The 57,671-nt window shown below is 44.7% G+C and carries 54 protein-coding genes (2 of these 54 running past the window's edge); 37 read left to right on the forward strand and 17 right to left on the reverse strand.

The genetic code is table 11. The annotated features are described in order from the left end of the window. Positions 1 to 1,409 carry the 3' portion of a carboxypeptidase-like regulatory domain-containing protein gene (locus tag B158_RS0103770; protein WP_228127058.1) on the forward strand. It extends 1,270 nt beyond the left edge of the window, so the window shows 1,409 of its 2,679 coding nt (coding positions 1,271–2,679); its start codon lies beyond the left edge, outside the window; the stop codon is at positions 1,407 to 1,409. Positions 1,410 to 1,544: 135 nt separating this feature from the next. Next, positions 1,545 to 1,754, forward strand: coding sequence for a 50S ribosomal protein L31 (gene rpmE, locus B158_RS0103775; protein WP_018624021.1), 210 nt, complete (start codon positions 1,545 to 1,547; stop codon positions 1,752 to 1,754). Positions 1,755 to 1,846: 92 nt separating this feature from the next. Here the strand turns inward: rpmE and B158_RS0103780 are convergent, their stop codons facing one another. Further along, positions 1,847 to 4,342, reverse strand: coding sequence for a penicillin-binding protein 1A (locus B158_RS0103780; protein WP_228127059.1), 2,496 nt, complete (start codon positions 4,340 to 4,342; stop codon positions 1,847 to 1,849). A 389-nt stretch (positions 4,343 to 4,731) separates the two neighbouring features. On the opposite strand from B158_RS0103780, the gene B158_RS0103785 reads away from it, so the two are divergent. The 17 genes from B158_RS0103785 to B158_RS0103865 all read left to right on the forward strand — a co-directional run bounded on the left by B158_RS0103785 (position 4,732) and on the right by B158_RS0103865 (position 20,588). Continuing rightward, positions 4,732 to 5,799, forward strand: coding sequence for a pilus assembly protein PilM (locus B158_RS0103785; RefSeq protein ID WP_018624023.1), 1,068 nt, complete (start codon positions 4,732 to 4,734; stop codon positions 5,797 to 5,799). Beyond that, complete coding sequence (locus B158_RS0103790) at positions 5,799 to 6,374, forward strand: PilN domain-containing protein (protein ID WP_018624024.1); 576 nt, start codon at positions 5,799 to 5,801, stop codon at positions 6,372 to 6,374. Before B158_RS0103785 ends, B158_RS0103790 begins: the two co-directional genes overlap by 1 nt. Next, complete coding sequence (locus B158_RS0103795; protein ID WP_018624025.1) at positions 6,374 to 7,003, forward strand: type IV pilus inner membrane component PilO; 630 nt, start codon at positions 6,374 to 6,376, stop codon at positions 7,001 to 7,003. The genes B158_RS0103790 and B158_RS0103795 overlap by 1 nt, the downstream gene beginning before the upstream one ends. After that, entirely contained in the window at positions 7,000 to 7,560 is a 561-nt protein-coding gene (locus B158_RS0103800; protein WP_033413822.1) for a pilus assembly protein PilP, read from the forward strand. The genes B158_RS0103795 and B158_RS0103800 overlap by 4 nt, the downstream gene beginning before the upstream one ends. An 11-nt stretch (positions 7,561 to 7,571) precedes the next feature. After that, complete coding sequence (pilQ, locus tag B158_RS0103805) at positions 7,572 to 9,662, forward strand: type IV pilus secretin PilQ (RefSeq protein ID WP_018624027.1); 2,091 nt, start codon at positions 7,572 to 7,574, stop codon at positions 9,660 to 9,662. Between the two features lie 96 nt (positions 9,663 to 9,758). Further along, positions 9,759 to 10,283 (forward strand): shikimate kinase AroK, encoded by a 525-nt coding sequence (gene aroK, locus B158_RS0103810; protein WP_018624028.1) that lies wholly within the window; start codon positions 9,759 to 9,761, stop codon positions 10,281 to 10,283. A gap of 12 nt (positions 10,284 to 10,295) precedes the next feature. Beyond that, positions 10,296 to 11,378, forward strand: coding sequence for a 3-dehydroquinate synthase (gene aroB / locus B158_RS0103815; protein ID WP_018624029.1), 1,083 nt, complete (start codon positions 10,296 to 10,298; stop codon positions 11,376 to 11,378). 11 nt (positions 11,379 to 11,389) lie between these two features. Beyond that, complete coding sequence (locus B158_RS0103820; protein ID WP_018624030.1) at positions 11,390 to 12,646, forward strand: SPOR domain-containing protein; 1,257 nt, start codon at positions 11,390 to 11,392, stop codon at positions 12,644 to 12,646. A 75-nt stretch (positions 12,647 to 12,721) separates the two neighbouring features. Beyond that, complete coding sequence (hemE, locus tag B158_RS0103825) at positions 12,722 to 13,789, forward strand: uroporphyrinogen decarboxylase (RefSeq protein ID WP_018624031.1); 1,068 nt, start codon at positions 12,722 to 12,724, stop codon at positions 13,787 to 13,789. 17 nt (positions 13,790 to 13,806) lie between these two features. Beyond that, the gene (locus B158_RS0103830; protein ID WP_018624032.1) at positions 13,807 to 14,781 is read left to right on the forward strand and encodes a hydrolase; all 975 of its coding nucleotides are present in this window, start codon (positions 13,807 to 13,809) and stop codon (positions 14,779 to 14,781) included. 96 nt (positions 14,782 to 14,877) lie between these two features. Beyond that, positions 14,878 to 16,260: a coniferyl aldehyde dehydrogenase gene (locus tag B158_RS12860; protein WP_018624033.1), complete on the forward strand. Its 1,383-nt coding sequence runs from the start codon at positions 14,878 to 14,880 to the stop codon at positions 16,258 to 16,260. Next, on the forward strand, positions 16,260 to 16,850 hold the full coding sequence (locus tag B158_RS0103840; RefSeq protein ID WP_018624034.1) for a hypothetical protein: 591 nt from the start codon (positions 16,260 to 16,262) through the stop codon (positions 16,848 to 16,850). The genes B158_RS12860 and B158_RS0103840 overlap by 1 nt, the downstream gene beginning before the upstream one ends. Beyond that, complete coding sequence (locus tag B158_RS0103845) at positions 16,837 to 18,387, forward strand: GMC family oxidoreductase (RefSeq protein WP_018624035.1); 1,551 nt, start codon at positions 16,837 to 16,839, stop codon at positions 18,385 to 18,387. Before B158_RS0103840 ends, B158_RS0103845 begins: the two co-directional genes overlap by 14 nt. 44 nt (positions 18,388 to 18,431) lie before the next feature. Further along, positions 18,432 to 18,914: a pantetheine-phosphate adenylyltransferase gene (gene coaD, locus B158_RS0103850; protein WP_018624036.1), complete on the forward strand. Its 483-nt coding sequence runs from the start codon at positions 18,432 to 18,434 to the stop codon at positions 18,912 to 18,914. A 105-nt stretch (positions 18,915 to 19,019) separates the two neighbouring features. Beyond that, the gene (locus B158_RS0103855; RefSeq protein WP_018624037.1) at positions 19,020 to 19,280 is read left to right on the forward strand and encodes a YfhL family 4Fe-4S dicluster ferredoxin; all 261 of its coding nucleotides are present in this window, start codon (positions 19,020 to 19,022) and stop codon (positions 19,278 to 19,280) included. A gap of 59 nt (positions 19,281 to 19,339) precedes the next feature. Continuing rightward, on the forward strand, positions 19,340 to 20,104 hold the full coding sequence (locus tag B158_RS0103860) for a patatin-like phospholipase family protein (RefSeq protein WP_018624038.1): 765 nt from the start codon (positions 19,340 to 19,342) through the stop codon (positions 20,102 to 20,104). A 106-nt stretch (positions 20,105 to 20,210) separates the two neighbouring features. After that, on the forward strand, positions 20,211 to 20,588 hold the full coding sequence (locus tag B158_RS0103865; RefSeq protein WP_018624039.1) for a YkgJ family cysteine cluster protein: 378 nt from the start codon (positions 20,211 to 20,213) through the stop codon (positions 20,586 to 20,588). 39 nt (positions 20,589 to 20,627) lie between these two features. Here the strand turns inward: B158_RS0103865 and B158_RS0103870 are convergent, their stop codons facing one another. From B158_RS0103870 to radC, 7 genes are all read right to left on the reverse strand, one after another. Then, a complete protein-coding gene (locus tag B158_RS0103870; protein ID WP_018624040.1) occupies positions 20,628 to 20,999 on the reverse strand; it encodes a DUF3301 domain-containing protein in 372 nt (123 codons plus the stop codon). Positions 21,000 to 21,031: 32 nt separating this feature from the next. Beyond that, complete coding sequence (locus B158_RS0103875; RefSeq protein ID WP_018624041.1) at positions 21,032 to 21,445, reverse strand: ExbD/TolR family protein; 414 nt, start codon at positions 21,443 to 21,445, stop codon at positions 21,032 to 21,034. A gap of 180 nt (positions 21,446 to 21,625) precedes the next feature. Next, positions 21,626 to 22,042 (reverse strand): ExbD/TolR family protein, encoded by a 417-nt coding sequence (locus B158_RS0103880; protein WP_018624042.1) that lies wholly within the window; start codon positions 22,040 to 22,042, stop codon positions 21,626 to 21,628. 109 nt (positions 22,043 to 22,151) lie between these two features. After that, entirely contained in the window at positions 22,152 to 22,961 is an 810-nt protein-coding gene (mutM, locus tag B158_RS0103885) for a bifunctional DNA-formamidopyrimidine glycosylase/DNA-(apurinic or apyrimidinic site) lyase (RefSeq protein ID WP_018624043.1), read from the reverse strand. A gap of 186 nt (positions 22,962 to 23,147) precedes the next feature. After that, positions 23,148 to 23,303 carry a 50S ribosomal protein L33 gene (rpmG, locus tag B158_RS0103890; RefSeq protein ID WP_018624044.1) on the reverse strand — a complete coding sequence of 52 codons (156 nt, stop codon included), beginning with the start codon at positions 23,301 to 23,303 and terminating at the stop codon, positions 23,148 to 23,150. Positions 23,304 to 23,315: 12 nt separating this feature from the next. Then, the gene (gene rpmB / locus B158_RS0103895) at positions 23,316 to 23,552 is read right to left on the reverse strand and encodes a 50S ribosomal protein L28 (protein ID WP_018624045.1); all 237 of its coding nucleotides are present in this window, start codon (positions 23,550 to 23,552) and stop codon (positions 23,316 to 23,318) included. A 209-nt stretch (positions 23,553 to 23,761) separates the two neighbouring features. Continuing rightward, positions 23,762 to 24,436 carry a RadC family protein gene (radC, locus tag B158_RS0103905; RefSeq protein WP_018624047.1) on the reverse strand — a complete coding sequence of 225 codons (675 nt, stop codon included), beginning with the start codon at positions 24,434 to 24,436 and terminating at the stop codon, positions 23,762 to 23,764. 143 nt (positions 24,437 to 24,579) lie between these two features. Here radC and coaBC point away from each other — a divergent pair, with 143 nt between their 5' ends. From coaBC to slmA, 3 genes are all read left to right on the forward strand, one after another. Continuing rightward, complete coding sequence (coaBC, locus tag B158_RS0103910; RefSeq protein ID WP_018624048.1) at positions 24,580 to 25,779, forward strand: bifunctional phosphopantothenoylcysteine decarboxylase/phosphopantothenate--cysteine ligase CoaBC; 1,200 nt, start codon at positions 24,580 to 24,582, stop codon at positions 25,777 to 25,779. A 100-nt stretch (positions 25,780 to 25,879) separates the two neighbouring features. After that, positions 25,880 to 28,300, forward strand: a complete 2,421-nt coding sequence (locus tag B158_RS13555; RefSeq protein ID WP_018624049.1) for a phosphomannomutase/phosphoglucomutase — start codon at positions 25,880 to 25,882, stop codon at positions 28,298 to 28,300. A 32-nt stretch (positions 28,301 to 28,332) separates the two neighbouring features. Next, the gene (gene slmA, locus B158_RS0103920; protein ID WP_018624050.1) at positions 28,333 to 28,926 is read left to right on the forward strand and encodes a nucleoid occlusion factor SlmA; all 594 of its coding nucleotides are present in this window, start codon (positions 28,333 to 28,335) and stop codon (positions 28,924 to 28,926) included. A gap of 11 nt (positions 28,927 to 28,937) precedes the next feature. On the opposite strand, the gene B158_RS0103925 is transcribed toward slmA, so the two are convergent. The 7 genes from B158_RS0103925 to B158_RS0103955 form a co-directional block, all read right to left on the reverse strand. Next, the gene (locus tag B158_RS0103925; RefSeq protein WP_018624051.1) at positions 28,938 to 29,903 is read right to left on the reverse strand and encodes a hypothetical protein; all 966 of its coding nucleotides are present in this window, start codon (positions 29,901 to 29,903) and stop codon (positions 28,938 to 28,940) included. A gap of 21 nt (positions 29,904 to 29,924) precedes the next feature. Then, positions 29,925 to 30,572, reverse strand: coding sequence for an orotate phosphoribosyltransferase (gene pyrE / locus B158_RS0103930; RefSeq protein WP_018624052.1), 648 nt, complete (start codon positions 30,570 to 30,572; stop codon positions 29,925 to 29,927). 137 nt (positions 30,573 to 30,709) lie between these two features. Continuing rightward, positions 30,710 to 31,003, reverse strand: a complete 294-nt coding sequence (locus tag B158_RS0103935) for a PilZ domain-containing protein (protein ID WP_033413825.1) — start codon at positions 31,001 to 31,003, stop codon at positions 30,710 to 30,712. Positions 31,004 to 31,093: 90 nt separating this feature from the next. Next, positions 31,094 to 31,903, reverse strand: coding sequence for a 16S rRNA (adenine(1518)-N(6)/adenine(1519)-N(6))-dimethyltransferase RsmA (gene rsmA, locus B158_RS0103940; protein WP_018624054.1), 810 nt, complete (start codon positions 31,901 to 31,903; stop codon positions 31,094 to 31,096). Positions 31,904 to 31,922: 19 nt separating this feature from the next. Beyond that, positions 31,923 to 32,918 (reverse strand): 4-hydroxythreonine-4-phosphate dehydrogenase PdxA, encoded by a 996-nt coding sequence (pdxA, locus tag B158_RS0103945; RefSeq protein WP_071989662.1) that lies wholly within the window; start codon positions 32,916 to 32,918, stop codon positions 31,923 to 31,925. Then, positions 32,918 to 34,201: a peptidylprolyl isomerase gene (locus B158_RS0103950; protein ID WP_018624056.1), complete on the reverse strand. Its 1,284-nt coding sequence runs from the start codon at positions 34,199 to 34,201 to the stop codon at positions 32,918 to 32,920. The genes pdxA and B158_RS0103950 overlap by 1 nt, the downstream gene beginning before the upstream one ends. A 3-nt stretch (positions 34,202 to 34,204) precedes the next feature. Beyond that, on the reverse strand, positions 34,205 to 36,577 hold the full coding sequence (locus tag B158_RS0103955) for an LPS-assembly protein LptD (RefSeq protein ID WP_033413827.1): 2,373 nt from the start codon (positions 36,575 to 36,577) through the stop codon (positions 34,205 to 34,207). Positions 36,578 to 36,705: 128 nt separating this feature from the next. On the opposite strand from B158_RS0103955, the gene B158_RS0103965 reads away from it, so the two are divergent. From B158_RS0103965 to B158_RS0103990, 6 genes are all read left to right on the forward strand, one after another. Beyond that, positions 36,706 to 37,740 carry an aminoglycoside phosphotransferase family protein gene (locus B158_RS0103965; protein WP_018624059.1) on the forward strand — a complete coding sequence of 345 codons (1,035 nt, stop codon included), beginning with the start codon at positions 36,706 to 36,708 and terminating at the stop codon, positions 37,738 to 37,740. Further along, positions 37,737 to 38,441, forward strand: a complete 705-nt coding sequence (gene murU / locus B158_RS0103970; protein ID WP_018624060.1) for an N-acetylmuramate alpha-1-phosphate uridylyltransferase MurU — start codon at positions 37,737 to 37,739, stop codon at positions 38,439 to 38,441. The genes B158_RS0103965 and murU overlap by 4 nt, the downstream gene beginning before the upstream one ends. A gap of 2 nt (positions 38,442 to 38,443) precedes the next feature. Next, positions 38,444 to 39,256, forward strand: a complete 813-nt coding sequence (gene djlA, locus B158_RS0103975) for a co-chaperone DjlA (protein ID WP_018624061.1) — start codon at positions 38,444 to 38,446, stop codon at positions 39,254 to 39,256. 29 nt (positions 39,257 to 39,285) lie between these two features. Then, on the forward strand, positions 39,286 to 39,927 hold the full coding sequence (locus B158_RS0103980) for a dUTP diphosphatase (protein WP_018624062.1): 642 nt from the start codon (positions 39,286 to 39,288) through the stop codon (positions 39,925 to 39,927). A gap of 36 nt (positions 39,928 to 39,963) precedes the next feature. Beyond that, the gene (locus B158_RS0103985) at positions 39,964 to 40,698 is read left to right on the forward strand and encodes an SIR2 family NAD-dependent protein deacylase (RefSeq protein ID WP_018624063.1); all 735 of its coding nucleotides are present in this window, start codon (positions 39,964 to 39,966) and stop codon (positions 40,696 to 40,698) included. Between the two features lie 72 nt (positions 40,699 to 40,770). Continuing rightward, positions 40,771 to 41,061, forward strand: a complete 291-nt coding sequence (locus B158_RS0103990) for a GIY-YIG nuclease family protein (RefSeq protein WP_018624064.1) — start codon at positions 40,771 to 40,773, stop codon at positions 41,059 to 41,061. A gap of 282 nt (positions 41,062 to 41,343) precedes the next feature. Here B158_RS0103990 and B158_RS0103995 read toward each other — a convergent pair whose 3' ends face one another. Further along, a complete protein-coding gene (locus tag B158_RS0103995) occupies positions 41,344 to 42,450 on the reverse strand; it encodes a phosphoribosylaminoimidazolesuccinocarboxamide synthase (RefSeq protein WP_018624065.1) in 1,107 nt (368 codons plus the stop codon). 259 nt (positions 42,451 to 42,709) lie between these two features. Between B158_RS0103995 and acnA the strand changes: the two genes are divergently transcribed. From acnA to B158_RS0104015, 4 genes are all read left to right on the forward strand, one after another. After that, positions 42,710 to 45,415, forward strand: coding sequence for an aconitate hydratase AcnA (acnA, locus tag B158_RS0104000; protein ID WP_018624066.1), 2,706 nt, complete (start codon positions 42,710 to 42,712; stop codon positions 45,413 to 45,415). Positions 45,416 to 45,450: 35 nt separating this feature from the next. Beyond that, on the forward strand, positions 45,451 to 46,818 hold the full coding sequence (locus tag B158_RS0104005; RefSeq protein WP_018624067.1) for an MFS transporter: 1,368 nt from the start codon (positions 45,451 to 45,453) through the stop codon (positions 46,816 to 46,818). 74 nt (positions 46,819 to 46,892) lie between these two features. Then, positions 46,893 to 47,315 carry a hypothetical protein gene (locus B158_RS0104010; RefSeq protein ID WP_018624068.1) on the forward strand — a complete coding sequence of 141 codons (423 nt, stop codon included), beginning with the start codon at positions 46,893 to 46,895 and terminating at the stop codon, positions 47,313 to 47,315. A gap of 132 nt (positions 47,316 to 47,447) precedes the next feature. Beyond that, on the forward strand, positions 47,448 to 48,647 hold the full coding sequence (locus B158_RS0104015; protein WP_018624069.1) for an MFS transporter: 1,200 nt from the start codon (positions 47,448 to 47,450) through the stop codon (positions 48,645 to 48,647). A gap of 64 nt (positions 48,648 to 48,711) precedes the next feature. Here B158_RS0104015 and B158_RS0104020 read toward each other — a convergent pair whose 3' ends face one another. After that, entirely contained in the window at positions 48,712 to 51,558 is a 2,847-nt protein-coding gene (locus B158_RS0104020) for a M1 family metallopeptidase (RefSeq protein WP_018624070.1), read from the reverse strand. A 316-nt stretch (positions 51,559 to 51,874) separates the two neighbouring features. Here B158_RS0104020 and B158_RS0104025 point away from each other — a divergent pair, with 316 nt between their 5' ends. The 5 genes from B158_RS0104025 to B158_RS0104045 form a co-directional block, all read left to right on the forward strand. Beyond that, positions 51,875 to 53,113, forward strand: coding sequence for an efflux RND transporter periplasmic adaptor subunit (locus tag B158_RS0104025; RefSeq protein ID WP_018624071.1), 1,239 nt, complete (start codon positions 51,875 to 51,877; stop codon positions 53,111 to 53,113). Then, positions 53,110 to 56,214 (forward strand): efflux RND transporter permease subunit, encoded by a 3,105-nt coding sequence (locus B158_RS0104030; RefSeq protein ID WP_018624072.1) that lies wholly within the window; start codon positions 53,110 to 53,112, stop codon positions 56,212 to 56,214. The genes B158_RS0104025 and B158_RS0104030 overlap by 4 nt, the downstream gene beginning before the upstream one ends. A gap of 260 nt (positions 56,215 to 56,474) precedes the next feature. Next, the gene (locus B158_RS0104035) at positions 56,475 to 56,870 is read left to right on the forward strand and encodes a hypothetical protein (RefSeq protein WP_018624073.1); all 396 of its coding nucleotides are present in this window, start codon (positions 56,475 to 56,477) and stop codon (positions 56,868 to 56,870) included. Between the two features lies 1 nt (position 56,871). Further along, positions 56,872 to 57,414 carry a GTP-binding protein gene (locus B158_RS0104040; RefSeq protein ID WP_018624074.1) on the forward strand — a complete coding sequence of 181 codons (543 nt, stop codon included), beginning with the start codon at positions 56,872 to 56,874 and terminating at the stop codon, positions 57,412 to 57,414. Further along, positions 57,411 to 57,671 carry the 5' portion of a roadblock/LC7 domain-containing protein gene (locus B158_RS0104045; RefSeq protein ID WP_018624075.1) on the forward strand. It continues 114 nt past the right edge of the window, so 261 of the gene's 375 nt are visible here — the first part of the coding sequence; its start codon is at positions 57,411 to 57,413; its stop codon lies beyond the right edge, outside the window. The genes B158_RS0104040 and B158_RS0104045 overlap by 4 nt, the downstream gene beginning before the upstream one ends.

The following is a 57,671-nucleotide window of genomic DNA, read 5'->3' on the forward strand; positions in this document are numbered from 1 at the left end:
ATGCAGGTATGTTTCTTTATCGCTACGGTATTTCTGATAGTACGACCGTCGAGGCCGGATATTTACTTGATGACACCTCTGTAACTACTACCGGAATTGTTTCATCTCTGGGTAATAACTTTGTTGGGGCAATGCGTGTTGCCGACAGAAATAATGCCATTGCAACACAGTTAGAACTGGATGGTTTTGGTAAACATTGGCGTTTGTCGACCTTTGTACGCCAGGAAGAAGCTAACTTTTATGAAGGGCGTGACGAGAAAGTCACCTCGGCCAATGGTTATTATTACTATACCCCCGACCCTTCCTTACGATTAGAGCTTTTGGGGCGTTACCAAGAAACGGGAGATAAGGTCAGCTATGTCAAACCGGGTATTTTTTACAGTCCCAGTTACAATTTTTCGGTAGGAACACGCCCTGATGCGGATGGCGATTATCGTACCGAGCTTTTTTACCGACCTTCTCAGGATGCGCGTTTTCGTATCACTCACAAACCTGATGAGCAAACGGGGCGATTTGAGTGGAATGCATCTGATAATGTGAATGGTTATATGTCGGGTCGTATGTATAAAGATACCATTGGTAACCAAACTTACGAAAATACCATTATTGAGAAGGCCGTTGGTTTTTATTGGTACCCTGATAGTTGGACTGACTACCGTCAGTTTCGATTTGAGCTGAATCATTCGAATGAATACGGTGTGGGAGTATTTACGGAGTATCGTACTCAGTTAATGCCCGGAGTTTATTTTGATCTAAGATTACGTGATGCTGATCCACAGTTTGATGGTGGGTTATCTGCGTTTGCGCGAATTTCAATGGACTTTGCAGTGGCTAAAGGCAGCCTGGTCCCGAGTAGCAACCGACTGGCTTACAATACAGCGGGCACCATTGCTGGAACCATCAAAACCGATGGAGACTGTTCTGAACTTGAACATGTTAGTCTGTTATTAAATGGGGTCGCATACAAGGTTCCGGTGAAAGCCTGTACCTTCTACCTCGATTATGTGACTCCAGGTCTCTACAAGGTCATGCTGGATGGAGAATTTATGCCGATTGATATGGTGCCGGAAGGCAAGAGTCATGTGATAAAGGTTGCGCCATCCTCTGTGACAAATGTGGATTTTGTCGTTAATTCAGAATACAGCGCTATGGGGCAGCTCAAATCTGCAACGGGGCAGGCTTTATCCAATGTCAGATTAACTCTGTTTAACGAGAAGGGGGAAATCATGACAGAAACTCTGACTGATCAGTTTGGCTATTACAGAGTTGATGGTCTGGTGAATGGCAACTACACCATTAGTGTTGTGGGAATTGGTGGTCAAAAACTTGCAGAGCGAACTTTTAGCATTGATGGTGACTTCCTGTTTGGTGTTGATATCATCATGCCGCCATCACTGCCACGACAATAGCCCTATAAATACGGGCTTTGGGCTTGATCTAAAGGGGTTGTAAGCGTATGATCGCGCTTCTTTAAATCTTGAGTGGTGTTTGGCGCAGTTTAGGTCTGTTGCCCGAATGGCGACTCGCAACAAGAGAGCACTATTATGAAGCAAGGTATTCACCCAGAATATAAAACTGTAACTGCAACTTGCAGCTGCGGTAATGTTATCGAAGTTGGTTCTACAGGCTCAGACGTTAACTTAGACGTTTGTTCAGCTTGCCACCCATTCTATACAGGTAAGCAGAAGATTGTTGACTCAGGTGGCCGTGTAGACCGTTTCCGTAAGCGTTTCGGTAGCCGTAAATTGAAATAAGCAATCGATACATTTACGCGATAGATATAAAAAAGGCACTTTCGAAAAGTGCCTTTTTTTATGGCTGCTATTTATAAGCTAGTTACTAGAAGTTAGAAAATAGAGCCAGGATCAGTTGTCTGCTCCTGCTCCTCTTCCTGTTCAGATTGATTCTGCAACTGCTTTAGCTCTTCATCCAGTTGCTTCTCCAGAGCCTCTCTGGAAGACTCGCCATTGGTTTCACTGTCAGTAGAAGACTTTTCCAAAAGACGCATCAATTCATCATCAAACAGCTCATCAATCGGCTCTTCGCGCTGCTGCGTATTATAGATGGTATTGAAGTCTTCCTGATCCTGCTGCGCTACTTCAGTCGGTACATTATCATCACGGAAGTATTCAAATATGGCATTGGTCTGGCCAAGTGCTGCAAGTTTACCTGTTTCTGGATCAATCTTAGTCGAAACTACGCCTGGAGGCTGGATCATTTCTTTTGAAGGAGTACCTTCAAGAACTTGCTCCATGAAAGTTGCCCAGATCGGCAAGGCTGCTCGTCCGCCATATTCGTATTGGCCAAGACTGCGTCGGTGGTCAGAAAAACCTACCCATGCGCTAGCTACCAGGTCTCGATTAAAACCAGAGAACCAGGCATCTTTATAATCATTGGCTGTACCGGTTTTTCCCGCAAGATCGCTGCGCTTAAGTAAGGAGCTATTACGACGGGCCAACTGAGTAGTGGCGGTTCCGCTGTGAATGACATCCTTCATCATGTCGTAAATTATGAAAGCATCCCTTGGGTCGACCACTTGCTTTGCAATTCTATCTTCAGGCATTGGCAAAGCAGGCTCATTACGAATTTCAGGGGAGAATTTCTGCTCACGAATCTGGTTTTCGATGCGCATCTGCTCGCACTCATCACAAACCAGCATTGGGCTGGCCTGATATAAGATATCTCCTACAGAGGAGCTGATTTCTTTAATGTAGTAGGGTTCGACCTGATAGCCGCCATTTGCCAGAACTGCGTATGCGGAAGCCATCTCAAGAGGAGTGAAGCTCGCGGTTCCAAGAGCCAAAGACTGGTATGGGTCCATATGTTCATCGGGTAAGCCGAGGTTAACCAGAAACTGCTCGGCGTAATCGGCACCGATGGCATCAATAAGGCGAGTAGAAATGGTATTAATTGAACGCTTAAGACCAATTCTCAGGCGAGTTGGACCATTGTATTTCAAGTTGTCATTTTGTGGACGCCATACTTCATCGATAGACTCATTAACTCTAACGAAAGGGGCATCATTAACCAGACTCGCAGCGGTAAAGCCTTTAGAAAATGCTGCGGCATAAATAAAGGGCTTTATGTTAGAGCCTGGTTGGCGGCGAGCCTGAGTGACCAGGTTAAATTTATTGGAGGCAAAATCGAAACCGCCCACCAGAGCCGTAATCGAACCATCGTGTGGACTCAAGGCTACAAATCCAGCAGATGCTTCGGGTATTTGTGAAAGATGCCATTGGTCTTCTGCAACCTTAAGAATACGGATGATACTGCCGGCACTGACAATATCTGAGGCTTTTTCAGGTTTGTTACCAATTCGTGAATCACTGATGAACTTTGCTGCCCATTCCAAGCCTGGCCATTCAATCTTCAGCAACTGATTGTCTTTGCTTAATACCTCAATCGATTTCTCATCAACATTGAGCACGACCGCTGGCAAAAGTGGGCCAATGGTCGGAGTGCTATCCAGCAAAGTCAGCAGACCTTCTCTATCATTGGCATTGAATTCTTCAAGAATAAGCTCAGGACCTTTGTAGCCATGACGACGGTCATACTCCAGCAGACCTTCGCGTAAGGCTTGGCTTGCCGCTTTTTGTTGCTGTGATTCAATGGTTGTTTGGACAATAAGCCCCTGATTATAGGCGACATCGCGTCCAAATTTTTCAATCACATCGAGACGCGCCATTTCTGCAACATACGGTGCTTCAAGATCGAGATCTGCAGTGTGTTTTTTAGCTGATAATGGGGTCGCAATCGCTTCTTCATACTCCGCCTGGTCAATATAATTTTGCTCCACCATACGGCTGAGAACCAGATTACGACGCTGGAATGCTCGCTCAGGATTTGAAATCGGATTGTATGCTGACTCACCCTTGAGTAGACCTGCCATCATTGCGGCCTGTGGAAGGGTCAATTCAGTCAGATCCTTGCCATAATAAACTTGAGCTGCAGCGCCAAGGCCATAAGCACGATGACTGAAATGAACTTTATTGACGTAAATTTCAAGGATTTCTTCTTTACTCAGCTCTTCTTCCATTTTGATGGCCAAGAACATCTCAACCAGTTTGCGCTGTAATCGTTGATCCCGAGTCAGGAACATATTACGGGCGGTCTGCATGGTAAGAGTACTTGCCCCTTCAGAAAACTCGCCACTGAACAGGGCTACCTTGATCACGCGCAATAAACCTTGAATATCGACCCCGCCATGTTCAAAAAAACGTTGATCTTCTGTGGCAATAAGCGCATTAATAAAGTCTTGAGGAACTTGCTCCAGTTCGACAGGAACTCGGCGGACGTCACCAAACTCACCGATTAGTTTCCCGTCAGCGGTATAAATTCTCATTGGAGTCTGAAATTTTACATTCTTGAGAGAATCGATTGCGGGTACTTGAGGCGCTGAAAAGAGGTAAGCTCCAAGAACGATTAAAACCATAAATATTGTGAGTAGACTCACAAAAAAGGCTATTTTCTTCAATATATTGATGGTCATTTTTTCAGAAAGTTTTATTGTGGGCTGTGAAAGCTCGGGAAATAATTGAGCACCAGTATACCTTTTTCTAAAAAAAAGGCTGAATTTTTTTGTAAATCAGTGTAAATATAGTATCTTAGAGACGTTAGTTAATAAAAAAGTTTAACTTTCGTGATGAAAAAGTATGCACTTTTTTGGGGACAAGTCTAAGATAGATAACGCATAGGGAAGATGTTGAACCAACTTAATGAGGCATAGGATTTATGGTTCTGGGGTTATTCAAAAAGAAACAAGTACCAGTCATCGGTATCGATATCAGCTCGACAGCTGTTAAGGTACTCCAGCTTGGCAAAGTGGGGAATCGTTACAGAGTTGATCGTTATGCGGTAGAACCACTACCACAAGGTGTGGTGGTTGAGCGCGATATTCGTGATACTGAAGCCGTCGGCAATGCAATCAAGAAAGCTGTCGATAAGGCTCGTACAACAACAAAATATGCAGCCGTGGCCGTTTCTGGTTCCGCGGTTATCACTCGTTCTATTCAGATGGAAAAGGGACTGACCGACCAGGAGATGGAAGACGTCATCAAGGTCGAAGCAGATCAATATATACCTTATCCATTGGAAGAGGTTAATCTTGACTTTGAGGTCTTGGGTGATTCAGATGTGAATGATAACCAGGTTGACGTACTATTAGCAGCGTCTCGAAGCGTGAACGTAGATTCTCGTGTTGATGCACTGGAAATTGCGGGCCTGATTCCAAAAGTGGTGGATATTGAGGCTTACGCCATTGAGCGTGCTTATCAGTTAACCAAAAAGAAGACCGTTGAGCATATCGAAAACTCGGTAGTGGCCATTGTGGATATCGGTGCCACCATGACCAGCTTAAATGTTTTGCGTAATGGACAGGTTATTTATAACCGCGAGCAGTTATTTGGTGGTAACCAACTAACTGAGGAAATTCAAAGCCGTTACGGTTTGTCATATCAAGAAGCTGGCTTGGCGAAAAAGCAGGGTAGCTTGCCTGATGATTACGAAACAGAAGTTCTGATTCCATTCGCGGAAATTATAACCCAGCAAGTGGGGCGCGCCTTACAGTTCTTCTTCTCTGCGAGCGAATTTAATTCTGTTAATGAAATCATTTTGGCGGGCGGTTGTTCCTCAATTGATGGCCTTGATGGCATGATTCAGGAGCACCTGGGAACCCCAACACGGGTTGCTAACCCATTTGCTGAAATGTCGATTTCTTCCCATGTGAATACTCAGGCTTTAAGTGCGGATGCTCCAGCGATGATGATTAGCTGTGGACTAGCACTAAGGAGTTTCGACTAATGGCACGCATTAACTTACTCGACTGGCGTGAGGAACTGCGTCAGGAGCGACAAAAAGAATTCTTTATTACTTTATTTTTAATGGCAATTCTTGCTGGCCTGATTTGGTTCTTGGTGCATTCAGTTATGGCGTCAAGAATTGAGAGTCAGCAAGCCAGAAATCAGTTTCTGGAAACTGAATTAAGACAGCTTGATCGTCAAATTGCTGAAATTAATAAGTTGGAGAAACAACGTGAAGAATTAATCAAGCGTATGGATCTGATTCAGGGGTTGCAGCAAAGCCGTCCAGAGGTGGTACGTATGTTTGATGAGTTAGTGAACGTTGTTCCGGAGGGTATCAATTTAACAACTTGGGAGAGGAAAGGTACAAACCTAACTTTTACCGGGCAGGCGGAAACAACACCTCGTATATCGGAGTTTATGCGTAAAATGGACGCTGCAGAGCGTTTAAAAACCCAAGCTTTAAGAGATGTTAATAAAGATGATAAAGGTATGCCAGCCCAAAACTTTGTTTTAGATGCTGAGCAAATAACCCCAGGCCTTGAAAATAATGGCCAGCAGGAAGGAGGTCAATAATGGCTGATTTAAGTCAATATCAAGACTTTAATAATATTGGGTCGTGGCCTCTTCCAGGCAAAATCTTTGTTATCGTGGCTGTGATGCTGGTAGTGCTAGGTCTAGGTTATTACCTTGATACGAAAGATCAGGTTAGTGCCCTAGAGTCCGCACAGGTCAAAGAAACTCAATTAATTGAAGAGTTTAAGACAAAGTATAAGAAGGCTGCGAATTTACAGGCTTATCGTGATCAAATGGCTGAAATGCAGGAAACCTTTAAAGGGTTATTGCAGCAGCTGCCACGAAATACAGAGATTCCAGGGTTGCTTGATGAAATATCATATGCGGCTACAGGTGCCGGGGTCGAACTTCTGTCACACAAGTACTTAGATGAAGTAAAGCAGGAGTTTTACATCGAGAAGCCAATTCAAATTTTAGCGACTGGAAGTTACCACCAAATTGCTGACTTTGTCAGTCGCATTTCTGGTTTGCCTCGAATTGTGACTTTGCATGATTTTAAAATTGAACCTGCACGTTCAGCTGCAAATAACAGAAGAGGCGCGCAACCGGATTCTGAGGGGGCAGAGCGCTTAAGCTTCAGTGTACTTGCCAAAACTTATCGTTATGAATCAGAGGATGAGCAGCAGTGAGTTACCGTAATAACAAAATAGCAACCCTACTGGGGTTATCAGTAATGATGGGGATGCTTGCAGGTTGCGAGGATGCTGACTTGTCCAGCCTACAGGCACAGGTTCAACAGATAAAGAATGATACACCAACGAGTGTGCCACCGTTGCCGGAAGTGAAGCCCTATGAGCCATTCACATATTCTGCATCGGATATGCGTAGCCCGTTTGCTAGGCTTGATCCTGAGTTTGAAAGCAGATTACTGCAGATTGATGCGGACTGTGTTTCTGACGTTAAGCCGGATCCAAATAGGCGTAAAGATGAATTAGAAAAATATGGTCTTGATGCATTGCAATATGTAGGCCTGATTTCCAATAACAAAGAGCACCGCGGTCTAGTTAAGATTTTGAGTGGTGACAGTGCAGGCGTAATACAACCTGTTCATGAAGGTGAGTATCTTGGCTTAGATGATGGTCGCATCACTAAGATTGATAGCAACCAAATCACCATTGAAGCCATAGTTCCCAATGGTCGTGGGTGTTGGGAAGCTCGCACACAATACCTTGTCTTAGGGCAGTAGGGGGCTGGACTATGAAAAATACAAACCATTTATGGACAAACAAGTCACAATTGGGTAAATCGACTATGTTGACAAAGACTACTACATTTATGAAAAGTTGCTCGGTTTTTGCTTTCGCGATGCTTGCATCGTGGGGAGTGCACGCCAGCCAACTTGAAGCCATTAACTACAACGTGCTTCCAGGGGACAAGGTTCAGCTGAGAATGACTTACTCAGACGTTCCACCAACACCTCAGGAGTTTACAACTGCAAACCCTGCCAGAATCTCAATGGATTTTGAAGGTGTTGACTCAGGACTAGATTTTAAAACAAAGGAAATTGGTGTCGGCGTTGTTAACTCTGTAACCGCTATCCAGGCTCAAAATAGAACTCGAGTAGTTATTAATTTGTCTGAACTAGTTTCTTATAACAGCCAAATAGAAGGTTCTGATTATGTCATTACCTTGGAACAAGGTAGTGTTGCCTCAAATAGTGGTACAAAGCCCAGCCGGACATCAAGTTATAGCACAGATTCAGGTTATGATATCTCAAGCATAGATTTCCGTCGTGGAGTGAATGGTGAAGGCCGAGTTCTTGTAAACCTTGGTAACCCAAGTGTTTCTGTAGACTTGCGTCAAGAAGGACGAACTGTAATTGCAGATTTCATGGGTGCAGATATAGATCCAGCATTCATTCGTAGGTTAGATGTAATTGATTTTGGAACTCCTGCACAAATAGTCGAAACCACTTCTCGCGGTAATGCTGTTCGTTTAGCCATTCGAGCAAATGATACTTTTGAATATTTGGCTTATCAGGCAAATAATCAATATACAATTGAATTGAAGCCTCTCACCCAGAAGGAAATTGAAAAACGTGAACGTGAACAGCCTAAATATTCAGGTGAAAGACTCACGCTTCAGTTCCAGGATATGGATCTAAAGGCTATCTTACACACTTTGGGTGACTTTGCGGGTATCAACATCGTTATCAGTGATGATGTCCAAGGCTCAATGGCTCTAAATTTGGTTAATGTACCTTGGGATCAGGCTTTGGATATTATCCTTAAATCGAAAGGTTTGGGTAAGCGACAAGATGGCAACGTCATGATGATTGCTCCTGCTGACGTAATTGCAGAACGCGAGCAACAGGAACTTGAGGCTAACAAGCAACAGGAAGAACTGGCTCCACTTCGTACTGAGCTTATCCAAGTCAATTACGCCAAAGCACCAGAAATAGCCGCTATCTTAAAGTCCGGACTGGGTTCGGATGAAGGGCAGTCTGTTGGAGTTCTATCTGAGCGTGGCTCCGTGTCAGTTGATCAAAGAACTAACACTATATTAGTTCAAGACGTAGCAACCAAGTTGGAAGATGTTCGCCGTTTAGTCGCGCAGCTAGATATCCCGGTAAGACAAGTACTAATTGAAGCAAGAATTGTAACCGCAGATGATGGATTCGCTCGTGACCTTGGTTCTCGTTTTGGAGTCAGTGATGTCATGAACTCTGGTGAAGTTAATAGTGACTTTAATGTTAACTTACCAATTGCTAATCCTGCTGGCTCTTTAGGTCTGTCATTTGCTCGCTTACAAGACGGAATCGTAGTAGATATGGAGCTTTCGGCTCTTGAGTCCGAGAATCGTGGTGAAGTGGTAGCAAGTCCAAAGGTAATCACGGCGAATCAAAAAGAAGCATATATAAAAGCTGGTGAAGAGATTCCTTATCAGCAGAGCTCAGGTGGTGCTGGTGGTCAAACCACGATTCAATTCAAAGAAGCAGTACTTGAATTAAGAGTGACTCCTCAAATTACACCTGATGGGAATGTAATCTTAGACTTGAGAATCATTCAGGATACAAGAGGTGAGTCTTTAATTTTTGATGGTGTTGCCGCCGCTCCTGCAATTAATACTCAAGAAGTAGGTACTCAAGTGTTAGTTGAGAATGGTGAAACCATTGTTCTTGGTGGTATTTTCCAACACAGAACGACTTACGACGAGTCTAAAGTACCATTGCTGGGTGATATACCTTTGCTGGGCTGGTTGTTCAAAAACACTCAGCGTGAGGACACCAAGCAAGAGCTGCTCATATTCGTAACACCAAAAATTATTGAGCAGGGCTTGAAAAACTAATCCCTCGTACCCAATTACTGAAAACCCAGGTATAATTCGCACGCCTGGGTTTTTGGTTTTTATCTGTTTTGGTAATCGAAGAGTTCAAAAAATACAATGAAAGGTAAGCGCAATATCTTTTTAGTGGGACCAATGGGTGCCGGTAAAACAACAATTGGCAAGCAGTTGGCCGAAATTCTTAAGCTTGAGTTTGTGGATAGTGACCATGAGCTTGAGGAACGTACGGGTGCGCCTATTGATTGGATCTTTGATATCGAAGGTGAAGATGGCTTTCGTAAAAGAGAAGAGGCCATACTGGAAGAGTTAACACAGCGTCAAGGCATTGTTCTAGCCACTGGAGGTGGTGCCATTGTTTCAGATAAGAGCCGAAACTTCCTGGCTGCAAGAGGCGTTGTTGTATATCTTGAGACATCAATTGAGCAGCAATTAGAAAGAACTCGTCGCGATAAACGTAGACCATTAATTCAAAATGATAATCCACGCGAAACATTAGAAAGTCTGATGAAAGAGCGTGAGCCACTTTATCTGGAAATTGCAGATTTAACCGTAGCTACCAATATTAGCTCCGTGAAATCAGTGGCAAAAGAAATTGTTGAGTTAATGGAACAACCTATTGCTTAAAGTCATAAGCCATTGAAATATATTGACTTATCTTTCGATTCAGAACCATTCACTTATAAGATTCTTATAGGCAAAGATCTTTTCAATAAAAAGGTCTTTGCTGATTCCTTAAAGGGCAACTCAGTTTTCATCGTTTCCAACGAAACGGTTGCACCACTTTATCTAGACCAGCTTAAACTTGCTCTATCCGACTATTCTGTATTTACCTATTTACTACCTGATGGAGAGCAGTACAAGAGTTTAGAAGCCTGGCAAGAGCTGTTAAACGGCATGATTTCTGTAGGGCTACGTCGCAATGACACCATTGTGGCGCTTGGCGGAGGTGTTGTGGGAGATATGGCAGGTTTTGCTGCAGCATGTCTCAATCGTGGTATGTCCATTATTCAGGTTCCTACAACTTTGCTGTCCCAGGTTGACTCTTCAGTGGGTGGAAAAACGGCAGTTAATCACCCGCTTGGTAAAAACCTGATTGGAGCTTTTCATCAACCTAGCCTGGTAGTATCTGATATCAAAACATTGGACACGCTCCCAGAGAGGGAGTTTTTAGCTGGTATTAGTGAAATCATTAAAGCAGCAATCATTGCTGACAGTGCCTTTTTTGAGTGGCTTGAAGAAAATGCGTTTCACATACTAGAGCATGATGAAAGTGCCTTGGTGACTATGATTGAAACCTCCTGTCGAATTAAAGCAGAGATAGTCGCAAAGGATGCTAAAGAAAAAGGTATTAGAGCCTGGTTAAATTTGGGGCATACCTTTGGTCATGCCATTGAAACATGTGCCGGATACGGCAAGCTATTACATGGCGAAGCGGTTGCCATTGGTATATGTCTGGCAGCAAAATTTAGTTCGTTTAAAAATAGCTTATCGGAAACAGATTTCGAACGAATAGTGGTAGTCATTCAAAAATTCGGTCTGCCAACCAAAATTCCTGGATATCTCAATGCAGCTGAATTAACCAGCGCCATGCGACTAGATAAAAAAAATACCAGTGAAAGCATTACCTTAGTTTTGCCAGAGAAAGTTGGTCAGGTTATGATTGATAAAAATGTTTCTCTAAATGAGATCAATGAGTTTTTAACACAAGCGATGGATTAATCCTAAAGACCATGACACTCCAACTGGCAAAAAATAATAATCCGTTTACTGCAGAACGCAGAGTTTTATTTCTTCCAGAGAGCTGGAAGAGATTGATTTCAGTGGTTCGACATAAGGCATTGAATGGCGGTTATACCCTAGTGGAAGGCGATTTTGGAGCTGGCAAAAGTACTTTTGGTTTAATTCTTGAAAAGCGACTTTTGCTCGATGAGTCTGTTGAATGTCAGCGAGTTCAGGTACACCCATTAAGTACATTTGAGCAGATATATAATCAATTACCTGAAGAACGAACTAAGCCTTTAATTGTTGTAGTCGATGATGCACATGAGGCATCAACTAGCCTGTTAGTCCATCTGACAAAGCCGACCGACAATGTTTTCTGGTTATTATTAGGCGAAATAGGAACCAGTGAACGCTTATCTGATTTCTTTAATAACCATGTCACACTGCCGCTATTCACAAAGCAGGACTGTTACCAATTCCTGCTAAAACAATTACATGATCAGCCTAAAATGATGCAGCTGTCGCAAATGCAGAGCGATACTATCTGGTATGCGTCAAAAGGTCTGCCAAAGCTGATAGTGGAAAATGCTGAAAAAAGCATGAAAAAGCTGGTAAGTGGTTATGAAAGCAATGAGTCTTTTGAGAAGGCAAGTAAAGGTTGGTGGACAACCGCAATACTAGCCGTTGCAGCTGTTGTCTTCATAATTGCACTAATTGTTACAGACTCTGATGAGCCACAAAGCAATGACTTGCAAAACCAGCGATTGGAAGTGGTTCAAGAAAAGGTTACTGTTGAGGAGGACAAAATCGCAGAGTCGCCTCAAATAGACAGCAAAGAGAGTGAACCTTCTCTTGATGCAGAAAGTTCAGAAGAACAGCAGTTGGCTGAGGATAATCCGGTGAAAGACCCAATTGCTGAAATTGCATTATCTGAACCGGAGCCTGCGACAGCAGAACTTGTTGTTGCTTCAAAACCAACTTTTGAACAATGGTTTGATGCACAATCCAGGGATCACTACAGTGTGCAGCTATATTCCAATACCCAGCGCGAGGCTGCAACTGAGTTTCAAAAAGCTTTAGACCTTGCCGATAGCTATGTATACAAAGCTAATGTCAACAATGAAGTGCGCTATAGAGTGCTGTGGGGCTCATACCTGACCCGTGCCGAAGCTGAGCAGGCTATCCTGTCACTACCGCCGCATATATTAAATCAGCAGCCCTGGATTAGACCTTTTTCTGCAATTGCGGCTGAGATAAGTCAGTAAAATATCATATTGGGCTGTTTTAGGTGTTTATAACCTTTATAATGGCGGCCATGACAACGGCTAACTGAAAAGACTATGAGCCACCCGCTAAAAAACGATCGTTATATTAAAGCCTGTTTACAACAACCCGTTGATAGAACACCAATCTGGATGATGCGCCAGGCTGGACGCTATTTGCCAGAGTATCGTCAACTGAGAGCAGAAGCAGGCAGTTTCATGGACCTGTGTACCAATCCTGAATTGGCCTGTGAAGTCACGCTGCAACCACTTCGTCGTTACCCTTTAGATGCCGCCATTCTATTTTCAGATATTCTAACTATCCCTGACGCAATGGGCTTAGGTTTGTATTTTACGCCGGGTGAAGGTCCAGCTTTTCGCAAGCCCGTTAGAAGTGAAGCGGATGTCAAAGCATTGCCAATCCCTGACCCGTATCAGGAGTTGAAGTATGTGACTGATGCCGTATCAACCATTCGTCGTGAACTCAAGGGCGAAGTCCCCTTAATTGGTTTCTCAGGCAGCCCCTGGACGCTGGCAACTTACATGGTGGAAGGTGGCACTACTAAAAACTTCTCAGAAGTTAAAGGCTTAATGTACAAAGAGCCTGCGATTATGCATCAGCTTCTTGATAAGTTGGCAGACTCGATTATTGTATATTTGAATGCACAGGTTGAGTCAGGTGCTCAGGCGCTCATGATTTTTGATACCTGGGGTGGTGTTTTGAGTCCAAGGGATTATCAGGAATTTTCGTTACGCTATATGCAAAAAATTGTCGATGGCCTTAAGCGTGAACATGAGGGTCAACAGATACCTGTGACCTTATTTACTAAAGGTGGTGGAGCCTGGCTCGATATTATGGCGGCAACTGGTTGTGACTGTCTTGGTGTTGACTGGACAACTGATCTGGCTGATGCGCGTGCTAAAGTTGCTGGAAAAGTTGCATTGCAAGGTAATATGGATCCCTCCATACTGTATGCATCAGATGAACGAATTCGTGAAGAAGTAGCTACCATTTTGGCAAGTTACGGTAAAGGTTCTGGGCATGTATTTAACCTGGGCCATGGTATTCATCAAACGGTAGAGCCAGAAAAAGCTGGCGTATTCATTCAATCAGTACATGAGTTGAGCAAGGCCTATCACACATAAAAGCAAAGTGAAGTATTATGCGCAAGGAAAGTGACTTTAACCCGCCATGGTGGCTCAGTAATCGTCACCTGCAAACATTCTGGGCTCCCTTGAGCCCGAAAATTCCTCTGCCCAATTTAGAGCGGCAAAGAGTTGAGCTTGATGATGGTGATTTTATAGATATCGACTGGCTCAATCCAAGCCGCCATGCACCAACTGTAGTACTGTTGCATGGCTTGGAAGGCGGAATAGACTCTCCCTATTTACGCCGTATGCTGTTTAAAATTCACCAAAGACGCTGGCGAGGCGTTTTGGTTTATTGGCGTGGCTGTAGTGGTGAAATGAATCGACTGGATAAAACCTATCATTCTGGTCGAAGTGAAGACCTGCATCAGGTTATGCAGCATATTCAGAATGAAAAAAATCCTGAAAAGCTATTTGTAGCGGGCTACTCATTAGGGGCGAACATTCTTTTGAAATGGCTTGGTGAGCAGGGTGATAGAGCCAATATCACTGCCGGTTGTGCGGTATCTACTCCGTTTAATTTATCCGTTTGTGCTGACTCCATTGATCAGGGATTTTCAAAAATCTATAAGCATTACCTGTTGACCGCACTAAAACGGAAGATTGCCAGCAAGTTTACTGCTGATGAATTGTTGAAAAAGCTTAATCTGACGCTGAAGGATTTGATGCTAATCGGTTCGTTCAGAGAGTTCGACAATCGAGTAACCTCACGATTAAACGAGTTCGACGATGCTGAGGATTATTACCGCACAGCATCCAGTATTTATTACTTGAAAACCATTACTAAGCCAGCTTTGGTGCTACATGCTGAAGATGATCCTTTCATGTCGCCAGAAATCATTCCCAAAGATAAGCAGATGTCAGAAAGTCTTGAGCTAAGAGTCAGTGCTCATGGTGGTCATGTTGGGTTTGTTAATGAAGCTAGTCTATCGAACGCTAGTTTTTTCCTTGAAAAGACCATCCTCGATTACTTTGATCGGTTTCTGTAAGGACTGATATCTAAATCTGAAGTCTGAAAATTGCTTATAGATTTCCATTCAAAATTTGCTATGCTGAATCCTCGACAAATAAGATGACGCAAGGCAATGGAACAAGTCTTCAAAAATTTAAAACAAAAAGCATTTGAGCAGCCCTATCCAGAAGTTAAAGAGCGCCGTAAAGTCTTAAAGCAAATTAAGAAAATGCTCCTTAAAAATGAGGCAGTAATTATTGAAGCGATTAATAAAGACTTTTCCTATCGCGAACCATTCGAAACGCAAATTGCCGAGCTATTCCCGTCCATAAAAACCATTCAGCATGCCAGTAAACATTTATCTTCATGGGTAATACCTGAGAAACGGAAAGTGAGTCTCTGGTTTAAACCAGCAACGGCTAAAGTTATGTATCAACCACTAGGGCTAGTTGGCGTTATAGTGCCCTGGAACTATCCACTTTATTTAGCCATAGGCCCAATAGTCGCTGCTATTGCTGCTGGCAATCGAGTCATGACAAAGATGTCTGAGTTTACTCCCCATTTTAGTCAGCTGTTTGCTGAGTTGTGCGATAAATATGTTGATAATGATTGGCTGAATGTTGTGAACGGTGATGCACAGGTGGCCGCAGATTTTGCTGCTCTTCCCTTCGACCATCTTCTGTTTACTGGTTCTACCGATATCGGAAAAAAAGTTATGGCAGCGGCCAGTAAAAATTTAACGCCTGTAACATTAGAGCTTGGTGGAAAATCACCGACTATTATCGATCAGGGTTACCCTATAGAAAAAGCGGTTGAAAAGTTACTGTTTGGAAAGCTATTAAATTCAGGACAGACCTGCCTGGCTCCGGATTACGTCTTTGTCCATAGTTCACATAAAAATTCATTTGTTAAAACTTGTCAGGACGTCGCCCAGAAATTTTATCCCGACTGGAAACGCGCACATTACACTGCAATGATCAATAACAAACAGTGGGAGCGTCATCAGCAATTACTGGATGATGCTAAGGAAAAAGGCGCTGACTTGATTCCTCTGTTTCAAGAATCAGAAACAACCGGACGAAAACAGCCTCCTCATCTGGTGTTGGGGGTTAATGATCAAATGTTAATCATGCAGCAGGAGATTTTTGGACCATCATTACCGGTAATATTTTTTGATTCTATAGATGGTGTTATAAAGTCCATCAATAGCCGTCCACGCCCATTGGCGCTCTATCTGTTATCTTATGACAAGAACCACTTCAAACGCCTGATGATTGAGACCCACTCAGGGGGCGTGACGGTTAATGATACGATATTACATGTGAGTCAGGAAAACCTGCCATTCGGCGGTATAGGCCCTAGTGGTATGGGGCATTACCACGGTATTGAAGGCTTCAAAACTTTTTCCCACGCTAAAAGTATCTTTAAGCAGTCTCGTATCGCCAGTTCCAAATTGATTTACCCGCCTTATGGCAAACTGAGCAAGTTTTTATATCGACTGATGAGAGGTCGATAATGAAAAAAGAATCAGGTGATAAATCCATTCAAAGTACAGCGCGGCGAAAAATACTAAAAGGCGCCTTATGGGGAAGCTTTGCCATCGCCTCAGGTGTGAGCCTATGGCAGCTGTCGCTAACGGAGTCTGTAGAAGTTGTCGAAGCTGATCAATACCCCTATCGCTTTTTAACCTTGGATGAACGGCTTCTGCTTTGGGCCATCATACCTGCGTACCTTTATCCTGCTCTGGATAAAGATGATGAAGCATCAAGATTCCTGGTTCTAAGAAACATTGATGGAGCCATTAGTGGTCTTCCCCAATCAACACAGGATGAGTTACGTCAACTGTTCAGCCTGCTCAGTTTTCAGCTAAGTAAAGCTTTGGTGGCAGGTATCTGGACTCGATGGAATCAGGCTGATATAGATTCTCTTCAATCATTCCTGTCGTCGTGGCGAGAAAGCTATGTCGCATTATTGAGAGTTGGATATCTTGGTTTGCATCAAATCATTGTGGGTTCATTTTATGGCGAGCCGATAAGCTGGCAAAATATTGGTTATCCAGGACCACCGCAAATGAATTTACCCGAGTCGTTCTATGAAGACCTCTAATACCTATGATGCAGCCACATTGCAGAAGAAAACACTGACTGCTGATGTCGTAATTGTGGGAACAGGTGCCGGTGGTGGAGTCAGTGCCGAGATTTTTGCAGAAGCTGGCTACAAAGTTTTGTTGATAGAAGAGGGGCCTTTGAAAACTGCGCGCGATTTCAACATGCGCGAAAAAGAAGCTTACCCTCAACTGTATCAGGAATCTGCTGGGCGCAAGACGTTAGACAAGGCAATCAATATTCTGCAGGGGCGAGCTGTTGGTGGTTCGACGACAGTAAACTGGACCACCAGTTTCCGAACACCAGAACAGACCTTAAAGCATTGGCGAACCCATTTCGAGATTGCAGCCCATAGCAAAGAGTCACTGGCTCCCTGGTTTGCCAAGATGGAACAACGGTTAAATATCGAACCATGGCAGATACCAGCCAATCCAAACAATCGAACGATAGCTAATGGTGCTGAAAAGCTTGGTTGGTCACATGCAACCATTGCCCGCAATGTAAAAGGCTGTGCCAATCTTGGTTACTGTGGTTTGGGCTGTCCCATCAACGCTAAACAATCCATGCTGGTCACTACAATTCCGACTGCACTCAAGGCTGGCGCGAGACTTATTTATAAAGCGCGGGTAGAACGGATAACCTATAGCAACGAGGCCGTAACAGGTTGTGAACTGATTGCAATGGATGAATTTGGTCAGCCGCTAGCTAAGACTACTATCTCAGTTCAAGCTCCATTAATTATATTGAGTGCCGGAGCGATTGGTTCGCCAGCCGTACTGTTACGCTCAAAGGTTCCCGATCCAAACAATCTAATTGGCAAGAGAACATTTCTACATCCTACCGTCATCAGTGCGGCGGTAATGCCGGAAGCAATCAATGGATACGCTGGAGCCCCACAAAGCATTTACAGCGATCATTTCTTATGGCCTGATAATGATGAAATCGGCTTTAAAATTGAAGCTGCTCCACTTCATCCGCTGCTAACTTCAACAGTTTTGACCAGCTTCGGGCAGGAACACTTTGCCTTGATGAAACAATTTCCAAATATACAGGGCTCAATCGCTTTACTGCGTGACGGTTTTAGTAAACAAAGTGTCGGTGGTGAGGTGGTACTGGATGACTATGGCTATCCAAAGGTGAAGTATGAATTAAATGACTATTTCTGGAAAAGTGCGCAAAAGGCACTGCTGGCAATGGCTGAAATGCAGTTTGCAGCAGGCGCAAAACAGGTGCTACCCATTCATCTATACGCACAACCTTATCGAAGTTGGAAAAAAGCCAAAACAGCAATCGAGCAGTTATCCATGAAGCCGTTGGAAGCATTGGTTTTCAGTGCCCATGTAATGGGAGGCTGTGCAATGGGCGGTGATGAAAAACGATCAGTAGTTGATGAATCTGGTCGATATCGTCATCTGGAAGGGCTCTATATATTTGATGGATCGATATTCCCAACCAGTATTGGAGCTAACCCCCAGCTTTCTATATACGGACTAGTTGCTAAACTGGCCAGTCAGTTGGCGGCAGGCTCTAGGATTTGATAGCGCTTTTCAGTAAGATGGCTTTTTAATTATTTGAAAGAATTATGAAGAAAACGGTTTTATACCCAGGAACTTTTGACCCTATCACTAAAGGCCACATGGATCTGGTGAATCGTGCCTGCCGTTTATTTGATAAGGTGGTCATTGCGATTGCTCATAGTCCGGCAAAGAAGCCTTTGTTTAGCTTGGACGAGCGGGTTGATATGGTGCGTATGATCTTTGCGGATAATCCACAGGTTGAGGTCTTAGGTTTCCGTGGACTGCTGGCTAATTTTGCGAGAGAAAACAATGCGATAGCCGTCCTACGTGGTATTCGAGCTGTTTCAGACTTCGAGTTTGAATTCCAGCTGGCTAATATGAACCGCCATCTTGACCCTGATCTCGAGTCAATATTCTTAACTCCTTCGGAAAAATATTCCTATATTTCTTCATCCCTGGTCCGTGAAGTTGCCTCATTGGGCGGTGATATTTCCGCGTTTGTGGATGAACGTGTGGAGCAGGCGCTTTTTGATAAGTTTAAGTCTTAAGTTGAGCTTGTAGCATTAAAAATATTCTGGCTTGAATACTCGAACTTGAGAGATATATAGGCGATAATAGCAAAGCGATTTGCGTAATAGAGATTAACGATCCTTATGGCATTAAAAATTACTGACGAATGTATCAACTGCGATGTTTGTGAGCCTGAATGTCCTAACGAGGCCATTTATCAGGGTGAAGAGATCTATGAAATTGACCCTAATAAATGTACCGAGTGTGTTGGACATTATGATGAGCCTCAATGTCAGCAGGTGTGTCCGGTAGACTGCATTCCTTTAGATGAAGAACATTCCGAGACTCACGAAGAACTGGTCATCAAGTATGAAAAATTAACGGGCAATAAATTTGTCGGTTAAGACCTGTTTACAGTCTAGCTTAAGGCGACGAAAGTCGCCTTTTTTATCCCACTCATTCCATGTCTAGAACCCTACTCAGAGAGTGGCTTGCAGAAGAGCCTTTTACCTTAACCTTATCCTCAGGATTTTTTGGTTTTTTCGCTCATGCCGGAGTAGTAAAGGCGTTAGAGGAAGCTGATTTATTACCTCGGAAACTAACTGGTTCGAGCGCTGGGGCACTAATTGCCGGATGCTGGGCTGGAGGTATGAGTGCACAAGATATCAAGGAGCTGTTGTTTAGACTTAGAAGGCAGGATTTCTGGGACCCCGGTTTTGGTCAGGGTTTACTGAAAGGCGATAAATTTCGTCAGCTGCTAGCTGATTCTTTAACAGTAAATAATTTCTCAGACTGTCGCGCAGAACTGTGTTTGTCTGCTTACTCAATGGATAGCAAACAAACTATTATCCTGAATGAAGGCGATCTGGTTTCTGCCATTTACGCATCGTGCGCCATCCCCGTGATGTTTCAGCCTATAACGATTAATAATCATCGCCTTCTGGATGGCGGTATTAAAGATAGACCGGCTTTAGATGCAACTGAGCCCGGAGAACGAATTTTTTATCATCACATTGCCTCTAAATCACCCTGGCGACGCAAAAACTCATCAGCCATACAAGTTCCTAAGCGTGACAATTTAACCAGCCTGGTAATCCACGATCTTCCACGTTCTGGACCCTTTAAACTGGATATCGGTCAAGTTGCCTATCAGAAAGCGTATCAGGCTGCTCAAAAGGCTCTGCATCGGACTGTGGTCGATGGCTCTGTCAGCGTGAACTCTGAGTGAGATTAGATTCAGGCTTTAACCTGTAAAGATTGGTAGACAAGCTTCTTTAAGCTCAATTAGAATATGCGTTCTTTTGTTGTGTGACTGTTTGGCGTCCTGTTGAGCGATGAGCACGAATTCTAATCCTTGTATTACCTGCGGCGCATGCTGTGCAACCTATCGCGTATCTTTTTATTGGGGTGAAACCACTCTGGCTCCTTATGGCCAAGTTCCTGCTGAATTAACTGAGAAAATTAGTCCGCAGAGAGTTTGCATGTCTGGAACTCAGGGAACAGAGCCTCGTTGCGTTGCACTTAAGGGTACAGTTGGTCAGGATGCAACCTGTAGTATCTATAGTGACAGACCAAGCCCCTGCAGAGACTTTGAGGTTAACTTCGATGGCGTCAATCCTGGCTGCGATAGAGCGCGAGCGCGTTACGGGTTAGTCCCAATCCATATTGTGCAGCTTGAGCCAGATAATGCTGATATTGAAATTGTGGCTTAGGGATTGTTGCTCAAAGGCAGGCGCTTCAGCACGTAGCAATTAAACGGGCTCCTGCGGAGACTCCATCTCAACAATAATAGGCCAACGGCCCTGCATGATGACGTGGCCAACATAGCGTTTAGCGCCATCAGTGGCAAATTCAAATTGATAGCGTCTGAGGAAGCGCCATTTACCGTCAGGAGTCTTATCAAAATAGACTTTTTTTAAGGCGACATACCCATCCAGATTCTGCACATAGGCATCCTGACAGGCTTTGAGAGCTGTTTTGTGGGCCTGCTCACTGATTCGGCTATTGTAGAGCCAGAAGCCCAGAGCAAGAGCGATCGCTAAAATAATGAGTAAGTTGGCCATGAATGGGTTAGTCGTTTTGCGGTAATAAATTAATCGTCCGGATAAGATAAAGGCGGCCAAAGCCGCCTTTTCTCAATAGCTGTGTTCGATTGTTACTTTCCAACAATCCACTTAGCAACGTTGACTTTCTCAACGCCGGCTTCCTTGGCCTGGTCAACCGCAGCAATCAATACTTCGTTGTAAGCGTCTTCATGTACACGAACCAGAACCGGTGAACGTGGGTCAACGGCTAGCTGAGTTTCAATGTTTGCACGAATAGCTTCTTTATCAACAGTACGGTCATTGATAATGACATTGCTCGACTCATCGATTGATACAACAATCAATGGCGGAGGATTTTCCGGTGGCGTAGTGTCCTGGTTAGTCGTAGGACGCGCCAAATCAACAGCTGACTCTTTAACGAATGAGGTTGTTACGATGAAGAAAATCAACATGATAAACACGATGTCCAGCATCGGTGTCATATCAATGGAGGTTTCATCATCTTCTCTATTTTTTCTACGCATATTTCTCTAATCCTATCGCTCTGCCTTTTGTTTGGCGGTTCTGGTTAATCCAGAAGTGGCCAACAAAGTTACATCTGGGCGACAATTTCACCAATTAAGTTAGTATAGCTGGCACATTAAATGTGATCCAGAGCTAAATGTCTAGTGTAAATTTAGCAAATTCCGATCAGACTATCTTGATTACCAGCGGGCAACGCTAACCTTTTGAATACCGGCCTGTTTTGCCTGGTCCAGAGTCCCAATCAGGGTCTCATGCAGAGCCATGTCATTCACGCGGACTAATAATGTGGCGTCAGGAGAGTTAACCAGTTGTCCTTCGATATTGGCGCGAACCGCTTCTATGTCAATGATTCTATTATCAAAAATCACCTGGCTATCCTCATTAATGCTGACCAGTATGGGTTGACTGTCCTGTTCACAGCCGCCCTGACACTGATTGGTTGCCTTGGACACATCAATGGTTTGAGTTTTGACAAAACTGGTGGTGACGATGAAGAAAAGCAGCATGATGAAGACGATGTCTAGTAGCGAAGTCATATCGACTTTTGCTTCTGCTGAAGTTACTTGCGCGGCATTAGATTTTGAATGCTTTAACATGGCCAGCTCCTTATGATCTAAGTTATAGCAAAGCCTTCTGGACGTCTATTTGAAGGCTGCAGTTTTAACATAGCAGAACTAACCTCCTGATGCTAGCGAGAAGAAATAACTATCGCTGGCATTTGGGGCAATAAAAACTCGAGCGTTGGCCAATAATTTGCTTCTTTATCAGAGAACCACACTGGTTACACGGCAAATCTGCACGGCCATAGACATTGAGTTGTTGCGCAAAATAGCCTGGCGAGCCATCAGTTTGGGTAAAGTCCTTCAGGGTAGTGCCACCTTCACCAATCGCCTTTTCCAGAACGGCTTTAATAAAACCTGCCAGCAGGTTGCAGCGAGCAAGACTGACCTTGTTAGCCGCCCGCTTTGGATGAATGCCGCTCATGAATAGCGACTCGCTGGCATAGATGTTACCGACGCCAACCACTACTTTATTGTCCATGATGGCATTTTTAATGGCACCCTTGCGCTTGGATAGGGCGGTGTGGAGATACTTTCCGTCAAAGTCATCGCTCAGCGGCTCTGGTCCCAGCTGGCTTAAAACACTCAGTGTTTCACCTGCTGGTTGCCACAAAATGGCTCCGAAGCGCCGCGGGTCGTTAAATCGCAGGGCGCTACCATCCTCAAACACCACTTCAAAGTGGTCATGCTTTTTCAGTGCTGTCTGAGCGCTGACGACACGCATGGTGCCCGACATGCCCAGATGCATAACCAGGCTGCCGCTGGGGAATTCCCAGAGCATATATTTGGCACGGCGACGAATCTCGCCTGATGTTATCCCTACCAGTGCTTTTGCTTCTACTGCTATTGGCCAGCGTAGCTGTGGTTGGTAGATATTCACGGCTTTGATGGGTTTGCCGACTATGTGTGGTGCGAGGCCATTTTTGGTGGTTTCGACTTCGGGTAACTCAGGCATTGGAATTTAAAAGAATGGGCAGTTTGAAAGTGTGTCTAATATTATCGATTACAACGCAAAAAGCCCAGAGTTAACTGGGCTTTTTGATTACATAGAAGCGTTTTCTTGGAGGCAGAAAACTTAAAGTCTTTAAACCATCTATTGGAACAAGTTTTTCAAAAAAACTGAAAAGATGGCTAAATAAAATTACTTAATTTTAGCTTCTTTGTAGATAACATGCTTGCGAATGGTTGGATCAAATTTTTTGATTTCCATTTTGCCTGGCATGTTTTTCTTGTTTTTGTCTGTAGTGTAGAAGTGACCAGTACCGGCACTTGATACTAAACGGATTTTATCGCGCATCTCTATCGCTCCTTATACTTTTTCGCCACGAGCACGCAATTCAGCTAGCACAGTATCGATACCTTTTTTATCGATAACGCGCATACCTTTTGCAGATACACGTAATTTAACGAAACGCTTCTCGCTCTCAACCCAGAAACGGTGAGAATGCAAATTAGGTAAGAAGCGACGCTTGGTTCTGTTCTTCGCGTGTGACACATTGTTACCGGTCACAGGACGCTTACCTGTTACCTGACAAACCTTAGCCATGGATAGCCTCCAAAAAATAACTCAAATAAAACGGTTTAAGGGCACGATGTTGGTAATTGGAACATCGCAGCTCTTCAAATTGGGCGCACTTTATACCAGAAAGCAGCCTGCTTGACAACAAAACTCATAGCAAATGGCCTGTTTCTGGCGTAATTTGTTGAATTTGGGTGTTTACAGCTGATTTGAAGCTGAGTAACGGCCGGACGACATTATAATAGCCCATGCTCAGCAAAGGAATAGCTTCCTCCCTGTGCGACGATGATATGGTCTAGCGTGCGGATATCCAATAAGCCCAGAGCTTCCTGAATTTTATCCGTGATATGGCGGTCAGATGGGCTGGGTTCGAGAGAGCCACTGGGGTGATTATGGGCGAGGATAACTGCCGCGGAGTGATAGGTCAGGGCTTTCTCCACGACTACTCTGGGGTGGACTTCTGAGCTATTAATGGTGCCCTGGAATAGGGTTTCTGTGGCCAATAGTTGATGTTGATTATTGAGGAACAGCACCACAAACTGTTCTCGCTTTTGGTGACCTAGCAGACTTTTTAAATAGAGTTTGACGTCATTAGGATTGGTAAATGACTGGCTGTGTTGCAGGCTTTCCTGCAAATAGCGCTTTGATAGCTCGAGACAGGCCTGCAATTGACAATATTTGGCACTGCCCAGACCGAGGTGGCTGGTGAACTTTTTGAGGTCTGCTTCAAGCAGTGCACGTAAACTACCAAATTCACCGAGTAAATGACGAGCCAGATCGACTGCATTGAGCCCCTGAGTTCCGGTGCGCAGAAAAATAGCCAGCAGCTCAGCGTCGGATAGGCTTTGTGGTCCCTGCCGCAACAGTCTTTCTCTTGGCCGTTCTTCCTGAGGCCATTCCATTATTTTCATATTCTTCCCTGTTTCACTCACAATGAGTCAGAAATGTTAGAAGGCTAGCACCCAAGTGTAATTAGGATTTTCGCTATAAATTTTGTGCGTAAAGGCGTAAACTGTGCCAAATATTATAAGTTAAGTTAAATCAACCGGTTAGCATGAAGTTGCAAGGTAAAAAAGTCCTTCTGGGTATTACAGGTGGTATCGCTGCGTACAAGAGTGCGGAGCTATGTCGTAATCTAAAAAAAGCAGGTGCCGAAGTCAGAGTTGTCATGACTAAAGGGGCGCAGGCATTTATTACGCCACTGACACTACAGGCGCTAAGTGGCAATCCGGTGCATCATGATCTGCTTGACCCAAATGCAGAAGCTGCGATGGGGCACATTGAACTGGCTAGATGGTCAGATTTTGTTGTGGTAGCACCTGCTTCAGCAGATTTTATGGCCCGTTTAAATGCGGGTATGGCTGATGATCTACTGACGACTCTGTGTCTTGCAACGGCCAGTCCGATAGCCGTGGCTCCTGCCATGAATCAGCAAATGTGGGCTAATCCGGCAACTCAGCACAATGTGCAGCAGCTGATGTTAAAAGGTATTGAAATTTGGGGACCTGACGAAGGAGATCAGGCCTGTGGTGATGTGGGGCCTGGTCGCATGTTGGAACCTTCGGATTTATTAAATCGAATTGATGACCACTTTAACGATAAGCCACTAAAAGGCCAGCATTGGCTCATTACCGCAGGACCAACGGTTGAACCGATTGATCCGGTACGGTATCTGGCCAATCGTAGCTCCGGCAAAATGGGCTTTGCTATTGCTGAAGCAGCGGCCAGAGCCGGTGCTGAGGTGACTCTGGTAACTGGGCCAGTGAATCTTACTGTAAGTGGCTCAATAAAGCGCATTGACGTGCAAACTGCGCAACAGATGTTTGAGGCTGTACAGAGTCAGTTTAAGGGGGTAGATACCTTCGTTGCCTGCGCCGCAGTGTCTGATTATCGTCCCAAAGTGGCTGCGCAACAAAAACTGAAAAAACAATCTGATGATGGGCTGACCATTGAGTTAACTCAGAACCCGGATATTTTGAGATGGGCGGCAGAGCAAAATACCGCATTTTGCGTGGGTTTCGCTGCAGAAACCAACAATATCGAAGAATATGCCGAGGCTAAAATGACCAAAAAGGGAATCAATGTCATTTGCGCCAATGATGTCAGTCGAAAAGACATTGGTTTTTCAAGTGACAATAATGAAGTGAGTGTTTACTATAAAAAAGACGGAGCGTTGCAGGTGCAGCAATTAGGGCCTGCTTTAAAATCAGTCATAGCACACCAGCTGGTGAATTTTTTACCCGGTATTAAATAGTTTTTGGATGTCAGGACGATCAGCGTCCTGAATATCTGGCAAAGGCTGATTGCTTTACAGTGCAAATTAATAGACCGCGAAGGATCTACAAGGGGGATGCATGGGGAAAGGTAAAAGTCTGGTTAGCTTTTTTTTACTACCACTAATCATAGGCTTGGCTTTGTTATGCGTGGTTGGCGCAGTTCTTTACTATTTGGGAATCCAGCAACCGCTGGAAACTCAGGCCAAACAATTAATTGGTTCGCAGATTGAAGAGCGTGCCGATCTCATCGAGCAAAAAATTAGTCAAATCCAGAAGACCATTTCCGTGGCGGCTCAAACAGGTGGGCAATCTGACGAAGCTCAACTGGTACGTGATATCAAATCATCTACTCCACAGATCGATCAGGTGCAGTTTTTTTCGCCTGAGGATTTGCAGGTCAACCTGGATAACAGACCGGTCATCACCCATGTCGTTGTTGATTTGCTCAGAAAAGCATTGGCAGGGGAGGACGTTCCTCCTGAACTGATATTGAATAAAGGGCAGGCGGATTATGTTGCTTTTGTACATAAGCTAAATGATCAGCGTGCATTAATGGCGACCGTTCAACCGAGTCAGATGGCTGGCCTTATGGGTGGAGCGGATCCTGGCACCTACTTTGAGCTGCGCCAAAGCTTTGCTGAATCCAATCACACTATTGCTTCCGCCGGAACCAACCCCGGAGCAGGCCAGCCGCTAGTCGTGTCTCCTGCATTTGGAGCAAACTGGACGGTTGCATTCTGGCAGGGAACCGGTAATTTTTTAGCGACTGCTGGTTTGCTACCCATTTTATTGATGCTGGGAGCTGTTATTGCATTATTAATTGCTGCCTTGATGCCGATGGTTAGTTTGCAGCGATTATTAAATAAAGATGCTCGTGAGTTTATTCAAGGCATTAATGACCAGCACATGCCTAATCATTTTAGCCTCAAGTTTTTTAACGATATGGCTTCAAGCTATCGTAGAGTAGTTGGCTTAAAGGAGCCTGTTGCGCCATCTCAAAGTGCTGAAGAGATTGAAGAAAGTGGCCTGCAGGTTGAGGATGATGCCAGTGATGACAACGAGACGAGTGTATCTGCTACGAAGACAGTAGCAAGTTCTGGTCAATTCGATCTTGAAACCATCAGCCATTCAATCAGTGCCGATATATTCCGAGAGTATGATGTGCGCGGGCGTGTCGATAAAGATTTTGACGCTGGCGTTGTTTATGCCCTCGGCTTAGCAATTGGTAGCGAAGCTTATGGTAGAGGTGAGCAGAAAGTGGTGGTCGCCAGAGATGGTCGGATTTCCAGCCCAGAGCTACATGAGGCGCTCAAACAGGGACTGGTGGACAGTGGCCGAGATGTTATTGATTTAGGCATGGTACCTACTCCACTACTGTATTTCGCGACGCATAAGCTGGATACTCACTCTGGAGTAATGCTAACCGGAAGCCATAATCCAACTAATCATAATGGTTTGAAAGTTGTGTTAGCCGGTGAAACCATTCATGGCAAAGATGTAAAGACGCTTTATACACGAATCCGTGAGCAGGACTTCCTGAGCGGTCATGGTCAGATAACGGATTATCAAATAGAGCAACAATATCTTGAAGAAGTTGCCTCTAATATCAAAGTGGATAAACCACTAAAAATTGTTATTGATAGTGGTAATGGTGTGACAGGAAATATAGCCCCTCGTCTGTTTCAGGCTCTGGGCTGTGATGTTATTGGCTTACATACCAAGATCGATGGAAATTTCCCGAATCATCATCCCGATCCAAATCATGCCAAGAATCTGCAAGATGTGATTGCAATGGTATTGCAGGAGAAGGCTGATGTTGGTTTGGCTTTTGATGGAGACGGTGATCGTCTCGGGGTGATTGACAACCAAGGCAATGTTATCTGGACAGATCGGTTAATGATGTTACTGGCAATGGATATTCTATCGCGCAAAAACGGTGCTGAAATCGTGTATGACGTTAAGTGTACCCGTCACTTGCCAGACATGATTAAAAAGCATGGTGGTCATCCAATTATCTGGAAAACGGGTCATTCTTTAATGAAGGCCAAAATGCAGGAAACTGGTGCCCAACTGGGTGGCGAGGGAAGTGGTCATATTTATTTCAAAGAGCGCTGGTATGGTTTTGATGATGCGCTGTATGCTGCGGGTCGTTTATTGGAGATATTGGGTAAGGATCCACGCTCCTTGGCTGAAATCTTTGAACAGCTACCTCAAAGTCTGGAAACTGAAGAAATTAATGTCCCGGTTGCAGATAAAATCAAATTCAAATTGATTGAGGTACTTATTAAAAAAGGTCAGTTTGGTGACGGCAAGGTTTCAACGATAGACGGAATCAGAGTAGAGTACCCGGATCGTTGGTTATTGGCACGGGCTTCAAATACCACGCCAAGTATTGTGGTTAAGTTCGAGGCTGACTCAAGTGAAGCATTGGAGCAAGTCAAGACGCTGCTGAGGGAGCAGTTATTGGCAATAGCACCTAAGTTAAAAGTAAATTTTTAAATTAAAAAATAAGTTGGAAAATTGAGAGTATTATGACAACCAAAAAGAATACAAAGCGCAAAGAAGAAATCTTGCAAGCTTTGGCCTTAATGTTGGAAAAAGGTCCCGGGGAGCGAATTACGACCGCAAAGTTGGCACAGGAAGTGGGTGTTTCAGAAGCGGCCTTATATCGACACTTTCCAAGCAAGGCTCGGATGTTTGAGGGGCTGATTGAATTTACTGAAGAGGCCTTGTTCTCACGTATTAATCGGATAGCAAAAGAGCAGGAAGATATTAGAGAGCAGTGCTTCCAGATCATGACGCTGGTTCTAACCTTTGCCAGCAAGAATCCAGGTATTTGTCGCTTGTTAACAGGAGAGGCATTGGCTGGTGAAAATGAGCGTTTAAGAGGCCGCATTAGTCAGTTGTTTAATCGTATCGAAACCCAACTGAAACAACAGCTCAGGCAGCATGAAGTGGCAGTGAGTGGCAAATTTAATCCTGACGTAGCAAGCCGTGCCAATTTATTGATGGCTGTTGTCGAGGGCCGAATTCAGCAATATGTACGCACAGATTTTCTGCAGTCGCCATTAGCAAGCTGGGACCAGCAATGGCCCCTGCTCAATAATATGGTTTCTCTAAACTAGAAAAGAAATTGTTATAGAGATTCTCTTTCGGTCAGGTAGTCGACAAACTGGTTTTTGAGGTTTGTGACTTCCTGACTGGCACACAGCTTTTCACCGGCTTCTGAGCTATGACAGCTCACTTCCATGACGATTTGCATACTTTCATTCTCACCGGGTATGCGTGTGATTGACAATGAAATTTGATTTTCTGACTGCGCTTTGCCTGTCACGATTAAGGTATCGGTAACAATTTCCAGTTTATTTGAGGCATTTTCATGGGCAAATATCTGGGTAAATTTCCATGCTTTGTCACATGACCCTCGATCCGGACAGCTATAAACAGCACCGAGATTGGTCGCATCACCACCGCTACGATTTCGCTCGATTAGCTGTTGTGCCTGAAGCTCTTTAAAACGAACCAAGTCGCTCCGGAACTGTTGCTCAATACTTGTTATCTTTTCTTCGTAGCGAGATATTGAAGCGTTATTGGTTTGAATTTGTGACTTTGTTGCATCTATCTCTTTAAGCGTGTTTGCAGGAACGGCTTTGCCCTGACGCTCGAAGTTTGCCGCACGATTTTGTAACTCCTGTAATTTATTGTTGAGGCTAGCGATGTGTCCATTGAGAAGATCTATATTGGCTCTTAGAGCAGCCGTTTGGTTTTTCTCAGTACGTTTTATGTCTTCAATGGTTTTGTACTGACGCATTAAGAGAATATCGCGACGTCTTTCTTCCATTTGCTTTTTTCGCTGTGCTTCGAGTTGCTCTTCCTTGATACGGGCCGCTTCTTTTTCTTCGGACGTCATTTCTGGAGGGACAACTTCTAAAATACGTCCCTGCTCATTAATAACCTCGTAGCCTGCAATAACAGCCTCATCCGGCAAATAATCTTTGACGATAAGTCGTCCATCGTTATCTTTATAACGATAAAAGTTTTTGCCTAAAGCAGCTTGGCTTACAAGCAATAATGTGAGAACAAGAAGCAGTGATTTTTTCATAAAGCTCCAATAATTAATCGGTTAAGAAGAGACGCCGTATGTTTGACGATATGCCAGCACTTTATCATAGAAGTCGCCAAATTCTGTGTTCTGTTGCAGATAGTTCACTAGATCATCCAGCTTGATGATTGAATAAACTGGTATACCGTAATCTCTCTCGACTTCTTGAACCGCCGAAAGTTCACCCTGTCCACGCTCCTGTCGGTCCAGGGCGATAAGCACACCACAGGGCTCAGCACCGTTATTTTTTATGATATCAATTGATTCACGAATGGCCGTACCAGCAGAAATAACATCATCAATAATCAGCACTTTGCCGTGCAACGCACTACCCACAATATTACCGCCTTCTCCATGGTCTTTCTTCTCTTTGCGGTTAAAGCTGTAAGGCGTGTTGATGTTATGGTGTTCGGATAGAGCTACCGATGCTGTGCTTACTAGCGGAATACCTTTATAAGCAGGACCAAACAGCAGATCAAACGCAATCTTATTTTCAACGATGGTTTGAGCGTAGCAACGGCCCAGCTGGGCAAGGTCATAGCCGCTATCAAATAATCCGGTATTGAAGAAATAAGGACTTTTACGACCACTTTTTAGAGTGAACTCACCAAATTTCAGAACATTCTTGCTAAGCGCCAGCTCAATAAATTGTTTTTGATAATCTTGCATTGAGGTTGTATAGAAGGATAGTGGTTAATGTGAGCATGATAGCCCGTACCGATTTAAAAAAAAAGCATCGGTCAGCAAGAAGCTAGCATTGAAGCAGGGAGGAGAGGTACTTTAAGGGGATTAAGCAAGCGACGATATTACACAAATTCCAAGGCAATTTTTTCATCGTCAACGCGTACAACGCGCATTGCATGGAGAATCATTTTGCTTTCATCTTCGCCAAGAATACCTTCAATATGAACTTTCACTACATCGCCTGAATTGACTCTGTCGCCAAGGTTATTCTTGATTAATACACCGCCCTCTGAAATATCGAGGCTTTCAGTTAAAAACACTTGCGAGTCATGCTGACGAACTGCGACAGGCAGGTGAACGGTTACGCGGCAAAAACGACGTGCATCTTCCATATACGATACTGTGTTAGATTTCATACCCATATCCTTGAGTGATTTCCATGAAATTCCATGATAATTAAAGAAGCCAGTAGTGTAAAGGGGCAAAATCGTTGGTCAAACAAGCACTTAATCCGCTTGATTTTGTTCAACTTTTCGACAGATATCAACAAACTGGGCCAATGATAGCTGCTCTGCTCGCTCGCTAGGCTTAATACCAAGTTGTTCCAGTCCCGCTTCATCAATGAAGTTTTTCAGGCTGTTACGTAAGGTTTTACGGCGTTGTCCGAAGGCAGCCGTAACTATCTGATTGAGTAGCTTCTCATCCTTAACTGGACTCGGAAGTGTGCTGTAGGGCTGCAGGCGTACAATCGCCGACTCAACTTTTGGCGGTGGCTGGAAAGCACCGGGAGGGACTAAAAACAGCATGTCTGCCTGGCAATAATATTGAGTCATAACGCTAAGGCGACCATATGAGCTGGTGCCAGGTTGAGCACAGATCCGTTCGACCACTTCCTTCTGAAGCATGAAGTACATGTCCTTGATGCTTTGACGTTGGTTGAGCAGATGAAATATCAGAGGGGTCGAAATATTGTAGGGTAAATTACCGACAACTCTGATCTGTTGATTACCGGCCAGCTGCCCGAAATCGAACTTAAGGGCATCACCGTGGTGGATAGTGAAGTTCTCACGGCTTGCAAATTTCTGCTCCAGACGAGGAATGAGGTCTCTATCCAGCTCCACAACGTGTAGCTCGGCAACCTTATCCACCAAGTGCTCGGTGATAGCGCCAAGCCCCGGGCCAATTTCAACCAGTCGATCATCTGACTGAGCAGCAACCGACTCTACAATACGTTGAATATAGTGGTTATCGGATAGGAAATTCTGACCGAAACGTTTGCGGGCCTGATGACCCTGGACCATACGAGATTTTGACATGAGCTAGTAACTTAAGTGGTTAGTTCGATTTACTGTTACGAATCAATTGTTGGGTGAATTGTAGCGCATATTGCATGCTACCGATATCAGCAAGGTTCTTGCCAGCGATATCCAAACCGGTGCCATGATCAACCGATGTGCGAATGTAGGGCAGCCCAAGGGTTAGATTGATAGCCTTGCCAAACCCTTTATATTTTAGCGTAGGCAGCCCCTGGTCGTGATACATAGCAAGCACTGTATCGACCTGCTGCAAAAATTTGGGCTGGAATGCAGTATCAGCCGGCACTGGGCCGATCAATTCTGCATTAACCTCTGACCTCAATCGCTCGAGAGTAGGAATAATGGTTTCGATTTCTTCACTTCCCAGATGACCATCTTCGCCTGCATGTGGATTGAGTCCGCATACCAGAATCTTAGGTCGCTCAAGAGCAAATTTGCTTTGTAGATCCTGTATTAAAATCCGAATTATCTGTTGTAGCAGTTGTGGTGTGATGGCCTCAGGAACGGCTTTTAGCGGTAGATGAGTTGTAGCTAGAGCCACTCTCAGTCCTTCGGTTGCTAACATCATGACCACTTTATCTACATTGCTTTTCTCTGCAAAGAATTCCGTATGGCCGGTGAAAGCTAATCCTGCCTCGTTAATGATTCCTTTGTGAACAGGCCCTGTCAGGATTGCATCCACGGCTTTATCCTCGGACAGCTGATGGGCAATCTCCAATGTCCTGATAACATATCGTGCATTGGCCTGATTAAGACGGCCAGCAGTGGCGGGCGTTTCCAGTTCAACAGGAACGACCCATAGGTGTCCTTGCTGATGAGTTGCAGGGGATTGCTTAGAGTCAAACTCTGTTAATGTCAGAGGAAGTTGCAGTTGTTGGGCGGTTTCTTTAAGTAAGGAAGGTGAGGCGCAGACGATAAGTTGATCAGAATAATCCAGCTGCGCCAGTTTGATAACAATTTCAGGTCCAATTCCGGCAGGCTCACCTGCCGTAATCAGAATTCTTGCAGGTTTTATCAAGCGTCTTCTTCCACGATTTTCTTCACGTAAGCTTCGTCACGTAACTCGCGAATCCAGTTTTCAACTTCTTCACCAAATTTACGTTGTTGAAGGATCCGTAATGCTTGTTGACGTTTCATGGCATCGGTCTGGTCATCGGTGCGACGGCCTAATAGTTGAACGATATGCCAGCCAAAGCTTGACTGGAATGGTTCACTGATTTCATTAACTTCAAGGTTCGCCAGGGTCTGCTCAAAAACAGGATCATAAACGCCAAGATTATTCCAGCCTAGGTCACCGCCTAGCTTGGCAGAACCTGGGTCATCAGAATGTTTCTTGGCTTCTTCGGCAAAGTCCGCGTCCCCAGCAAGCACTCGTTGACGAATATTGGAAAGCTGCTGTTTGGCGTCAGCTTCAGTAGTAATCGCGTCTGGGCGAATCAGGATATGTCGTGCATTAGTTTGTTGAACCAAGTGTTGTTGGTCACCACGCTTATCCTTGATTTTAAGAACGTGGAAACCCGATGGGCTGCGAATTGGTTGAGACACTTCTCCTTTTCGAAGAAAGCTAACAACATTGGCAAATAAGGTTGGCATGGTGCTTTCAGTGCGCCAGCCAAAATCCCCACCTTCAGCTGCATCTGGGCTACTAGAAACTGCTTTAGCTGTTTCAGCAAAGTCAGCACCAGCCTTTAGCTCTTTGATGACTGACAATGCTTTCTGTTTCGCTTGGCTTTCGGTCTGCTCATCTGCATTTTCAGGGACTGCGATCAGGATATGCCCAAGGTTATATTCGACCTGGTTCTGAGCATTCATTGATTGAATCAATGAATCAATTTCTTTATCGCTAATTTTTATTCGACGAGCAACTAAAGCATCTCGTAACTGGCCCGTTAAAATTTCCTTACGGAGATCATTGAGGAATAACTCGTATGAAATACCTTGTTGTGCAAGGCTAAGACGGAATTCTTCGAGTGACATACCACTGTTTTTCGCTACTTGGTTCGCGTACTGCTGTAATTCAGCCGGCTGGATTTGCATGCCGGAGCGAAGAGCTATCTGGTATTGCAGGTTCTGAATAATCAGTTGCTCAAGTAGTTCTTTTCTGAGCACATCTTCTGGTGGTAGCTGGCCACCGCGAGAACGGATCTGTTGTTTGGCTTGGACAATTTTGCGATCGAGCTCGCTCTGTAGGATGACGTCTTCATCCACATGCGCAATAACTTTATCAATAACTTCTGCCTGAAGTGAAAATGCTGCAAGGCATAAAGTAAAACCAACTAATGCTTTTTTTAAAATCATAGATTATTTGCCTAATAAATCTTCGTAACCGTAAATGCTGTCTTCTAAAAACTCTGTAGTACTGCCGCGCAGACTACCAATCCCTTTTAAGACAAACTGTAAAAAGACACCGGAGTTATGTTCATCTTCTTGCCCCGGCAAGATAAATCCTTCACTGTCGAGTTGGATGTTCAAATAACGTCGTGCCACTAATCGCACGGCCCAACAGCATGACTCATACTCTAGACCAAGAAAGGAGTCATTGGTTCGATTTTCAATTAAATCCTGGTTATAACGGCCTAAAAGTCGCCAATTATCTTTGATCGGCCATGCAAAAGCCAGCTCTGCCTCTTCCTGCTTTCTATCGAGTCGCTCACGATAGCGATGGCCTAGATTGATAATATGATTAGGTTCTGGCTCATAGTGCATGTTGACCAGGCCGTGGGTCGTATTATTAGTCTGATCATCCCACTCAATAACTGACTTAAATTCGATAGAGTCGGTCCAGCGCCAGTTAACCTCTGCCAGCAGTCCTGATTGCTTTTCAGTTTCACGCCCGATGGTATCAACCAGTTGAACCTGACGATCTGCCAGATAAACAATACGCCCCAGCGACATGGATACCTTTTCACGTCCCTGCGAGTCGAGTATACGGCTGGTCAAAGCGCCACTGATTTGATTGGCGTCGCCTATGCGGTCAATACCACTGAAGCGATTGCTGCTGAATAGCTGTGTGAAGTTGAACGTAGGCAAGCTGGTATCATAAACCCCAATCTCATTCTGCGCTTCATAGGGTGTATACAGATAAAAGAGGCGTGGCTCCAGAGTGTGGGTGTAACGCTCGTCGTCACCTTCGATGAATCGCTCAAAATAAAGGCCTGTGTCCAGCGATGCTGTAGGCAAAGTTCGTGTCAGATGCTCAACATTGCCAGTAAGATCTTCCTGTTGATAATGAGTTACCGAATATTTAAGTTGCGGGCGGAAGAAACTGTAAAGTGTTTCATGGCTCCAGCCAATATTGGGTTCCAGATGATAACGATTGGCTGTAACGGCATTGTCTTTATCGAAACGGGTCAGCTCAGTATGGATATTAGCATGAAAACCATTTTCATCCGGCTCGAAGAAACGTGTCATCTGCATGCGTGGCGCAATGGTATAACGTTCTACAGGGCTATTCAGCAGCTGCCAGTCTTTATATTCGGTACGGAAGAACCAGTCCTTGCTACGATGCTGAATATAGAGGTTTTGCGACAGAATATCCTGGTTACTGTTTTCAAGACTGCCACCAAAGTCCTGATAATAGCCATCATCACTGACCTTGCGTGCATTGACGCCCGTAGTCCAGTCGTCACCAAGATCAGTCAAATGCTTAACATCATACTGCCAGCGTTTGTCACCTAGTGCATCAGGATCCTTGTCATTGGGCAGAGCTTCAAAAAACAGTTCGCCATTGCTGGCTTCGGTTAAATAACGAAACTCAGTACCTAACATTGAACCACGCGAGGTCATGTAGCGAGGAGTCAGTGTCAGGTCATAGTTGGGTGCCAGATTAAAGTAATAAGGCACACTGACATCACGTCCATTGCGATCTGAGTTGCTGAAGGAGGGCGGAAGAATGCCGCTCTTGCGACGATCATCAATCGGGAAAGTAATATAGGGTAACCAGAAAACTGGCACATCGGCGACTTTTACAACGCTGTTGTAGGCCTTACCCCAGCCACTTTCGCGATCAATCACAATTTCATCGGACTCAAAGGCCCAGCTACGTTGATTGGTTGGGCAGGTTGAAAACTCTGAATTGGAAAGAGTCAGCAGCTGGTTATTATCAATGGTGATGGTCTCTGCTGAACCGTTACCGTTGTTACTGTAGAGGTGGAATCGAGTATTGCTGATTTCAGTGCTGCCCTCTACTGCCTGGTAAGTCAGGTAGTCTGCACCCACCACAAAATTCTGATTAGTAAACAGCAAATCGCCTTCGGCTTTATAGCTTTGTGACAGGTTGTCTGCTGTCAGGCTATTGGCGGTCAATTGCTGGCCATCCTGAGAGACCACCACATTACCGGTTAAATGGGCAGTATCGCCTTCGCGTATTGCCTGATCGGAATAAACTTTGATTGGCCCCTTTTCTTTACTTTGAACTGCCTGATAGCGAATAGGCTCCATAGGCTGGCTAGGGCAGGTGTAAAACTCCGGAAACTTAAAGCCAACGTCTTTGCTGACAGAGTCATTATTCTCTTTCGATTCGTTCTGTGACTCGGTAATTGATGTAGACGGAGTTGCTTCGGGATTGCTTAACTGATTTTCAGCTGCAGAAACAGTTGCCGGCATGCTGGATGCGGCAAATAGAAAGCCTGTCGCTAAAAAAGGGTGTACCCAAGGAGTTTTCTTGCTTACCATGTATCCGTTATTTTACCTTCCGCTACGCGCCACCATCGCTTTGTTTCCTAGGTATCAGAGCGCGGAAAGTGACCAAGTGATAGAATGGCACAATGATAAACGCTTATTTGCATAATTGAAAACGTATAATGGAAAAAGATAGCCGACAAGAAGCACTAAAACTCTGGGCCTACGCCAAAATTCGTCATTTAAATCCTCAAGTTGGGTCAATGCAATGGAGCATGGTGTCGGGTGATGCCAGCTTTCGTCGCTATTTTCGCTGGCAAAGTGATGATACCAGCTGGATTTGCGTTGACGCCCCGCCTGAACACGAAAACTCTGAGCAATTCATAAAAGTTGCCAACATGCTAAAAGTGGTCAATGCGCCACAGGTCATTGATTATGACCTTGGCGATGGCTTTATGCTGCTTTCCGATCTCGGCGACCAGCTCTATTTGCCTTTACTGCAAAATCCTTCTGATTCTGCATTGAGCGCTGATGTTCTCTATAAGGATGCGATTGATAGTCTGATTACCATGCAGGCCATAGGTGATGCAGACTCGCTACCGTCCTATGACAGTGCATTATTGAATACTGAGATGGAGCTGTTTCGCGAGTGGTTCCTGGGGCGTTATCTTAATTACCCACTGTCAGAGCAGGAGCATCAGCTGCTGGATGATACGTTTGTCAAGCTGAAGAATAGCGCATTAGAGCAGCCACAGGTGTTCGTGCATCGTGATTATCATTCGCGCAATATCATGTACGTCGAGGGCCAGCCCCCTGGAATTATAGACTTTCAGGATGCCGTTTACGGGCCAGTGACCTATGATTTACTGTCTCTGCTGCGTGACTGCTATATTCAGTGGCCACAGGACAAAGTCCAGGCGTGGGTTGGATATTTCATTGAGCAGTCCCCGCTATCGCTAGATAAACAAAAGTTTATGCAATGGTTTGACTGGATGGGTTTGCAGCGCCATATCAAGGTTGCCGGTATCTTTTCCCGCTTAAATTTCCGCGATGGCAAGTCCGGTTACTTGAAAGATATCCCTTTAACCCTCAACTATATACTTCAGCAAGCTGAAAACTATCCTCAAATGGCCAATTTCCATCAATGGTTAGCGGAAACCATAATGCCACTCTATCGCAAACGTATTGAAGAAGATGCGTTGGGAGTCAGTGCATGAAAGCCATGATTCTGGCCGCTGGGCGTGGCGAGAGAATGCGCCCACTGACCGATGAGCGTCCTAAACCTTTATTAAAAGTAAATGGCAAGGCGCTGATCGAATGGCACATTGAGGCGCTTAAGGAAGCTGGCATTCGCGAGATCATCATCAATACCTCATGGTTGGGCGATCTCATTCCAGAGTACCTGGGGGATGGGGCCTATTGGGGCGTTAATTTAAGTTTTTCACCTGAAGAAGAGGCGCTGGAAACCGCCGGTGGCATTCGTAAAGCTTTGGATTTTTTTGAAGACCAGCCCTTTATTGTTATTAATGGCGATGTCTGGACTGACATGGACTACACCAGAATAGCAAAAGCTCCAGAAAACAGTGCCCACATTGTGTTGGTGCCGAATCCTGAACATCATCCTGAAGGCGATTTCTGTGTCACTGAAGGCGGCAAGGTTAAGTCCGAAGGCGATCCTAAACTGACCTTTTCTGGAATTGGTGTTTACCACCCGCATATCTTTAAAGAGTTGCCAAAAGATGAAGCTTTTCCATTAGGACCACTGTTGCGAGAACTGATGGCGCAAGAAGAAGTAACTTATGATTTGTATGAAGGTCGCTGGCACGATATCGGTACACCCGAGCGTCTGCAAAAATTGAACGAAAGTTTCCAGCGAAAATTGAAGACCATTGAATTTAATTTAGAGAACGATAAATAAATATGAGTTGGTTTGGAAAAGTATTAGGTGGTGTCATAGGTTTCTCCCTTGGGGGCCCGATTGGCGCCATTCTAGGTGGTGTTGTAGGCCACCAGATCGATAAGAAAAATGATGACGGGTTAGAGCCGGGTTCGCAGGAGCGAGTGCAGGCAGCATTTTTTACCGCGACATTTTCTGTGATGGGCCATATTGCCAAAGCGGATGGTCGAGTAACCGAAACCGAAATTCGGCATGCAGAAGAAGTCATGCGTCGCATGGGGCTCGATCAAACGGCCCGTAAGCTGGCAATTGATCTGTTCAGCCAGGGCAAAGAGCGAGATTTTGATCTGCATGGCGTGCTTGAGCAGTTTAAGCGCGAATGTCAGCGTCGACGTAATCTGATGCAAATGTTCATGGAAGTTCAGATCAGCATGGCAATGGCTGATGGCGTTGTGCATCAACAGGAAAGAACCGTGTTGCATGAAGTGGGCAAGTCACTTGGCTTCCCGGCCTTTATGATCGACCAGCTGATTAAAATGGTTCAGGCCCAACAACGATTCTATCAACATTCAAGACAGCAGGGCGGTGAACATGGCGGCCCAGGCTACCAACCAGCCAGTGGACCAAGTGTTGAGCAGGCCTATCAGGTCCTGGGCGTTAAATCGGGCGATGATCAGCAAACTGTAAAAAGGGCTTACCGTCGGCTGATGTCACAGCATCATCCTGATAAACTGGTAGCGAAAGGGTTGCCCGAACAGATGATTAAAATGGCAACCGAAAAGACGCAGGAAATTAAAGCGGCTTATGAATTAATTAAACGCCATAAAAATTGGTAAAAATTACAGGAAGACTCAGGGGTAAGATTATGCCAGACAAACATACAATGATTAGACAGATTGCAGTGATGCTTGAAATGCAAAATGCCATGAACTCTAAAGTTCATGAACAATGGTTCGAGCAGGGTTTTGAGTGGTATCGCGCCATCTGGATTGAATGTGCTGAAATGTTGGAGCACTACGGCTGGAAATGGTGGAAACATCAAAAGCCAGACGCCGAACAGGTGAAGATGGAATTGGTTGATATTTTTCATTTTGGCTTAAGCTCTCGAATTGATGGTGAAGCTTCTTTTGAAGCTATTGCAGAAGAACTGGCCAATGAAATGTTAGAGCCAACCGTTAAAGATGACTTTAAGCAAACGCTTGAAGTTATGGCAGGTCAGGCAGTGATGTATCAGCATTTTGATGGTTCCAGTTTTGCCGGCTGTATGCAACAAATGGAGATGCCATTTGAAGAGTTATTTAAAAGCTATGTGGGTAAAAATACGCTGAACTTTTTCCGTCAGGATCATGGTTATAAAGAAGGTACTTACGTTAAAGAATGGCATGGCCGTGAAGATAATGAAGTACTGGTAGAAATTCTCGACAAATTAGATTCATCGGAAGATGACTTTAGACATTTGCTGTATCAGGAACTAGCTGATAACTATCCACGTCCTGACAGCAAATAACGGTTAATTAAGTCAACTTAAATAGAAATATAGTCAATGCACATCGATCAGGAAGTTATCGACTGCATAAAAAACGCCAGACGCGTCTGTATTCTAACAGGCGCAGGCGTTTCAGCTGAAAGTGGTATCGCCACCTTTCGCGACGCACAGGAAGGCAAAGGTCTTTGGAGTCAATACGACCCACAACAGCTGGCCAGTATTGATGGGTTTCTAAAAGATCCTCAAACCGTCTGGCAATGGTATCAATGGCGTCGCGACGTCAACAAAGATAAAGTACCCAATCCCGCCCACCTCGCCATAGCGCGCTGGCAAAAAGAATCACAACAAAATGGTAATCAAGTTGTCAGCTTAATCACCCAAAATGTTGATGGCCTGCATCAAAAAGCCGGCTCCGATCCTGTCACCGAATTGCATGGCAACATCTGGCGCAATCATTGTCTTCAGTGTGGACAAACGCATCAGGAATCTGTTGAAGGAATCGAAAATGTTCCTCAGTGTTTGCAGTGTGGAGGTCAGGTGCGACCCTCCGTCGTCTGGTTTGGCGAAGCACTCCCCGATAAGGCCTGGCGTGAAGCAGAAAGTACTGCCTATTCCTGCGACCTCTTTTTATCGGTAGGAACATCCAGTCAGGTCTATCCCGCCGCAGGTCTTGCCGCACTGGCCAAAAGCCAAGGCGCAACCGTCATCGAAATCAATCCTGAACCCACTAATAGTTCGGTGGTGGATTATCAGATAGCAGGTAAGGCGGGAGAGGTTTTTAAAATACTTTAACTTTTGATCCGTCACCCCGCGATTTAATCGCGAGCTCCAGAGCTGTTTAATAAGGAAATATGAAGGATTGCAATGGATAAGCAGTTTTACGTCTATATTTTGGCAAATCAAAGAAATGGAACATTGTATGTAGGTGTCACCTCTGATTTAGTTAAGCGAGTGTGGCAACACAAAAGTAATGTTGTAAAAGGTTTCACTCAAAAGTATGGGGTTCATCAGTTAGTTTATTATGAACAACATGGGAATTCTTATTCTGCGATTCAAAAAGAGAAGAGACTAAAAGAGTGGAAAAGAAAGTGGAAACTGGATTTGATTGAGGGAACGAATCCTGACTGGAAGGATTTGTATGATGAAATTATTTAATTGACTGGATCCCGCGGTCAAGCCGCGGGATGACAGTATTTGTTATGGTTTAGTTTACATTAGATCAAGTGTCGTTTGGTGCTACAAATAGCACTTTTTTTGAAGTTATACTCAGTGATTATTAATTTCCGTCATCCCGCGGCTTGACCGCGGGATCCAGTAACTATGTCCGCGCTACCAAAGGCACTTCCTTCGGTCACTTACCGAGAGATCCAGTGACTTTAATTAGATATAAAAAAGGCGGGATAACCCGCCTTTAATTTAACCAGTTTTAAAAGCTCATTAATCTACTAGCTTATACTCGTCTTTTAGAATCTTGATAATCTCTGCTTTTGGATTGTCCGATAATTCAATTTTCTTGCCGGTAATCTTTTCAGCAATGCCAATATAAGTTTTAGAAACGTCCATTAAAGCTTCAACGGGTAGCTCGTTGTCTCGAGCCAGAGCCTGACGTTCGTCCATGCGCTCTTTGTTTAGCAGGATGTCTGGATCCTCGAAATGATTCAACAGAAACTGACGGAAGCCTTCTTTAGAATTTTCGACAACTTTGCCTTCTTCTCGGAATGCTTTGCCGTCCCAGATGCGTGAAGAATCTGGTGTGCCGACTTCGTCCATGTAGATCAGTTTCTCGTTACCGTTTTTATCGGTCACATAACCAAACTCGAACTTGGTATCGATAAATATCTGATCCAGTTTTTCAAGCTCGCCACTGATAACGTCAAAACCTTCTTTCAATAATTTTTCGTACAGTGCAATGTCTTCTTTGCTGCGGAAATTGAAGGCTTGGTAATTGTCTTCAATGTTTTGGCGTGTGACATTAACATCATCCGCTTCGGGTACGCCCGGAATGCCTTTGAGGATGCCTTTGGTCGACGGTGTAATTAACAGGTCATCCAACTTCTGATTTTTCTCTAATCCATCGGGAAGCTGGATACCGCAAAATTCGCGCTCGCCTTTTTCGTAAGCTCGCCACATGGAGCCAGTGATATATTGACGCGCAATGGCTTCGATTTTAACAGCACTGGCTTTCTGAACTATCCAGACAAAAGGATGGGGGATTTCAAGGATGTGGCTGTCGGCCAGTCCATTTTCACGAAACAGTTTAAACCAATGGTTTGAGATGGCGTTTAAAGCTGCGCCTTTGCCCGGAACGCCATTTAAGCCTTCTTCACCATGCCAGATAGCATCAAATGCAGAAATACGGTCGCTGATGACCATAATGGCCAATGGCGTTTCAGCGGGAACATTATAACCTCGCTCATGAATCAGGCGCTTGCTGTCCTCTTCGGTGAGCCAATACACGGATCTTACTTTACCGCTATGAACCGGCTGATTGGTACGTATTGGAAGGTCATTGTTAACCGCTAAAACAGTGTTTGCGAGCTTCATTCCAGGAGATCCTATTTAAGAGTTTGCCCTGTCAGCAATGTGGCTGTCCGACAGCGAGAATACAAAGCGCATATGATACCAGAATCTTTGTTTCAGGCTAGTTTTCGCTAAGGCTGTATTTGTTAGATTAAATCTTTCATAAAGCACTAATAAGCACACAATTTACATGGGTTTATTTCCATTCCGTGGCCGGTTTGCGCTATAGTGATACGCATATAACTGTCTGATTTAACAATTAGTTACCAGAAGGGAGACAAGAATGAGCAACTTAGCACAAGATTGTAAGCAGCAACTCAAAGTTGGTGGAAAAAGCTTTGATATTTGGAGTCTGGCTGCTTTGGACCAGAAAGGTCACGGCATTAAAAAGCTTCCTTTTTCGATTCGAATTCTTTTAGAGAACGCTCTGCGCAACCGCGACGGACTGGGCGTTACTGATGAGCATATTGATACTTTATTAAACTGGGAACCGATTCCAAAGCAGGAAGAGGTGCCGTATAAGCCTGCTCGCGTACTCATGCAGGATTTCACTGGTGTGCCGGCGATTGTTGATCTGGCGTCAGTACGTCAGGAAGCCAGCCGTCATGGAGTTGACGCCAAAAAGATTAATCCATTGATTCCCGTTGACCTGGTGATTGACCATTCGGTTCAGGTGGATTATTTCGGTAGCAAATCTTCGCTTGAGCAAAATATCAATATGGAATATGAGCGTAATCGTGAGCGCTATCAGTTCCTCAAGTGGGCGCAGACCGCCTTTAATAACTTCACGGTAGTACCACCGGGCATGGGTATCTGTCACCAGGTCAATCTTGAGTATCTTGCTCAAGGCATAGTGGAAAGAGATGGTGCATTATTCCCGGATACCTTGGTCGGTACCGACTCGCATACTCCGATGGTTAACGGTATTGGTGTAGTCGCCTGGGGTGTTGGTGGCATTGAAGCGGAAGCGGCAATTCTTGGCCAGCCAATTTATTTCATCATGCCGGAAGTGGTCGGCTTGAAACTTACCGGTAATTTGCCGCTTGGTACAACTGCAACTGACTTGGTCCTGACCATTACTGAGTTGTTACGTAAGCATGGCGTTGTTGGCAAGTTTGTTGAAGTATTCGGCGATGGTCTGGATAACTTAACAGTTACGGATCGCGCGACGATCTCCAATATGTCGCCTGAATTTGGTTGTACGGTGACTTACTTCCCGATTGATGATCGCACTTTGGATTACATGCGTGACACCAATCGCGATGAAGCCGTGATTAATCGTGTTGAAACTTATTGTAAGAATAATATGCTGTGGCGTGCTGACGAAGATCAGATTCGTTATAGCAGTGTGGTTGAGCTGGATTTAAGCTCTGTGGTGCCTACTGTCTCAGGTCCTAAGCGTCCGCAAGACAAAATCGAAGTGACCAACTTAAAAGCTCAGTTCCAGTCGTTGATGGAGTTGAACTATGGTCGTAAATATCAGTTATTAGAAGATCGCACTCCTGCTGATAACGACAAAGGGATTATTAAAACCGTCGATGTTCCGGGCGAAGATTACCAGCTACACGACGGTTCAATCGCCATTGCAGCAATTACTTCCTGTACTAATACCTCCAATCCAAGCGTGATGCTGGGTGCTGGTCTGGTGGCAAAGAAAGCCAATGACATGGGCTTAAAAGTAAAGCCATGGGTTAAGACATCGCTGGCGCCTGGTTCAAAAGTTGTCACTGATTATCTTGAGCACTCGGGATTATTGGATGATCTGGAAGCGCTTAATTTCTTCCTGGTTGGCTATGGCTGTACATCCTGTATCGGTAACTCAGGACCATTACCTGATGCCATCGGTAAGGCGGTGAAAGAAAATGATATGGTGGTCTCATCGGTTCTTTCGGGTAACCGTAACTTTGAAGCACGTGTTCACCCTGACGTTAAGATGAACTTCCTGATGTCGCCGATGCTGGTGGTGATGTATGCACTGGCTGGTCGGGTTGATATTGATTTTGATAGCGAACCAGTGACTTATACGGTTGATGATAAGCCGGTTTACTTCAAAGATTTGTGGCCAAGTAATGAAGAGATTCAACAGATCATGAGCGAGGTGTTATCGCCTGCTGATTACGCGAAAAGTTATGGTGAAATCTTCGAAGGTAATGAGCAATGGAAAAACCTTGAGGTTTCCAAAGACAAAGTTTATCAGTGGGATGACCAATCCACTTACATCAAACAGGCTCCGTTCTTTAAAGGATTGACACCTGAAATCGATGTGCCTGGCAATATTGAAGGCGCCAGGGTTCTTCTGAAGCTGGGTGATTCGATCACCACTGACCACATTTCACCAGCCGGTGGGTTTTCTGAAAGCACGCCTGCTGGAAAATACCTGCTGGATAAAGGTGTTGAGAAGCGACTCTTTAACTCTTACGGGTCACGTCGAGGTAATGATGAGGTGATGGTGCGCGGTACATTTGCCAACGTTCGTATTAAAAACCAGTTGGTGGATAAAGAGGGTGGTTACACACGCTACATTCCAAATGGTGAAACCATGACGGTATTCGATGCAGCCATGAAATATCAGGAAAGCAATACACCATTAGTGGTTTTGGCCGGTAAGGAATACGGCAGTGGTTCATCGCGTGACTGGGCAGCAAAAGGCACAACCTTGCTTGGTATTAAAGCCGTGATTGCTGAAAGTTACGAGCGTATTCACCGCAGCAACCTGGTCGGTATGGGCGTGCTTCCGTTGCAGTTCAAGCCGGGAGAAGATGCTGAGACACTGGGTTTGCGTGGTGATGAAACCTTTAACATTCTAGGGTTAGATAAAGGCATCGAAACCGGTCAAACCGTTCAGGTAGAAGCAGTCGCTAATGACGAGTCAGGCAAAGTCATCAAGTTTGAGGCCATATCAAGACTCGACTCGCGCGTAGAGCTCGAATACTACAAAAACGGTGGTATTTTGCATTACGTACTGCGCCAGTTTATTAATCAGGCTTAAGTCTGGCATAGCAATAAATAAACAACAGGAGTTTTATGACTGAGTCATCAAAAGCTCAATCCAACTCAAAAAATACCGCCTCCACTGTGGAGGCGGTTTACCAATCCCTCACTTCAGAAGACGATGGCCGCGTCTGTAAAGACATTCCAGAAACAGCTTGCCGCCATCAACCTAAAAATGTTGTCACCCATGTCATATCCCTGACTTCAACCAAAATTGCGGATGGCCTGATAGATCCTAAGCTCATCCTCAGTTGGTTATTGTCAGCGCTGGGCGCGTCGTCGTTCATGATTGGTTTATTAGTGCCGATTCGTGAAGCAGGCGCTTTATTACCTCAACTATTCACTGCAGGTGCATTGAGACGTCTACCGCAACGTAAGTGGGCGTGGGCTGCTGGTAGCTTTGTGCAGGGAGCCTGTGCAGCAGGCATGGCTCTGAGTGCTTTGTTACTGGAAGCGACCACAGCCGGCTGGGCAATCTTAATCTTGCTGGCCATTCTTGCGGTTGCCCGCAGTGTCTGCTCTGTGTCCTATAAAGACGTATTAGGCAAAACAGTTTCCAAGTCAATGCGTGGTCGCACAACAGGACTGGCGGCCTCAATTGCCGCGGGTGCAGTAATTGCCTTTGCCTTGCTACTGAGTTCCGGCTTAATAGAAAAGCAAAGTCTGGTCATTGCTGGTTTATTAGTGGCTGGCGCACTATGGATTTTTGCCAGTGTGATGTTTAGCAGCTTGGCAGAAGAAAAAGGTGCAACCGAAGGCGGCGGTAATCCATTGACGGTGGCGAGAGAAAATTTTTCTTTGCTGGTAAAAGATAAGCAACTGATTCGTTTTATTACAGTTCGAGGACTACTGATTGCTACAGCATTGGCTCCGCCTTTTATGGTGGCTTTAAGTGGCAATACTGATAGCGGTAATGGGTTGCAACAGAGCGGTTTCAACAACCTGCTCAGCGGGCTTGGACCACTGGTATTGGCATCGGCATTAGCCAGTTTATTAAGCAGTTACATTTGGGGACATTTATCTGATCGCTCGAGCCGTAAAGTTCTGATGTATTCAGGGCTATTTGCCGCATTGGCGCTAGCGCTGACTGCCGGATTCGATTGGCAGGGCTGGCTACAGATTTCTGCTGTTTTGCCTGGCCTGCTATTTCTACTGATGATTGCCTATCACGGTGTTCGACTGGGTCGATCGACTCATCTGGTGGATATGGCGGATGCGGAAAATAGAGCTGCCTATACCGCTTTGTCTAACACCATTATTGGCATTTTGTTATTGGCCGGTGCCGTATTCAGCGTCATTGCAGAATACTTTGGATTAAGAGCGGTAATGATTGTGATGGCATTAATGTGTTTGCTGTCATCATGGGTAGCGCTGGGTCTTAAGGAAGTGCAGCAGGAATAACCGTTTGCGATTTCTGCTATGACTAGGGTATAAACAAAAGGCTTAAACAATAATATATCAATGGGGGAAGTCAAATGAATAAATTACCAATGTGGTACTGGATTATCGCGATACTGGCTTTGGTCTGGAATCTTGTCGGAGTTTTCCAATATATCAGTATGCGTTTGATTACCGAGGAGCAATTTGCACAGATGAGCGAAGCAATGCAGCAACTGCATAATGCTACGCCCTCCTGGGTTGTGGCTGCATTCGCCACTGCTGTTTTTTCAGGTGCTTTGGCCAGCGTACTCTTGTTGTTGAAAAAAAGTGTTTCGCAATTATTTTTCCTTATTTCCTTGTTGGCTATTTTAGTACAGGCCAGCTACATCCTGTTTATGAGTGAAAGCATTGCATTGCTGGGTACTCAAGCGGCCATTCTGCCAGCGGTATTAGCTATTGTGGGTATCTTCTTGTTGTGGTTTTCGAACTTCAGTAAAACCAGAGGTTGGCTTAAATAATTAATTTAGAGTAAAAAAGAAAGGTGCCTCTGGTGCCTTTTTTTATGCTTGGAGGTAGCAGGTTAGAGTTCTCGCTCGACAATCTTTATAATACGCCTCCACAACCACTCATGAACCTTACGTTTGGTGCTTATGAATTACCTCCAATTCGTTAAATCCAATAAATATCTGCTGCTATTTGGTTTCCTTTGCGTCTTCCTTGGCAATCTTGGGCAGACATTTTTCATTTCGCTTTTTAATAAGGATTTAATCACCAACCTCTTGTTAGAGAAGGACAATTTGAGTCTGGTGTACTCGGTGGCAACACTGATCAGTGGCTTTACTTTATTCTTTGTGGGCGCCAAAATTGACGACATTCCAGTGAAAAAATTCACCAGCTTTGTGGTCGTTGGGCTGGTTCTCGCCTGTATCATCTTTGCCAATAGCACCAATCTCTGGATGTTGTTTATTGCCTATCTTGGAATTCGGTTGTGCGGTCAGGGGCTAATGACTCATATCGCAGTAACCACACTTATGCGCTACATCCCCAATCATCGCGGAAAAGCGGTCAGCCTTGCCCTGCAGGGAATGGGGGCTGGTGAGATTGTGTTGCCGATCATGGCCGTGCATTTGTTACTTAATTATGGGCATACCAGCAGCTGGCATTTGTATGCACTGCTTAGCAGCCTGTTAATGTTTCCATTTATGATGTGGTGTTTGCATAAAGCCAAACTCAAACCTATAGAGCGCGATACTGAAGGTGTTGAGGATGTATCGGATAATACTGACTGGTCTCGCAAGCAGGTCATGTCGGATTGGCGCTTCTGGTTTATTCTTCCGGCCATCATCGCGCCAGCTTTTTTAATTACAGGTATCTTTTTCCACCAGACGTTACTAGTGGATAGTAAGGGCTGGGAAATAGAGTGGTTGTCGATTACCCTGGCCACATACGGAGTTATTCATGTTGTGGGTGCGCTGGTTACAGGACCACTGGTTGATGCATCTCATCCCCGTAAATTCCTGCGTTGGTATCTATTGCCATTATTATTGGGTGTTGCTTGTTTGTGGTATGGGCAAAGCGACTGGTGGTTATTGGCCTTTATGATTCTGGCCGGAACCACGGTGGCAACCAATGGGCCTGTGGTTAATTCATTCTATGCCGAAGTGTTCGGCAGTACTCACCTGGGCGCTATACGAGCCTTGGTTTCTGCCGTCATGATTATTTCTACAGGAATTGCACCTTATCTGTTTTCACTGTTTGATGATATTAATAGCTTTCTGGCTTTTGCTTTTGCATATGGCGCTGTGTGTATAGTGCTCATTCAAAAGAAGATATTGGCGGAGAAAGTTTAAAAAAATAAGGATTGAAAAAGTAAGAAAAAAGCGCTCCTTCGAGCGCTTTTTTTTCGATTACTGCTTATTGAGCAGTTTGCTGATTAATATATTGCATAACACCTTCCGAGTGATGTTCAACTTTGGCAATACACAGCTCAATATTTTCTACCGTTTGATCGAAGGAGCGAGGTGCACCGGGTAGCTCCTGTACAATAGGTTCGAAGAAAGCCATAAAGTCTTTCTTCTTTTGTTCTGAGCAGAACATATTACCTACTACTGGTAAACGATTCTGACCGAATGGCGGTATTCTTGATTTAACACCATCGATGTTTTGTTTAAACCAATCCCACATGGCGTCCTGCAGTTCTTGGCTTTCCATTTGTCCCATCAGAATGTAGTAAATTTCATTGTCACGTAATGATTCCGACAAGATCAGTTCGCGCAATTCGGTCGCAAATTCCTCGTCTTCAACTGAGCCTAGACCAATTAACATACGTCCGCGGACGGTTCCATCATTGGATTCGTTAAGTTGTGTCAGCAGATGCTCAGCAAATGGAACCCCCAGCTCTTCAACCGCAACGGCCATGGCTGTATTAATTACATTGCTGTCGGCTTTATCAGGATGCAAGGCACTGTCGCTCTGGTAGCCTGTATAGTCAGTTGCCATTTTAGTCAGATAGTGACGAAGGTTTTTATCCTGTCCTTTTTGAGCCAGGAAGGCGACCAATGCGTTACGCATCTGCACCTGATCAACAGAGTCTTCTTTGCGGGTAACGAGACCAAGCTCTTCCAGTTTTAACTGGTATAAGTCGCGGTTTAAACTTGCAAGGATCTGTTTGTCCTCTTCTGAGCTTACAACCTTGTCATAAGCGAAACTTAGAAGGTCGGTTGGAGCCATCGCTACACGCGGTGACTCAGAGTCGATGATCTGAGGGGCAATTTCGATAAGATCGAGGAAGCTTAATTTCCCGGCGTTAATCGCAGCCGAGAAGCTATCGTTAACTGAGATCATGTCTTCGGTGGAAAGCTGGTCTTTGTTATCGAGTAGCTTCTGCCAATTTTCGCCAGACATTGAGAAACGATAATAACCTGCGCCTTCTGAGTTTGGCATAACATACTCTGGACAGCCTGCTTCAGGAATTTCAAAACTGTATTCAGCGCTATCTATAACGCTGCAATATTGGTGCTGATTTCCATCAATAGCATATTCAATACAGGCTGGTACTTCCCAGCTTTGTTGACTGGAGCCTTTTGACCCTATCGGTAGATAACGTGATTGAGTTAGGTTTACCATCGCCTGCTCATTGTTACAGCTTAATTCCACTTCTAAATAAGGGATGCCGGGCTGTTCAAGAAAACTGTTAAAGGCCGAGCGAATGGTTTCAAGCGGAACCTTAGTAGACTTTTCACCAATGGCAGTAATAAAGTCATTGGCCGTCGCTACACCAAACTCATGTTTTTTCATGTAATGCTGGATGCCGGCACGGAATTCTTCTGGCGTCATGAAAGACTCAATCATGCTCAGAACGCCGCCGCCTTTTGAATAGGTAATACTATCAAATGCAGACTGGATATCGTGGTTGCTGGCAATGGGTTGGCGGATCTGACGAGCGTGAATCAGGCTATCCTGACGCATGGCACCTAAAGAACGTTCCAATAGGGTTTGGCGGAATTTTTGCTCCGGGTAGACATTGTTATTGGAGACGTGAGCCATCCAGGTAGCAAAAGCTTCATTGAGCCAGATGTCATCCCACCATTCAGGCGTGACCAGGTTGCCGAACCATTGGTGAGCCAGCTCATGCGCATGCACATTAATGTAGGCGCGCTTCTGATCAAGAGAAATGGTGTCATCAAATAGCAGCAGTTGCTCACGATAGGTGATCAGGCCAACATTTTCCATCGCACCAAAATTAAAGTCCGGTACTGCAACGATATCGAGTTTGGCGTATGGATAAGGAATCTGGAAATACTCCTCAAGGCCATTCAAAATGTCTTTGGTGTTCTCAAGAGCATAAGTGAGTTTTTTACCCTTGCCTTTGGTTGCGATACCGCGAAGAGGTATTTCGCGCTCTCTTACTTTCGTTGGCGGAATGGCTTTCCACTCGACAACATCAAAGTCGCCCACTGCAAATGCCACAAGATAGGTCGGCATCGGTTTAGAGCGTGCATAGACAATTCTCTTCCAGCCATTGCCCAGATCCGTTTCGGAAACTGCAGGAGTGCTGGTAAAGGCTTTATGCTCACTTCGAACCGTTATCGTATAGTTGAATGGTACTTTAAAAGCAGGCTCGTCAAAGCCAGGAAAAGCAAGACGTGCTGATGTGGCCTCGAATTGTGTGAAAGCATAATTTAATCCACCGTCATTGACACGGTATAAGCCTTCCAACGATTCATTAAATGGAGCCTGGTACTGAATGGTTAAGTCAAACTTACCGGCGGGTAATGGATTATTAAAAGTAAGCTTGGCAACACCCGTTGGGTCGACTTCCTCATAGCTACCATTAATGATTTTGCCATCAGCTAATTTAGCACTAACGGATTGTGCGGTAATATCTCTTCCATGTAACCACAGATGCTGAGATGGAGTGTCCAACTCTACATTAATGGATACTTTGCCGCTGAAATTTGGCTGATCCGGATCAATGGTGAGCTCAAGCCAGTACATGGTTGGACGGGCCAGGCCAGGTAAGCGACCAGTTGGAATTTCTGCCGGGTAGTCACTTTCGAATGCTGCAGCATCGAGTTCAGCAGATTCTTCAGAAAGAGTATCTGATTCAGTGTCTGAATTGGCAATTGGCTTAACCAGTGTTTCATGCTCGGAAACCTGGGTTTTTTGACTATCATCCTGCTGTTGCTGGTCATCTGGCTGGCAAGCTGTTACCAGTATTGTGGCCAGAAAGCAGATGGTGGCCAAATATGCTTTACTCATGGTTATCCCCTTAAGTGTTATTTACCTCTTAATTTAGGCCAGCCTCTATTTTTTTGTATTAGTTATTGTGTTGAGACCATAGCCTGACTCTCCTGCATGCATAATACTCTATAGATAGTAAATTTGGAGAGCTTTCTTAATATCCTGTTACAATTATTGTTTCAAGGCTCGCATCAAGTCCTCATCTATGCAGTAAAATTAGCGCCTTGAGTTTGATAAAGCCCTTTGCCAGCCTAAGTGTTTCACATTTTATTCATAAGTGAGTCCTATAGTAGGCTGAGCTAATATCGCAATATTCTTTGGAATTTGAAGCCTTATGTCCGAGCAGAAACCTTCTAACCGTAAAGCCAGCAACAAAAAAGTATGGCTGAAATCTATCTTGCCGCTATTAATCATAGTGATAGCTATAGTTGTTACCTACCGTATGGTGAACACTAAGCCTGTGGCATTTAACCGTCCTGACATAGAGCAGGTTGAAGTGGTTGATGTGGAAGCGCTGAAGCTGGTAGACCATCAGATTTTCGTGGATTCGTATGGCACCATCGAACCGACCACGTCAGGCAATTTGGTTGCGCAGGTCTCAGGTATCGTTACCTGGGTGGCGCCAAACTTTGAGAGCGGTCGAGCCTTTGATAAAGGTGATGCTCTTGTTCGTGTTGACAGTCGTGACTATGAGATTGAAGTGACCATTGCGCAGGCTGAAGTCGCCACTGCGCAACTGGCATTGAATGAGGAAATTGCTCGCTCGGAGCAGGCTTTTAGAGATTGGAAAAAGATTAATCCAAATCGTGAAGCGACTGACCTGGTGTTGAGAAAACCGCAACTGGCTTCTGCTCAGGCAAAACTCGCTGCCGCGGAGGCTCGACTACAGAAAGCCCAATTAAACTTAAGTCGTACCCAGATCAATGCCCCTTATGATGGCTACATCGTTGAAAAGTTGACTGATCTTGGTCAGTTAATCAGTTCCAATACCCCTGTTGCCAGTATTTTTGCCAGTGACTCATTAGAAGTACGCTTACCAGTACCAAGTAACCGTGTTCGATTCTTACAGCTTGATAACAGTCAGGACAAGCCTAAGGTTCGTTTAGTCGCAGACTTTGCCGGTGAACAAAAAGTATGGCTTGCTGAACTGGATCGAACTGATAGCGTGATTGATAACGCTACCCGTCAGTGGTTCGTGACTGCTAAATTACCAGGTTCAATTCTTAAAGAAGAAGCCTATTTGAAAGCGGGCCAGTTTGTAAGCGCACAAATCGAGGGTCGCTTGCTGGAAAATATATTTGTTATTCCTTCCAAGTTAATTTCACAAAATAACGAAGTCTTTATTTTTAGCGAAGGACATTTGCATAGGCAGAAGGTGTCCGTGATCTGGAAAGGTAACGACCAAAGTGTGATTGAGCCAGAAAAGTCAGGAGAACTTGTTCGTGAGGGCAGCCTGCTGGTGAGCAATGTTTTGAGCTTCGTGGCGGATGGAGCAAAAGCCAGAGTTCGAGGAGAGGCCGTAAAGAAAGAGCCTGAAGCCGATTTAAATAAAGTTCAGGAGGCTAAACTATGATCGCATGGTTTGCTCGTAATCCTGTTGCGGCTAACCTGTTGATGGTGGTGATTTTAGTCGCTGGATTTTTCACTATTTCTAAGCGCGTTCCAATCGAAACCTTCCCAACTACCGAATTACAGTTCATTAATGTAGTCGTGCCATTTCGTGGTGCTACTCCGGAAGAAGTTGAGCAGACCATTTCGACCAGGGTTGAGGAGGCCATTTATGATCTGGATGGAATCAAGCAATTAACTTCGACATCATCTGAGAATGTGTCCCGAGTAACCATTGAAGTTGAAGAAGATTATGATGTTAAAGAGTTATTGGATGAAATCAAAAGCCGAGTAGGTGCTCTGAATACCCTGCCTCTTGAAGCAGAACGCCCAATTATTCAGCAGGTAGAGCGACGTCGTGAAACTATCAGCGTTGTGGTTAGCGGGAATCTTCCTGAAAAGGAGTTGCGCCAATATTCTGAGATTATTCAGGAAGAATTGTCTTCAATTCCCGGGCTGACCCAAATTGAAACTTCAGGTGCGCGTGCCTTTGAGATTGCTATTGAAGTAAACCAGAGTCTGTTGAATGAGTACGGCCTGACATTACAGGATATTGCCAATGCGATTAACAGCCGCTCACTGGATTTATCAGCGGGGCAGGTCAAGTCTGAGCGCGGTGAAATATTACTGAGGCTTAAAGCCCAGTCTTATACTCAGGAACAATTTGAGCAGGTACCAATCCTGACCCGTGAGGACGGCACTATCTTGATGCTAAAAGATTTGGCAGTAATTAAAGATGGTTTCGAAGAAGAAAGTTTAAATACTCGTTTTGATGGCAAGCCATCAATTGAGTTGGAGATTTATCGTACTGGAGATCAAAGTGCGATAGAAGTTGCCCAGCGGGTAAAAGATTATGTTGCTGCCAAGAAGTCCGATCTTCCGGCAGGTGTAGATTTATCGATATGGCGTGATCGCTCTAAAAGTGTGAATGCTCGATTGAACACTCTAATCAGCAGTGCTGTGCAGGGTGGTTTGCTGGTCATCCTGTTGTTAGCACTTTTCTTACGACCCAGCATCGCGATGTGGGTTAGTTTTGGAATACCGATTGCTTTTGCCGGTGGTATGGCGCTGATGCCAGAGATGGGCGTGACCGTTAACCTGATCAGTTTGTTTGCCTTTATTCTGGTGCTGGGGATCGTGGTCGATGATGCGATTGTTACTGGTGAGAATATTTACAACCATCTTAATCGAGGGGCCAGTCCACTTGATGCTGCGATCAATGGAACCAAGGAAGTCGCAGTGCCTGTGACCTTTGGTGTGATTACCACCATGGCCGCGTTTGTACCCTTAAGCTTCATTGGAGGTGGTTGGGGAACCTTCTACTCCTCAATTCCGTTAATTGTTATTCCAGTTCTAATTTTTTCATTGGTCGAGTCCAAGCTGATATTACCAGCGCACATTGGCCATATGAAAAAGCTAAACGCCAAGAACGACAACAAGCTGGTGCAGTATCAACAGAAGTTTGCCAAAGGTTTTGAAGACTTTGTCATGAGGTTTTATAAGCCTGCACTTAAATTTGCGCTGGCTCATTGGCAACTGACACTGGCGATTTTCCTGGCATTTGCGTTATTAATTTGGGCCGCAGTGAGTAGTGGTCTAACACGCTTTATTTTCTTCCCGCGGATTCAATCTGAAATTGCACGCGCCACATTAGTGATGCCGGAAGGAACGCCATTTGAATTGACTGACAGTTATGTAGAGCGCATGACCGAAGCTGCACTGGAGCTGAAAGATAAGTATCGTGAAGAAGACGGCAGCAGCATTGTCGAGCATATTTTCTCGGTCAGTGGTTATGGTGGCGGTGGTGGAGCCGTCAGTTCAAGCAATGGTCTGGTCATGTTTGAGATTACCGCACCAGAAGAACGCGAAAGTGATATCACCAGTGCCGAACTGGTCAATGAATGGCGCAAGCTGATTGGTCCTTTACCGGGTGTGGAGAGTCTCACTTTCCGAGCTGAAATAGGTCGTAACCGAGATCCGATTGATGTCCAGTTACGTGGCTCCAATATTCAACGACTAAGTGGCGCTGCCATGGAAGTGAAGGAAATGCTTGGCGATATCAGCGGTGTATTTGATATTTCCGATAGTTTCTCCAAAGGCAAGCAGGAAATTCAGTTCAGTCTCAAACCTCAGGCAGAGACTCTAGGTTTGACCCTGAGCGACTTGGCACGTCAGGTTCGAAGCTCCTATTTTGGCGTAGAAGTGCAACGTGTTCAGCGTGGTCGTGAAGACGTTCGTGTGATGTTACGTCTGGCTAAAGAAGAACGTAGTACCCTTGATGGACTCAATAGTCTGCTCATCCAGACACCATCGGGCGCTAAAGTACCGCTTGAGCAATTGGCGGAGCTGTCCTACGGCAACAGTCCATCGAGTATTACGCGTATTAATCGTCAACGGACTTTAAATATCACTGCAGATGTGCAAAAAGAAACTGCCGATATCGAAGCGATTAAGCGTCGAATTCATCAGGAAACTACGGAGATTCTTGAGCGTTATCCTGGGGTTTCGTATTCCTTGGAAGGTGAAGCGCGTGAACAGGAAGAATCGACCAGTCGCTTAACCACCAGTTTGATGTTTGTGCTTTTCGCGATTTATATTTTGCTAGCCATTCCATTTAAGTCTTATGTGCAGCCGTTCATTGTTATGTCAGTGATTCCATTCGGCGCCTGTATGGCAATTGTTGGGCACTGGATCATGGGTATGTCGCTGAGCGTGATGAGTCTGATGGGAATGCTGGCGTTAACCGGTGTGGTGGTGAATGACAGTCTGGTGCTGGTCGATTATATCAATCAGCAGCGACGAAAGCATGGTGAAAGTCTGCTTGATGCAGTACTGCATGCCGGTGTCCGACGTCTGCGTCCGGTGATGCTGACCTCATTGACCACCTTTGCTGGATTGATGCCGTTGATTTTCGAAAAATCGACTCAGGCTCAATTCTTGATCCCAATGGGTGTGTCGCTTGGCTTTGGTATTTTGTTCTCAACCTTGATTACGCTGGTGCTGGTGCCGTTGCTTTACTACAAATCAGCGCAGGTTAAGCAATACTTTAAGCGTAAAATGGCTTAACTCCCTTCTGCTATAGGCTGGCTCTAAAGTGTGTATATTTTAGAGCCAGAACTAACCTATTTATTCACCTCCAAAAAATAGCTTGCATCTATCTTGGAATTATCCAAATCTATCAAAAAAATAAAGTTAATAGTTTTCACGCATCCTTCACAAAAAAGGTGACATAGTTCACAAACTTTTCTGGACCACTCAAAAACGGACAATTTGAAGCTGGCCTGGTCGTCGATTTGTAGAACTTTTTATCGCTATGTGAGGCGAAGATGTCATCAGTCAAAGATTACATGTGGAACACTTTATGTATGCCAGATTTACACCCTGAACTAAAGGGTATGGCTTATAAGCTCGATTATTGGCCCGATTTTGGGCGAGTTACTTATAAACACAGCTTTATTGATCTGTGTGCTTTGTTATCAACTCAATACGTCAGTTATCAGCAATTAAAAAGTTTTAGTGGTTGCTCTGATGAAACTATCAGCCACTTACTTAACACGCTAAAAACATCAAATCTACTTAGCACAAAGCCAGTAACGAATGACAGAGTGCCTGGTACCAACCCATTCTCTTTAGCCGGATATAAAGAAAAATTGATGAGTTTTCTCCGTTCTGCCTATGGCAGAAATGAACAAAGCAGTGCGGAATTGGTTAGAGGGGCTTGAGATGTATCGAAAGTTAGTTGTTATCGGTGATGTTGGCGCCGGAAAAAGTACTTTGATTCGTACATTAAGCGAAATAGAAACAGTTGATACCGATGTGACATCGAGTAAGAACATAGGTAAACCGCTAACCACCGTAGGTATTGATTATGGACGTATCACCCTGGGAGAAGGCGATGCTATAGGTCTATACGGAGTCCCTGGTCAGAAACGTTATTCATTCATCTGGGATATGGTCAAGGAAGATATCTGGGCTTGTATTTTGCTAGTAAAAGCTGAGCATTTACGAGCACCGGACAAACTTATTGATTTGATTAATGTCTTCATCAATGACAAAGAATATTGCCCACTGGCTATTGGTGTCACGCATACTGATATAAAGGCCATCAATCAGGTAGTGATACAGAAAGTGCTACAGGAGAAAGGTGTTAATGCTCCTGTGTTCTCAGTCGATGCGCGAAAAAAACAAAGCTCCTTATTATTACTGCATACCTTGTTAAGCATGCATAACGCAAATGATTTTTCGAAAAGAGAAAATATGGCATGAAGAAAGAAGAAATAAACAAATTGTTTGAGGGACTGCTAAATAAATATTTTGACTTGAAAATGGTATCGCTCTGCACCAGTGATGGATTTGGAATACTGCATCAATCTCGCTTAGATGATGAAGTTGAATTAGATAGAGTGTCTGCGATTACAAGCTCCTTGGTGTCTCTAGGAAATGCCAGCTCTAAACAAATTATTGGTGGAAACTTACATTCAACAATAGTTGAAACTGATAACGGAAATCTGCTGATAAAAAAA

This window comes from Kangiella aquimarina DSM 16071, assembly GCF_000374105.1.
GTDB lineage: Bacteria > Pseudomonadota > Gammaproteobacteria > Enterobacterales > Kangiellaceae > Kangiella > Kangiella aquimarina.

What these genes read in the sequence shown, in the direction of transcription:
- B158_RS0103785 (WP_018624023.1), top strand. Translation starts at nt 4,732, where the DNA reads ATGGTTCTGGGGTTATTCAAAAAGAAACAAGTACCAGTCATCGGTATC.
- rsmA (WP_018624054.1), bottom strand. Translation starts at nt 31,903, where the DNA reads ATGTCAAAATCTCGTATGGTCCAGGGTCATCAGGCCCGCAAACGTTTC.
- B158_RS0103865 (WP_018624039.1), top strand. Translation starts at nt 20,211, where the DNA reads ATGAGCACGAATTCTAATCCTTGTATTACCTGCGGCGCATGCTGTGCA.
- B158_RS0104025 (WP_018624071.1), top strand. Translation starts at nt 51,875, where the DNA reads ATGTCCGAGCAGAAACCTTCTAACCGTAAAGCCAGCAACAAAAAAGTA.
- B158_RS12860 (WP_018624033.1), top strand. Translation starts at nt 14,878, where the DNA reads ATGGAACAAGTCTTCAAAAATTTAAAACAAAAAGCATTTGAGCAGCCC.
- coaD (WP_018624036.1), top strand. Translation starts at nt 18,432, where the DNA reads ATGAAGAAAACGGTTTTATACCCAGGAACTTTTGACCCTATCACTAAA.
- B158_RS0103965 (WP_018624059.1), top strand. Translation starts at nt 36,706, where the DNA reads ATGGAAAAAGATAGCCGACAAGAAGCACTAAAACTCTGGGCCTACGCC.
- djlA (WP_018624061.1), top strand. Translation starts at nt 38,444, where the DNA reads ATGAGTTGGTTTGGAAAAGTATTAGGTGGTGTCATAGGTTTCTCCCTT.
- B158_RS0103790 (WP_018624024.1), top strand. Translation starts at nt 5,799, where the DNA reads ATGGCACGCATTAACTTACTCGACTGGCGTGAGGAACTGCGTCAGGAG.
- B158_RS0104015 (WP_018624069.1), top strand. Translation starts at nt 47,448, where the DNA reads ATGAATTACCTCCAATTCGTTAAATCCAATAAATATCTGCTGCTATTT.
- aroK (WP_018624028.1), top strand. Translation starts at nt 9,759, where the DNA reads ATGAAAGGTAAGCGCAATATCTTTTTAGTGGGACCAATGGGTGCCGGT.
- B158_RS0103990 (WP_018624064.1), top strand. Translation starts at nt 40,771, where the DNA reads ATGGATAAGCAGTTTTACGTCTATATTTTGGCAAATCAAAGAAATGGA.
- B158_RS0103955 (WP_033413827.1), bottom strand. Translation starts at nt 36,577, where the DNA reads ATGGTAAGCAAGAAAACTCCTTGGGTACACCCTTTTTTAGCGACAGGC.
- B158_RS0103995 (WP_018624065.1), bottom strand. Translation starts at nt 42,450, where the DNA reads ATGAAGCTCGCAAACACTGTTTTAGCGGTTAACAATGACCTTCCAATA.
- murU (WP_018624060.1), top strand. Translation starts at nt 37,737, where the DNA reads ATGAAAGCCATGATTCTGGCCGCTGGGCGTGGCGAGAGAATGCGCCCA.
- B158_RS0103925 (WP_018624051.1), bottom strand. Translation starts at nt 29,903, where the DNA reads ATGAAAAAATCACTGCTTCTTGTTCTCACATTATTGCTTGTAAGCCAA.
- B158_RS0104040 (WP_018624074.1), top strand. Translation starts at nt 56,872, where the DNA reads ATGTATCGAAAGTTAGTTGTTATCGGTGATGTTGGCGCCGGAAAAAGT.
- rpmB (WP_018624045.1), bottom strand. Translation starts at nt 23,552, where the DNA reads ATGGCTAAGGTTTGTCAGGTAACAGGTAAGCGTCCTGTGACCGGTAAC.
- B158_RS0103860 (WP_018624038.1), top strand. Translation starts at nt 19,340, where the DNA reads ATGTCTAGAACCCTACTCAGAGAGTGGCTTGCAGAAGAGCCTTTTACC.
- B158_RS0103845 (WP_018624035.1), top strand. Translation starts at nt 16,837, where the DNA reads ATGAAGACCTCTAATACCTATGATGCAGCCACATTGCAGAAGAAAACA.
- B158_RS0103830 (WP_018624032.1), top strand. Translation starts at nt 13,807, where the DNA reads ATGCGCAAGGAAAGTGACTTTAACCCGCCATGGTGGCTCAGTAATCGT.
- B158_RS0104010 (WP_018624068.1), top strand. Translation starts at nt 46,893, where the DNA reads ATGAATAAATTACCAATGTGGTACTGGATTATCGCGATACTGGCTTTG.
- B158_RS0103820 (WP_018624030.1), top strand. Translation starts at nt 11,390, where the DNA reads ATGACACTCCAACTGGCAAAAAATAATAATCCGTTTACTGCAGAACGC.
- B158_RS0103795 (WP_018624025.1), top strand. Translation starts at nt 6,374, where the DNA reads ATGGCTGATTTAAGTCAATATCAAGACTTTAATAATATTGGGTCGTGG.
- B158_RS0104035 (WP_018624073.1), top strand. Translation starts at nt 56,475, where the DNA reads ATGTCATCAGTCAAAGATTACATGTGGAACACTTTATGTATGCCAGAT.
- acnA (WP_018624066.1), top strand. Translation starts at nt 42,710, where the DNA reads ATGAGCAACTTAGCACAAGATTGTAAGCAGCAACTCAAAGTTGGTGGA.
- hemE (WP_018624031.1), top strand. Translation starts at nt 12,722, where the DNA reads ATGAGCCACCCGCTAAAAAACGATCGTTATATTAAAGCCTGTTTACAA.
- B158_RS0103980 (WP_018624062.1), top strand. Translation starts at nt 39,286, where the DNA reads ATGCCAGACAAACATACAATGATTAGACAGATTGCAGTGATGCTTGAA.
- radC (WP_018624047.1), bottom strand. Translation starts at nt 24,436, where the DNA reads ATGAAAATAATGGAATGGCCTCAGGAAGAACGGCCAAGAGAAAGACTG.
- B158_RS0103780 (WP_228127059.1), bottom strand. Translation starts at nt 4,342, where the DNA reads ATGAGAATTTATACCGCTGACGGGAAACTAATCGGTGAGTTTGGTGAC.
- slmA (WP_018624050.1), top strand. Translation starts at nt 28,333, where the DNA reads ATGACAACCAAAAAGAATACAAAGCGCAAAGAAGAAATCTTGCAAGCT.
- B158_RS0103935 (WP_033413825.1), bottom strand. Translation starts at nt 31,003, where the DNA reads ATGAAATCTAACACAGTATCGTATATGGAAGATGCACGTCGTTTTTGC.
- B158_RS0104030 (WP_018624072.1), top strand. Translation starts at nt 53,110, where the DNA reads ATGATCGCATGGTTTGCTCGTAATCCTGTTGCGGCTAACCTGTTGATG.
- pyrE (WP_018624052.1), bottom strand. Translation starts at nt 30,572, where the DNA reads ATGCAAGATTATCAAAAACAATTTATTGAGCTGGCGCTTAGCAAGAAT.
- rpmE (WP_018624021.1), top strand. Translation starts at nt 1,545, where the DNA reads ATGAAGCAAGGTATTCACCCAGAATATAAAACTGTAACTGCAACTTGC.
- B158_RS0104020 (WP_018624070.1), bottom strand. Translation starts at nt 51,558, where the DNA reads ATGAGTAAAGCATATTTGGCCACCATCTGCTTTCTGGCCACAATACTG.
- pilQ (WP_018624027.1), top strand. Translation starts at nt 7,572, where the DNA reads ATGAAAAATACAAACCATTTATGGACAAACAAGTCACAATTGGGTAAA.
- B158_RS0104005 (WP_018624067.1), top strand. Translation starts at nt 45,451, where the DNA reads ATGACTGAGTCATCAAAAGCTCAATCCAACTCAAAAAATACCGCCTCC.
- B158_RS0103875 (WP_018624041.1), bottom strand. Translation starts at nt 21,445, where the DNA reads ATGCGTAGAAAAAATAGAGAAGATGATGAAACCTCCATTGATATGACA.
- B158_RS0103880 (WP_018624042.1), bottom strand. Translation starts at nt 22,042, where the DNA reads ATGTTAAAGCATTCAAAATCTAATGCCGCGCAAGTAACTTCAGCAGAA.
- B158_RS0103985 (WP_018624063.1), top strand. Translation starts at nt 39,964, where the DNA reads ATGCACATCGATCAGGAAGTTATCGACTGCATAAAAAACGCCAGACGC.
- mutM (WP_018624043.1), bottom strand. Translation starts at nt 22,961, where the DNA reads ATGCCTGAGTTACCCGAAGTCGAAACCACCAAAAATGGCCTCGCACCA.
- B158_RS0103855 (WP_018624037.1), top strand. Translation starts at nt 19,020, where the DNA reads ATGGCATTAAAAATTACTGACGAATGTATCAACTGCGATGTTTGTGAG.
- B158_RS13555 (WP_018624049.1), top strand. Translation starts at nt 25,880, where the DNA reads ATGGGGAAAGGTAAAAGTCTGGTTAGCTTTTTTTTACTACCACTAATC.
- B158_RS0103840 (WP_018624034.1), top strand. Translation starts at nt 16,260, where the DNA reads ATGAAAAAAGAATCAGGTGATAAATCCATTCAAAGTACAGCGCGGCGA.
- coaBC (WP_018624048.1), top strand. Translation starts at nt 24,580, where the DNA reads ATGAAGTTGCAAGGTAAAAAAGTCCTTCTGGGTATTACAGGTGGTATC.
- rpmG (WP_018624044.1), bottom strand. Translation starts at nt 23,303, where the DNA reads ATGCGCGATAAAATCCGTTTAGTATCAAGTGCCGGTACTGGTCACTTC.
- B158_RS0103950 (WP_018624056.1), bottom strand. Translation starts at nt 34,201, where the DNA reads ATGATTTTAAAAAAAGCATTAGTTGGTTTTACTTTATGCCTTGCAGCA.